Genomic DNA, 57671 nt, shown 5'->3' with positions numbered 1-57671 from the left:
CTAAAAATAGTAACAAATCATAAGTATTTATTAACCATATTTTATTGAGATTTGAAAGTAAGTTTAATCATAAAAAACAGTACTTTATGATGTATTTTCTCATTTGATAATTTATGAATCTTATTGAGCAAAAATGAGTAAACGAAGAGAGAAAGTTATCCACAGATAATGAAGTAAAAATGGGGTACAAGACCCCATATTTTAAGATTGCCCCGTAACATAGGCAGCCCATTTATCCATATAAACACGGCGCTGTTCTAAATAATCAGTACGACGGTAAGCACGCTCTACTTGTCCACCGACCACATGACCTAGAATGGTTTCTGCTACCTCAAAAGGGGCATCAGTTGTTTCTGCTAGCCAATCGCGTAAACTAGACCGAAAACCATGCGGGCAGGCTTCAAGTCCAATTTTTTTCATATATTGTGACATACAAGTATCAGCAAGAGGACCACGACCAGTTGCAGAAAAAAAGAAATCATTACGAGAGAGAGGACGCGCTTGTTTCAAAATTTCTAATGCTTCATTTGATAAAGGCACACGAAACTCTGTTGTAGCATCACGTTTTCCTTTCATATTTTCAGCAGGGATGGTCCATATATCATCTTCAACTTGATCTTTATGGATATGACGCAAAGGATAGGTACGAACACCTGTCAAAATAAGCAAACGCAAAGCCAGTTGTGTTAGAGTTGGTGTTTTGCAAAGTATTTTATAAAAAGCCGGTATATCTTTCCAATCCATTGCTGGTCTATTTTTGATTTTATGACGTTGTTTGCCTAAAAGAGCCTTTGCTTTTTCTGTAGCCTGTAAATCAACATCCAATCCCATTGCAGCAGCATGTTTGAGACAAATATTAAGACGAATGAGAGCTTTCTCTGCTGTTCCAGCTTTTGTATGCCAGATGGGAGCGAGGACATTGCGTATATCGGTTTGAGTAATTTCTGAAACCGGCATACAACCTAACTTAGGGAGAATATGAAGTTGTAAAGGTGAAAACCAACGCCCATCTTTAGCATCATTTTTTAATTCTGCTTTACGAGTTTCAAAAGTATCTAAAGCGATATCTTTTAGATAATGCAGATTACGCATTGCCTCACGCTTTTGTTTGTCACGTTCTTTAATGGGGTCACGACCATCACGAAGAACAAAACGCCATTGGGTTGCCAATTCACGAGCTTGTTTTAAAGAAACATCTCTTAAGGCACCCAATCCCATTTCACGACGCCGCCCGTGAATGGTATAGCGTAAAAGCCATTGAGCACCCCCATCTTTACGCTTATGAAGTACCAAGCCGGCACCATCATTATATTTGCCAGCCCCCAATGTTGCGACAGCCCTTGCATTAAGACGATTCATTAAAGGCATTTTTGTTCCTTTCTAAACTGTTTTTTACCCACACACCAACCCCACTTATGACGTGCAAATAAGTGACTTTAATTGATTGAACATAAGATGATTTGAATTGAGAGAATCTTACAATATTCGGGGGTCTCATTCAATATGCAAAACAGTAAATTATCATTATAAATCAATACGTTGTACGTTCACAAAACCGAATGGCGGCAAAAATACTTTCTTGTATTTGAGGAATATACTCATCCGCGATATCATCAATCTCATCCTGAATGACCGACACCAGTCTTGCAAATGTTCCCCTATGGCGAACAATATTTTGCCGATCTTGTATCGGTCCACCCGTCCTTATCGTGATATAATGACGTGACATCATTAAACCTTTCAGTAGAAATTTATTCTTGACGTATTATCATCTGTGTACTATAGTAATCAAATGGTAGCGATAATAAAAACAACAGATGAATTTGATGAATGGTTAGAAAAGCTTAAAGACAGAAAAGCTGCCGATATAATTCTTGCAAGACTTCATAAAATTCGTTCAGGGCTTTTAGGTGATGTTAAATTTTTTCATGGTATAGGTGAATTACGTATCCACTATGGCGCGGGTTACAGGATTTATTTCACTCAAAAAGGTAATAAAATCATTATATTGCTTTGTGGTGGTGACAAATCCACACAATCCAAAGATATTCAAAAAGCCTTATCTCTCTTGGAGGACCTTAAAAATGAAATTGAAAACCTTTAACTTTGAAAAACACCTCACAACACCAGAATCTCAAGAAGTCTTTTTAAACGAAGCCTTCAAAACTGGTGATGCTGCGCATATCGCAGATGCTCTTGGTATCGTTGCCCGCGCTCAAAATATGAGTGCATTAGCAAAGGAAACAAACCGTGAACGCAGTGGTTTATATCGCTCCCTTAGCAAAACGGGTGACCCTAGACTTTCTACTTTAGTTGCTGTGCTCTCTGCCCTTAATTTGCAATTAAGCGTACAATCTACTCCATAAATCCGTGAGGGAAACGGACGTCTCCCATCACAACTTTAACGATTGGTCACGAATTCAACGACTATACTTGCTTGACCAGCTTGTACTGTCTTGTCGGCTTTAGCATAAAGCGTGACCTCTTCATCATAAGAGACAAACTCTTTTTGATTGGTAGGCTTAACTTCTTTAACTGCCTGTTGTTTGATTTCCGCTTCACCAAACTCATTGCCACCAGCAGTGCTCCCTATTTTTACCTTAGCATCCGAAAACGCTGTCTTGACGAATACTTTAATTGACGTAATTAAAGCGCCTCGAGGTAAAGTTCCTATTTTCAATGCGTTTTCTTTATCTTCATAGCTAAAATTAAGACGTAAAAAGCTTACTTGCTGGGTATGAAGATCTCTCCCTTGCAAAGGTTTTGATAAACAATCTACCATGTCCTGTCCCTCTCAACGATTAGTCACGAATTGTACAACCACAACACACTCACCAGCGGCTGTTGTTTTGTCTCGTGTTGCATAAAGGGTCATCTCATTATCATCTGCTACAAAAGATTTTTGATCTGTTGGTGTAAAATCTTGCGACCCTTGGGCTTTTATATCCTTTTCGCTAAACTCATTACCGCCATAGGTGCTGCCAATCTTTAATTTCGCATCCGAAAACGCTGTCTTCACAAATGCTTTAATCGAAAGTATCATCGCACCACGAGGCAAAGTTCCAATCTTACGCGTCAAATCCTTATCTTTATGCGTGATGTTTAAACGCAAAAAACTCACCTGATGCGTATGAAGATCTCTGCCGTGTAAATGACCTTTTACTCCATCGACCATATCTTATTCCTTTCTCATTAATTCGCGTCAACTTCACCGGTGTAGGTGGGAATGACAATCGTGCCAAAATCTTGTGCGCCTTGGGCTCTTCCGGGCATTTGGAAACAGGTTTTCTTCATGCCTATAATCGTATGAACACCAAAACCATATTCACGTTTGTAATCGAAAGTTTCTTCTTCAATCTTATAGCGTGTATCGCCATAACCCTTGCCGAAAGCCATAACAACGCTCTGGGCTCCAAGAAGAACAGCACGACGAACCCCTGCAACGCGAGTACTATCCGTTGATTTGACACCATTGGTCACATGTTCAGATTCCCGTAAAATCACACCGTTATACATGCCCAAAGAACCATCAAAAATTGGGTTTTTAGCACGTGAACCGGTATAAGCTGCTTTCTGAATATCAAGCCACTGACCCGTTTCTGTATTTGTACGCAATTGCGTTACTTGGATGGGATGCAAATATAAAACATAGACACTTTCGCCATTCACACGAACCGGTCTAATCTTAGGGTTTGCAAGTTTTGCACATTGAACCGCTTCATCGATCAATTTAAGATTAAAGCTATGTTTGGCTTTCTCTGTAAGGTCTTCATCCTTGGTTTTGCTATCTGGACGCACAATGCGCTTACTACTTGGGGCAATCGGCGTATTAAACCCATAGTAAAGTGGGTCAAGATCAATCAAATCCCCTTCAAAATGAAGCCTATTGGCTGTGTAGCCACAAGCATGAATGAAAAACATCAAACTCAAACGGTCAGCATACCAATCCGATAAACTGTTTTTGGCTTCTTCGCGCAAATTAAACAAAGTGCGTTGCGTATCAATCGTCCCTTCATTGGGAATGCGCGTGCCATGATAGAGTTCATTGATATACAATTTATCATGGAGGAATTGGAGCGCTTCTTCGTTTCCTTCAAGCGTTTCGCCCTCACTCACACCACGACCTGCTAATTGCGCACGAAGGCTAAAGGTTATACAATCTCCTTTGCCTTTCTGTGTCTCTGTTTTGACCTGAATAATGCTATTGGAGCCCTTGCCCATTAATGGAGCAATCGGGGTTGCCTTTGATACCTCCGCATCCAGCATTCTTGCCCATGTTTTTAATGCATGGGGTTCATTAATCCCTATATTGGTTGTTGCCATTTATTTCACCTTTCTTTGCTATAAAAAAACCGGCTTAAAAGCCGGAGGAAAACCCGCATCAAAAGCGGCTTCTTCTCTAAAAAAGTCGTTCACTTAATCCTCATCATCCGCACCACTCAATTTGCGAATAAGCGCTTGGTTCTTTGGATTGCTGTACCATGCTTGAAACTCTTTATCGGACATTGCACTAATCGTCTCAAATGAAAGAGGTCCTGTACTGCCTCCTCCTCCGGATGCTGTTAAAGTCCTCGCAGAATTCTGACGGCTTTGAAGCGCTGCAACCTGATTATTAGCTTGGATCGCTTGGTTCTGATAACCAAGGTTTTGCGCTATCCCATAAAGCTCGTCGGCTGGATTTGTACCCTTTTGTGCACACGTCGCTACTATAGTACGCAATTCATTGCCTATAATCGCATCAATCGTACTCTTTTGTGCGTACTCTGGATAAACTTTGGACCAAGCCGATAACTGCTTCGCACGTGTCTCATAAAGATAATCCGCTGCTGCATCAAAATCACTATACTTACTCTTGGTTGCTGCAACAGAATTTTCTAAAAACTGATTTAAATGCGCATCATGATATTGTTGTTCATAAGCCTGCCTTTGCGCATCCTGTTGCGCTTGAATAAACCTATCCTGCTCTTCAAGCCGTTTGCCCATCCATGCCATATAGCCGATAATATCCTGACTCATATCAGGGGGCATATTGTCTCCTTCAACAACTGGAGTTTCCTGTGGTTGAGGATTATAAAACTTCATCAACGCTTCACGGGCTTGACGCGCTTGCTCTTCTGCACGTTGCTGCTCTAAAGTAGAGATTTCAGAGGGTTCATGAACAGGCTGTGAAACCGTCTCTTGAGAACTCACATCATCACTGGTAACGGTTTCACTCTCATTGCTAACATTAAAATGCCCATCATCATCAAAAACTTGATTATCCAATGGGTAAGCTTCATTCATTCCATTACTCTCTTCAGTCATTTGTGCATTCATTCTTTCACCTTTCTAAATGCTGCGTGCTCTATATGCTTCTGTTCTGGACCGCATAATCTGATTGTGCATTTGCTCATTCAAAATGCGTTGCCGCTCCAAGACAAGGCATTGATTTATAATGATAATTTACTGTTTTGCATATTGAATGAGACCCCCGAATATTGTAAGATTTTCTCATTTCAAATCATATTATGTTCAATCAATTAAAGTCACTTATTTGCACGTCATAAGCGGGGTTGGTGTGTGGGTAGAAAACCGTTTAGAAAGGAGCAAAAATGCCTTTAATGAATCGTCTTAATGCAAGGGCTGTCGCAACATTGGGGGCTGGCAAATATAATGATGGTGCTGGCTTGTTACTTCATAAGCGTAAAGATGGTGGTGCTCAATGGCTTTTACGCTATACTATCCACGGGCGCCGTCGTGAAATGGGTTTGGGTGCTTTAAGAGATGTCTCTTTAAAACAAGCTCGTGAAACTGCAACCCAATGGCGTTCTGTTTTACGTGAGGGTCGTGACCCCATTAAAGAACGTGAGAAACAAAAACGTGAGGCAATGCGTAATCTGCATTATTTAAAAGATATTGCCGTGGATGCTTTTGAAAGCCGTAAAGCAGAATTAAAAGGAGATGGTGAGGCTGGAAGTTGGTTTTTACCTTTAAAACTTTATATTCTCCCTAAATTAGGTTGTATGCCGGTTTCAGAGATTACACAAACCGATATACGCAATACACTTGCTCCTATCTGGCATGCAAAAGCTGCAACAGCTTATAGAGCTCTTAATCGTCTTAATATATGTCTGAAACATGCGGCTGCCTTGGGTTTGGATGTTGATTTACAGGTAACAGCAAAAGCACGCGCACTCTTGGGAAAACAACGCCATAAAGTTAAAAATATGCCTGCTATGGATTGGAAAGATATACCGGCTTTTTATAAAACACTTTGCGAAACACCAACCCTAACACAACTGGCTTTGCGTCTGCTTATTCTTACAGGCGTTCGTACAAATCCTTTGCGTCATATCCATAAAGATCAAGTTGATGGTGATATATGGACCATCCCTGCTGAAAATATGAAAGGAAGGCGTGATGCTACAACAGAGTTTCGCGTGCCTTTATCAACAGAAGCATTAGAAATTTTGAAACAAGCGCGCCTGCTTTCTCGTAATGATTTCTTTTTTTCTCTTAAAAGTCATGGTCCCTTTGCTGAAAGGAGCATGTCACTCTACATGAAAAAAACTGGACTTAATGCCTGCCCGCATGGCTTTCGGTCTAGTTTACGCGATTGGTTAGCAGAAACAACCGATGCTCCCTATGAGGTCGCTGAAACCATTCTAGGTCATACAGTCGGGGGTAAAGTAGAGCGTGCCTACCGTCGTACTGACTATTTAGAGCAGCGTCGTGTTTATATGGATAAATGGGCGGCTTATGTCACGGGGCAATCTTAAAAGATGGGGTCTTATACCCCATTTTTATTCCATTATCTGTGGATAACTTTCTCTCTTCGTTCTCTCATTTCGTTTCAATAAGACTCATAAATTATCAAATGAGAAAATACATCATAAAGTACTGTTTTTTATGATTAAACTTACTTTCAAATCTCAATAAAATATGGTTAATAAATACTTATGATTTGTTACTATTTTTAGATTGAAAGGATTTAGTTATGACTGAAAATGATGTTCTTCTTACAGACCGTGAAAGTGCAAAATTATTGCATATAAGCGTTTCAACATTCCGTCGCCATGTCACCAATGGATCTTTACCAAAGCCCTTAAAATTTGGTTCTTTATCGCGCTGGTTAAAATCGGATCTGATGAATGTGATTGAAAAAGCCAAAACGCAACGTCAACATCTCAGTGATGTGGCATAAAAAAACCTTGTCACGTAAGGACGGACAAGGCTTTCTCAAATTATCGTAAATTGAAAATAGCAAAAACCGTCCTGTGACGCAACGTCTAAGGATGCGAAAAATGTATCATTTTATAAATGCTCGGGGCATTACAAATGCCTTGCGGGGTGTCTGGCATAGTGCTTATGGACTAGCCCGCTGCCCTGCCCATGATGATCAAGTGCCTAGTTTATCTCTATGTTCTTTTAAAGAGACCATAGCAGAGCTTTATTTACGCAAGCGTGGTATCACTTGTAACTTGCCTCCCTAGTTTACGCTTTCATAGCAACTGCCCCCATCCCTCTGGGAAAACCATCACCGCGTTGGTCGCTCTTGTTGAGGGTGGTGGCTCCTTTGCAATCCATAGAACTTTTTTACAAGACAATGGATGCTTGCTGCCCGTGCTTATCGCCAAGGCTTTGAAGTCTTGATGATGCAAGCTCCCCATGGCTCTGACTTCAACATTTTATTATTAAATTATGAAAGATAAAAAAATGACAAAAAATATTCTAGAAAACAATAGCAATACTTCTGTAAATAATACTGATAACGATAACAACCCTGTCTCTTTAAAGGAGCATCCCTGTTTACAAGCCATCCCTTATGAACAGGCTTTGCAACAAATGGGATGGGGTGAATTAAAACCGATAAACAAAGCGCTTTTACCGGTTGAACCTTTTCACCCCGAACAAATGCCTTCAACTTTACGAGACTATATTTATGACGTGGCTGAATGCCAACAATCTTCTCTCGATTTTATTGCTGTCTCGGCTCTGTGTGGGTTAGCTGCCCTGATTGGCAATGGAATTCGCATTGCTCCAAAACAAAATACGCACAATTGGAAAATTGTCCCTAATCTATGGGGCGCCATTATCGGGCGATCTGCAACTCTCAAAACACCTGATATGCAAGCCGCTCTCGCTCCTCTTTATTCCTTTCAAAATGAATGGTATCAACAATGGCGGAAACAGAAAAAACAGAAAGAGACAAAAAATCTTCTCATTGAATTAGAGAGACAAGAAAAGAAAAAACAAGCCCGAAAAGCTTTTAAAAATAAAAACAAGCAACAAGCTATCGCTCTTCTTAATGAACCTCTTGAAGATCAAGAAAGTGAGGATGAAACTCTTGTTAAACGACGTCTTCTGGTCAATGATGCAACGGTTGAAAAGCTTGGAGAATTACTGAGAGAAAACCCGCGGGGGTTATTAATGGTTCGTGATGAACTTTCTGGTTTTTTAGCTAATATGGAAAGAAAGGAATATCAGACTGACCGTTCTTTTTATCTGACGGCTTTTAATGGAAATTCTCCTTATACCTATGACCGTATAGAACGTGGAACAATTTATATTCCCAATGCAACACTTTCCATTATAGGAGGCATTCAACCTTCTCGGATTATTCCCATTGTACAAGCGATAAACCGTGGAATAAACGATGATGGTTTATTGCAACGGTTTCAACTGATGGTATGGCCCGATAACAATAAAGAGAGAGAATGGAGGGATGAATATCCCAATCAAAAGGCATGGGAAGCTTATGAAAAAGTGTTTCGTTCTCTTTATGATAAACCGGTAGGATCTTCTCAACATCCAACGACCATGCGTTTTTCTGCTGAAGCACAAGAGATGTTTAGTGAGTGGTGGGAAAATCATCAGAAAGCGATCAGAAGGGATGATCTCTCTGAAGCTTTACAATCGCATTGTGCAAAAATGGACAAAACCATAGTAAGTCTTGCTTTGATTTTTGAACTTGTCGAAGGTGGTCGTTTTGAAATCAATAAAGAAGCCCTTCAAACAGCCTTGCGTTGGGAAAACTATCTGTTAAGTCATGCGAAACGTCTTTATGCGGCGGATGATAGCTTAACAACAGAGCGTGCAAATTTGCTTATAGAGCGTTGTAATGGCTTACCTGAAGTTTTTACTGCTCGTGATATCTACAGGCGCTGCTGGACGCATTTAAAAGACAAAGAAGCCGTTAAAACAGCTTTAGATGTTTTATGCCGTTGCAACTATCTTCGTAAAATCTGTGATAACAAGGAGCAAAAAGGCGGTCGTTCTACCATACGCTATGAATGGCATCCTTTGGTGAAAAATCAGAGTATAAAGCAATGAAGAAAGCTCTTTTAAAGCTTCTCACAACAATTTTGCAAAACTCTTTTCAATGGCATTCTGTTAGGTAACCTTCTGCAAAGGGAAAGATCAGAATTCTTTTGTAAAAAGAGTTTTGTCTCTTTTGACAGTTTTGTCTGTTGATTTACCCCCCCTCCTATTTAAAAAAATTGAGAGAAAAAATAAAAGCATTCTATTTCAATAGGTTAGCATTATACAAATTTTTGCAATCCAATGCATAAAAGCCATGTGAGTAAGATAGACAATCAGTGACTTGAGTTTTGTCTGTTTTGTCAATTTTTGTCGGTAAATTTTAATAGACAATTGTTATGATATTTTGTGATCATAAAACACTTCAAAACAATCATTTTGATCTCTTAAAACACGGTTTGCATTTGTTTTTATTAACACAAAAACGAATAGTAAATTTTACTACTTTGCTGTTTATAGGCTGTTTATAATTGCATCTTGTAAATTTTTTTGAGGGAATTGATAGGTTTTCGCGCCATTTTGGTTTATTGGTACTCGATATTTGTTCTAAATGTATTTATGAAACGCCATTGTGATTCTTACACTGTTAATGAGTCAATGTCATAAGGTATGGAGTTTCTCTATAATGTCTCAAACCCTCAATTTTGATAATAAACAAGTCACTTTACGCTCTCTCTTACAATCCTATCGTGAAAAACCAATCTCAGATCAAGAAAAGCAAAAGGCTTTCGAAAAGTTTGTGATTGCTTATCTCACACAAGACCCTCTCCAATGCCAAGAATATGAAACGGTCCAAAGCTATAGAGACGTGGCTGATGTGCATGGATGGAAAGGAAGCGATGAAGATACGGATATTGATCTGGTGGCAAAAATCCGTGATTGCAATGAGTATGTAGCCATTCAATGTAAATTTTATGAGACAAATTATCAGATCACGCAAGAGAACATTGAGAGCTTTATCGCCATCTCAGGTAAAAATCGTTTTAAATATCGCCTTCTTATTGACAGCACGCAAGGGGAATTAAGTGAAAACGCCAATACCATGATTGAAGGACAAGCGGTTCCGGTTTATCGCATTAATCTCTTCAATATGGAAGACAGTGCAATTGATTGGGGGATTTTTGAAACAGAAGGGAAAATTGTTCTTAAAGATAAGAAACAAAAGTTGCCTTTTACCCATCAGAAAGAAGCCATTGAAGCTGTCTGTGAGGGTTTAAAAGAAGCAGACCGTGGCAAGCTAATTATGGCTTGTGGAACGGGTAAAACTTTCACCAGTCTCAAGATAGCAGAACAAATAGCCGGAACAGGCAAGCGTGTTTTGTTTTTGGTGCCTTCTCTTGCTCTTATGTCACAAACCATACGCGAATGGACAACGGATGCACAAATCCCGTTGCGTTCCTTTGCTGTGTGTTCGGATAAGCAAATAGGCAAGCGGCGTTTCAATAATGATGATGATGCTGAACTGAGTGCCTCGGATCTTGCTTTGCCTGTCACAACCGATGCGCAAATGCTTGGAGAGAAAGGAAACAAAGTTTCTCCCCATGTTATGAATGTTGTTTTTGCTACTTACCAATCAATCCAAGTGATTGCTGATGCACAAAAGGACCATGATTTACCTGAATTTGATCTGATCATTTGCGATGAAGCCCATAGAACAACGGGGGCGGCTTTGGGAACGGATAAAAGTGAATCTGATTTTATCAAGGTTCATGATAACAGCATTATTCAGGGCAAAAAACGTCTTTACATGACCGCAACCCCGCGCATCTTTAGTGACAATGCAAAAAGGCGTGCGGATGAACTGGATGCTGTGCTGGCGTCTATGGATAATGAGACAATCTATGGAAAACAGCTCTATTTTTATAGTTTCTCCGATGCCGTCAAGAATGACCTCTTAACGCCTTATAAGATTATTGTCTTGGGTGTGGATGAAAAGTTCGTACGTGATACTCTTGAGATTCCTACCAACCATAAGAATTATGAACTTACTCTTGATGATAGAACAAAGATCTTAGGCTGTTACCAAGCTCTTAGCAAAATCGATCTGAAAGTTGATCTTGGTGATGACCCTAACCCCATGCGCCGTGCTTTGGCTTTTTGTAAAGATATTAAAACCTCGCAACGCATTCGTGATACCTTTGAAGGCAAGGGTGTTAAGAGAGCTTTCCGTAAAATCCATAAAGAACACAAAGATACACCTCCTCTTCTCTGTGAGGTGCAACATATTGATGGAAAAGATGGTGCCAAGAAACGAACGGAATTGCTTGAATGGTTGGAAGCTGATGCGGGGGACAATACCTGTCGTATCTTAACCAATGTTCGCTGTCTCTCAGAAGGTGTGGATGTCCCTGCTCTTGATGCGGTGATGTTTTTACACCCGCGCAAAAGCCAAGTGGATGTCATACAGGCGGTGGGGCGTGTGATGCGTCGGGCTCCCAATAAGAAAAGAGGCTATATCATTTTACCGGTTGGCGTGCCGGCTGGGATCTCTCCTGAATTGGCTTTAAAAAACAATAAGAAATACAGTGTTGTTTGGCAAGTTCTCAATGCTTTGCTTTCGCATGATGAGAATTTTAGCAAAACCCTTAATCAAATGAACTTAGGGCAAGATGTAAGTTCTATTATCGATATTGTCACGGTTTCTCAAAAGATGGAGATAGAAAATGTGACAACCGTTGTTGATGATGTGCCCTTACAAGCGAAAACAGAAAGTGCACATGCTTCTTTTGCTACGACTGTCCGTAAATCCCTTTCTCATCATAATGGGCAAGGACAATTGCCTCTGTATAAGGCATTTCCCAATGCTTTTAGGGCATTTCTTGTCAAAAGATCTACTATGAGTGACTATTGGGAAAACTGGGCTGGCAATGTTGCTGAGATTGCACAAAATCATATCAATCGCCTGCAAAACATGCTTGCTGATGAAAAGAGTAAAGCACGCCGTGCGTTTGATGCGTTTCTCAAAGAATTACAAAACAACTTAAACAGTGATATCAAGCAAGAAGAAGCTGTTGAGATGTTAGCGCAGCATCTTGTCACGCGTCCTGTGTTTGAAGCTTTATTTGATGGCAATCAATTTGTTCAAAACAATGCCATCTCACAAGCAATGGAAAAGATTTTAAAGGAATTAGACAAGACAAATATTGAAGAAGAGTCAAAAGAGCTTAAAGAATTCTATGACAGTGTCAAATTCCGTGCCTCTGGGATTACCGAACCCCATGCAAGACAAAATCTGATTATCAAACTTTATGAAAGCTTTTTTGCCAAGGCTTTTAAACGTACAACAGATAAGCTTGGTATTGTTTATACCCCTGTTGAGGTTGTGGATTTTATTATTCACTCTGTTGATGATGTTTTACGCAAGGAATTTGGCAAGAGCTTAGGCTCCCGTGGTGTTTCTATTCTTGACCCTTTTACAGGTACGGGTACCTTTATCACAAGGCTTTTGCAATCTGATCTGATAAAACCAGAGGATATGGAATATAAATTCCGTCATGATATTCATGCCAATGAGATTGTTTTATTAGCTTATTACATAGCAGCGATTAATATTGAATCGACCTATCATAGTCTTATGAAAGGAGATTATATCCCCTTTAAGCATATTGGTTTAACCGATACGTTTCAGATGCTTGAAGAGAAAAATCTGCTGCAAAAATTGTTTAAAGAAAACAGTGAGTATTTAGAACATCAGAAAAACCTGAATATTGAAGTGATCTTTGGTAACCCTCCTTATTCAACAGGTCAAAAAAGCGAAAATGACAATGCAAAAAACACCTCTTACCCCATATTAGATAAACGTATTAGTGATACTTATGCCGTTCAATCGGAAGTAACTAATATACGAGCACTATATGACAGTTATATTCGTGCCATCCGTTGGGCTAGTGACCGTATAAAAGACCGTGGTATTATTGGTTTTGTTACAAATGCAAGTTTTGTAGATGCAAATTCTATGACAGGTTTACGTAAATGCCTTGTTGAAGAATTTAGCAGCCTTTACATTTTCCATTTACGTGGTAATCAACGAACCTCTGGAGAGCTTTCTCGAAAAGAAGGTGGAAAAATTTTTGGTTCCGGATCACGAGCCCCTATTGCTATCTCTATTCTTGTAAAAAATCCAGAATCCAAACAGCGTGATAAAATATATTTTCATGATCTTGAAGATTATCTCACAAGAGAAGAAAAGCTTAAGTCAATTAAGGACTTTGGTAGCATTGAGGGTATTACACGGAGTGAACACGGTTGGAAAATCATTACACCAGACAAACATGGTGATTGGATTAATCAACGTAATGACAGTTTCAAAGCATTCCTAGCTATGGGTGTTAAGGAAGGTCATGGTAAAAAGCTTTTTGAGACTTATTCTTGTGGACTTAAGAGCAATCGTGATGCATGGACATACAACTCAAGCCGCAAATCTTTAGTAAAAAATATAAATAATATGATTGTGTTCTATAACAGTGAGTTAGAACGTTTTAATGAGACCTATCCACATGCTGACTCTAAAACACGTGCAAAGACTATAAATGATTTTGTTAGTTCGGATGAGAAAAAAATAAGTTGGAGTTTTAATCTCAAACAATATTTAATAAAAGGAAGGGCTTTCAATTTTAAGGAAAATTGTTTTACCAAAAGCTTGTACCGTCCTTTTACACAACAGTGGCTTTATTATAATCGGGATCTTAATGATGGTGTTTACCAAATGCTGCGTATATTCCCTATAGGAAAAGCAGTTGAAAACAAGGTGATACAAGTTACAGGCATAGGAGGGAAAAAAAGCTTTTCTGTTTTGATGAGTAATGCTTTGCCTAATCATGATTTAATAGAAAAAAACCAATGCTTTCCACGCTATATTTACGAAGATGTTGACTCTTCAATAGATGACCATGATAAGAAACAATCTCATTTATTTGCAAATTCTACAGAAGAAACCAAAGCTGCTGATTTACAACGCCGTGATGCCATTACTGATGAAGGTTTAGCACATTTTAAAGCTGCTTATCCTAATGAGACCATAACTAAGGATGATCTCTTCTATTATGTTTACGGTCTTTTGCATTCAGAAGATTACCGTGCTCGCTATGCTGATAATCTCTCTAAAGAATTGCCTCGCATCCCTTGCGTAAAAAGTGCTGAGGATTTCTGGGCATTTGTTAATGCGGGTCGTGAATTAGGCAATTTACACGTTAATTATGAAACGGTAGAGCCTTATCCCGTTACCTTTAAAAAAGGTAATCCAAAACTTACAGATATAAAGAACCCCGAAAAGTTTTATTACGTTACAGAAATGAAATTTGCTGGCAATAGTAAGGAAAAGGATAAAACCACTGTTATTTACAATAGTAATATCACAATAACAGATATACCTAAGGAAGCTTATGAGTATATCGTAAATGGTAAACCCGCTCTTGAATGGGTTATGGGGCGGCAATGTGTAAAAACTGATAAAAAGAGTGGCATTGTTAATGATGCCAATCGCTATGCACTTGAGACCATTGGCAACCCTGCTTATCCATTGGAATTGTTCCAAAGGGTTATTACGGTAAGTTTAGAAACAATGAAGATTGTTAAAAACTTACCAAATCTAGAATTAAGAGAAACTGAATAGATTTATGAATCATGCCAATCTCATAAGGGGTATAGATCTTATAACCATAATCTATACTCTCTTATTAGGTTGCTTACCTATAATCTTAAAAGGAATGATTTACCATGCGCTATTCTAAAAAGAGAGGATAAGATTTTTTACATTGCCTTTAAAAGATTATATCGCAATCTCAAATGATGCCTTTCATATCTTTCTTTAAAAAGAAATATGCGTATTAATAGGTTGCATTTATCAATAGAGATTGTTTTTTGTCTTTTTAGTGTTTTTTTCTTTAAAACACAAAGTTTCAAAACTCAAACCCCCCTTTAAATTGATAAGTTACTCTTTATAACACGCCTCATAACCATCTCTTGTCTTTTGAGAGGCATTTAAAGAGCCATATTCCCTCTCATAAAACATGGTTAAAACACGCACTCTAATCATAACAATTGTCTTTTAAAATTTACTGACAAAATTTGACAAAACAGACAAAACGCGTGTCATTAATTGTCTATATTACTCACATTGCTTTTATACGTGATATTTTAAAATTTTGAAAAATACTAACCTATTGAAATATAATGTTTTTATTTTATCTCAATTTTTTTAAATAAAAGGGGGGGCTAGATTAACTGACAAAACAAACAAAAGAGACAAAAGCCCATAAAAAGGCATTTTGATAAGGATACAAGAATTCAAAATGTTTTTATAAAAATCAAAACCGCATGATCATATTATCCTTTTATGAGAATGATGCGGTGGCTATAGAGAATGAATCAAAACAATAGATTTGAATCAAAAGCGGTGGTTATAAAAACGCGGTCTCTTTATAAAATGACAACGAAATTCACAAAAATATACACAAGTTATCTCATAAAAATAATGATGCGTTATAAAGTTAAAAATGGGCATTATGAGAGCATTCTTAGTTATTATGATGTTTAAAAGAGAAAAATAACGCAATTGCGTAATATAGAGTCAAATAGAGTCAATAAAACAGAAAATATTTATAAGCATATGACGCATATTTATACACAATGGCATAAAAAATAATTATAAAAAAACACAAAAAAGAATAAAAGATAGTTGACAATAAATACGTAATTTGTTATATAAATACTCAAGTGATGAAAACACTTAACATGTAGCGGATAGGTTACGAAACAGCCTTTCCCATGTCCTTTAAAATACTGATTGTCTTTTATGCTCTTGTTAGTATATGAAGATCTTGTCGGGTGTGGTTATGCCATACAATACCCTTTCATGGGAAAAGCATAACAACGGACTACATGCCGTGTTTTCAACGCCCGGCGTCTTATAAGGGTGTCAACTGAAAACTTCAAACATGTAGGAGACACTAGCTATGAATGCTACTGTTAATAAACAAACATTATCCAAAAAATATGAATTAACCACTGAAAACTTCACTTTTGATGGGATTACTTTACACCGCATTCGCGCATTAAGAGATTTTGATGATGTAAAGGCTGGTCAATTGGGTGGTTTTATTGAAAACGAAGATAACCTCTCTCATGATGGCAATTGTTGGATTTATGATAATGCCGCGGTTTTTTTGGATGCCAAGCTTTATGAGAATGCTAAAATTTATCAAGAAGCTAAAGTTTTTAGACAAGCCAAGGTTTATGGAAATGCTACTGTAAATGGCAAGGCATGGGTATTTGATTATAAAGCTCATATTTATGAAAATGCAAAAATTAACGATAACGCTAGGGTCTGTGGTCATGTCTATGGCAATGCCGTTGTAAGTGATAATGCTACTATTGCTGATGGTGCCAAGGTTTATGATAACGCACGGGTTTATGAGAGGGCACATATTTGTGGCTATGTTTTTGGAAATGCCCATGTTTATGGTAAATCACGTATTTATGTATGGGCACATATTTATGATAATGCCCATGTCTTTTGCAATGCTTGGATTAAGGATTATGCAAGTGTCTATGGCAATGCAAAAGTCTCTGGCTCGGCGCGCGTTGGTTGCTTGGCAAGAATTTATGATAATGCCAAGGTTTATGGTAAATCAAATATCGATCATCATGTAAAAATTTATGGCAATGCCGTGGTTAATAGCCATATAAAAATTCGTGATGATATTTGTACTAATGATCAGTCTCTTAAAGATGCTGCGTAAATAACACCGCAGGCGCGGCGGGGGCGCCCCTCTCTAAATTTCATTCAAATTTTATCCATTATTTAGATTAGGAACTTACCTATGAATACTATAACTGTATCCAAAAAATATGAAATTACAAATGAAACCCATGTCTTTGATAATCATACCCTTTATCGCATCCGTGCTTTAAGAGATTTTGATGATGTTAAGGCTGGTCAATTGGGGGGCTTTATTGAAGATGAGAGTAATCTCTCTCATGATGGCAATTGCTGGGTTGCTGATAATGCGTATGTTTTAAAACCCGGTCGTGTTTATGATAATGCTAGGGTTTATGGCAATGCTGCGGTTGGTGGTTTTGTTTATGGCAATGCGCATGTTTATGATTTTGCCAAGGTTTTTGCCAATGCCCATGTCTATGATAACGCACGGGTTTTTGATAGTGCAAAAATTATCAGTAATGTCCATATTTATGAAAATGCAAGTGCCTATGGCATGGCTATTGTTACTAAAAATGCCTATGGCAATACAAGAGAGAATGTTTATACAGAACGGCTCTCTCCTTATGGCGAGATTTCCTTTGTAATGTGTCGTCCATAAAAAGCAGCATAAATAACACCGCGGGCGCGGCGGGGGCGCCCCCTTCTTAAGAACATTTCATTCAAATTTTATCGATTATTTAGATTGGGTTTTCTCATGATTAGTACAGTTGTAACTAAAAAATATGAATTAACAAATGAAATCAAAGAAATTTACCAAAATAAGGATGGTAAATTTGTGCCTATAAATCTTTATCGCATTCGCGCATTAAGGGATTTTGATGATGTAAAGGCTGGTCAATTGGGTGGCTTTATTGAAAATGAAGATAATCTCTCTCATGATGGTAATTGCTGGGTTTATGATGAGGCGTGGGTTGCTGACAATGGCGTCGTGTCTGAAAATGCAAAACTTCGTAATGAAGCTGTTGTTGCTAAACATGCTAAAGCTTATGGGAATGCTGTTATTAGTGATCATGCTAAAGTTTATGGTCATGATACCCATGTTTATGACAATGCCAAGGTTTATGATCATGCTAGTATCTCAGGGAATATGTGGTTTCGAGACAAGGGATGGGTTTATGGCAAGTGCGTGGTTAATGGGAATGCCAAGGTTTGTGGTCAAGTTTATGACAATGCCGTGGTTTATGGAAAAGCCTTTATTACTATAGAGGCAAAAATATATGACAATGCAAAAGTTTTGCATAGTGCTTATGTGAATGGCTCTGTTTATGGCAATGCAAAAGTATCGGGCTCTGCTTATGTAAGTGAGGGTGCTCATATTTTTGAAAATGCTAGGGTTTATGGAAAAGCGGTTATTGAAAAAAATATCAAAATTTATGGCAATGCAAAAATATTTGGAAATGCGTATGTTCGTAATGAAGTAAGTGATGATGTTATAATCAATAGCCGTGAAAAAATTATCGAAAATGAAGCAGCATAAATAACGGCGCGGGGGGCGCCTGCTTTCCAAATCTTTCATTTAAAATCTCATTCTATAAGGATTGTTCCTATGCAAAAGAAATTTGCACTTACAAATGAAACGCGTCTCTTTGGTAATCGCATATTTTACCGCATTCAGGCTTTAAAAAGCTTTTCTGATGTCAAGGCTGGTCAACTCGGTGGTTTTATCGAAAATGAAAGCAACCTCTCCCATGATGGCAATTGCTGGGTTTATGGTAATGCTCTGGTTTTAAACTCAGGTCGGGTTTCTGAAAATGCTAGGGTCTATCATAACGCTATTATCGCTGGTTATGTCTATGGAAATGCTATCGTTCTTGGTAAATCGATCATTTATGACCATGCTCATGTCTATGGTAATGCACAAATTTATGATCACGCCCGTGTCGTCAATTATGTTCATATTTATGAAAATGCTAATAGTCACGGCATTGTTATGATTTTAGAAAAGACACGTGATGATATTGAAACAAGGTCTTATATCGAATTGCTTTCCAATAATGAAATAAAAATCATCTGGCTGCGTAATAAAGCCTTTTTAAATCTTTAAAGCGCGGCGGTCATTCCCTTTTTCCAACATTTTCCATGCAACTTTTTTCACAAGAGAGATTGTGAGGGGTCTTATGATGTCCAAAAAATACAAACTAACTAATGAAACAAAACAACTGAAAGATAAAATTACACAAAAAATTACAACGCTTTATCGCATTCAGGCTTTAAAAAGCTTTTCTGATGTCAAGGCTGGTCAACTCGGTGGCTTTATTGAAAAGGAAGAAAATCTTTCTCATAACGGTCTTTGCTGGGTTTATGATAATGCATTGGTTTATAAACATGCCCGTGTTTATGACAATGCAAAAATACGAGGCAATGCGCAAATTTGTGGTCTTGTCTATGGCAATGCTCAGGTGCATGATAAGGTGTTTATTTCTCAATATGCAAAAATTTATGACAATGCATTTGTTTATGATAGTGCGCATGTGGCTGGCTATGTTTATGGCAAGGCTCGTGTCTATGGCAATAGTCGCGTTTCAATTGAAGCCCATGTTTATGGCAATGCGCATCTTTTTCATAATAGTTATCTTTTTGAATATGCAAGGCTTTATGGCAACGCTAGAGTGTTAGGCTCTGCTTGTCTTTTTAGCACTGCGCATGTTTATGGCTATGCTGTTGTTAATAGCCGTGCCAAAATTTATGGCAAGGTTTATGACTATGCAAAAGTGAGTGGCTGTGCGCAAATTTATGGCTCTGTTTATGGTAAAGCTCAGGTTTCTCATACTATCAAGGTCTTTGGTCGTGCTTGTGGGCGTGCAAAACTGAATCGAAAAAGTGAGATAAGAGAGGTTCCCAAAAATAAGGAGGTTAATAAGAGCGATATTCTTATAGAGATTATTGATACTGAAGAATAAACAATAAATGCGGGGGGCGTTGGTTTTATACCATTTCAAAAGACAAGAGTGCAAAAAAGAAAGCCGTGCCATTTTACGTGACGCGGCTTTCATGTCTCAACTCTAATGGAGTAATAAATGCATATATACAAAACGTATTATATTACAAGCTTTGTATTCGCTTTATAAAAACTTATCCAAAATAATATAAAGGAATGATTATGAAAGCGTTCTTTTAGATCATCACATTTAAATGAAAAAACATGTTAGCTCTGTGATGGTTTAAAACCTATTCGTAACATAACAATGCCCTCATTTTTGAATTGAGTAAATTTCAAAGAAATTACATTCTAAAATCAAAACGCTTTGTAAGTTATATCAAGTCAATCAAAAGCAAGCGTTGGTTTTTAAAACAATCTCTCATAAAACAAAAAAACAGCTATAGAGCTCTCCTTTAAACATCTGCATTTAATGATGTTATCTCTCAACTTCTCTCTGCTTATGAAAAAAGGTGCCCTCATTTTTGAAGGGTCTTTAATCACTCAATCCAAATTGCATTTATTACTTTAAACCTATTATCAAAACAGCGTTTGATACGTGTTTTGCGTTCTATCATTAAAAGGATATCGCTTTCATAAGAGATAATATGGTGGCTATCTACCGTTTTCTAAATTTTTAGTAAGCGTTATAAAATCGATTGTCTTTAAATCCTTTTATGCGATTCTCAATGAGTGAAAATCTATAACCTTATAACAGCTTCAAAACGATTAATTCCTTTTTTGCTCAAAAAAGAGCAAAAGCCATATTATTCTTTACGTCTATACAATTATGTTATGATAAAAACGTCTTGTACAATTTATGAGATGTTATGACTGATAACTGCTTTGCATTTCATTTGAATGCTCTCATGTGTTATAACATTGGCATCATGATTTGCTTTTTATGCTCTGTTTATAGATGGCTATTGTTTGTAAAAAATGGTCAATTAAATTGTGCATAAAAGTGTGGATTCTTAAGTGGATTCATATAAAATAAATACATATAAGCTATTGAATATATTATATTTTTCAACATTATACGTTGTCGCTCCAATTCATGCTTCTCTTTCATTAATTCTGCTTCTAATTTCGCTCTTTCCTGACGCATATACAGATCTATCTGCTTGCCTTGTAAATCCATCTGTTGCATTTGCGCTTTTGTCGCAATGTCTTGCTGCTTTTCTTGCAAATTCATTTCCTGTTCTGGATTCATTTGCTGCTGCTGTTGTGCCATCTGTTGTTGCTGTTGGAATCTTTCACTCACGCGATTGAGTAACGACGCAGGTAGAGGCGAATAACGCAACAAATCAAGCATGATATCTGGTGTAATGGCATTTTGAAGCAACGGTAACAGCTGGGTGATAATACCGAAGGTACGTTCTTTCTCATTCGGGCTGGTCGGTGCATCATCAACAACAATATCATAATCTACACTCATCACTGCTTCACGGGTTAAGGGAATATATTGTGCATTCTCTTCCCCTGATATCCTCACCAAACGACCATCTGACAAATAATTCTGAATCAAATGGAGGATAATCTTTCCTTGCCGCTTACGATACAAACGTAAGCCATCAAACAAACAAGCAAGCAGATTGAGACTTGATTGACGCCTTTGTGCTTCAAGAATACCTGCTTGTGTCACTTCCCTTGTGCCAATAAATTCAGGTGATAAACCCGTAACCTGATTGATTGCCTCCTTTGCTTCATTAAACAGCTGGAAAAAACCTGCTGGAAACTGTGCTACAGGTTTGGGTTGGATTTTACCTTGTGCCAATGCGTTAGGTTTAGTCCATGTAAGACTGTCTGCTCTTGCAAGACTTCTTGCCGCCTCTGCCTCATTCTCAAAAGCCCCCCGCTCTGCCATGATACCACCCTTGGATTGGCTATTGAGAATATACATAATCTGACTAAAGTACTTATTTGCCCAACGTTGCGGGTCTTTTGTCGGTCGCACAACACCATAAAACTGCCGGTTGATCTTATCAAAATAACCGGTAATACACTCCCAACCCAATTGACCAGCAGGAACGAGCGGTTGATCAGGCTCTAACAAAAGCTTCCTGCCCAAAAAGGCGCGTTTCACAACCTTTTTATTGAACTGAACCCCTTGAATATCCGGCATCATACAACAAAGCTGTTCAAATTCCTCCTTGCTATAATCACGAAGTTCTCCTGTCTCTAAATCAGGTGCCTTGTAAGCGGTTTCGTGTTCAAACCAACGGCATTCAACAAGCGTGACCATTCGTCGACCGTTCTCAACATCAACGCTTTTCTCATCACTGTAATATTCAAGATCATTATGGTGCACCCCTTCATAACCAACACCATCTCGTGCCCAATCTGCATTCAGTTCTGTCCAATGGGATTTTGGAAACATTTGCCTTGCAACTTCCAAAGGCTTGCGGTCAACATACCACATCCGTTGCGCATCGGTTAAATTTGGTTGAACAGAGGCACTGTCCCAAACCATTTTCAACGGGTCTAAACGCGTGATAACCGGCTCCCCATCAGGATTATTCTCATAATCAAGCCGTGTATCGGTCCACCCCATTCCACAAATGACAGCATCCTGAAAAGCATCGGAATCGGCATATTCTGCGTGTGCCATATCACGAAACCATTCCGCTGCTCCGGTAAGCAGTTCACTTGGCAACGCCTTGCCTATTTGTCTCGGAATAAACTGCACTTCTCGTTTGTTATTGCGTTCAGAGCCTACAACTGCATTCACAAGCGGGGCAATCCGGTTAAAGGTCATAACAGGGCGGCGTTGCTCTTTTAAAACCGATAAGTCCTTCTCATTCCACTGATCACCATTGTAGAAAGCAAAATCTTCACGCGCATGTTCACGCCATTTATTCACATGCTCTAAATCTTCTTTGTACCAACTGACAAGCTTGCGAAACAAACAGTCACTGGACAGATCAGAAGCCTTGCCGTCTTCCTGCTTTAAACGCTCGTCATCTTGATCTTGCATCATTCTGCCATCCATGAGGTGCTCTCATATTCTCTTTTACTACTATAGGCTGCTCGTTTCTGTCTTTCTGGTGGTGGTTCATAAGCAACACACATTAAGCCAAAGGCATCTGCCCCATGACTTGCCCAATCATGCTCTGCGCCCAAACCAATATTGCGCTTCTCATCCCATTTCTCGTGATACCAATTCAGTGCTTTGCGCCCTGCTACGGTCGTCTCTTCATTAAACCAAATTGACGGTAATATCCGTCGCACTGCCTCTATACGCATCTTTACAGCACCGGCTCCCTGATTGGGAATAACCTGCGTTTCAAAACCGGCATCATTCAAGGCGCTCTCAAAACTCACATTATGCACACGGTCTCTTGTCGCACCATCATGGGGTAACACCATCAACGCCTTCTCATAGCCATTTTGACGCAACCAGCCTATGTGTTCCGATAACGGCTGCCCCTGTGCTTCGTAATAATCAAGGACCCTGATCTCACGACCTACAAACTGTGCTATCCAGATTGCCGTCGCATCTGCCTTGGCGCCCGTGCCGCCAATATCCCAAAAAGCGCGTATTTGCATCAATAAGACATTGATTTATAATAATAATTCACTGTTTTGCATGTTGAATGAGACCCCCGAATATTCTAAGATTCTCTCATCTCAAACCTGCTTATGCTGAATCAATCAAAATCATCCCCTTGCACGTCACAAGTGGGATTAACGTGTGGATAGAAAACATTTAGAAAGGAGTAAAAATGCCTTTAATGAATCGTCTTAATGCAAGGGCTGTCGCAACATTGGGGGCTGGCAAATATAATGATGGTGCCGGCTTGGTACTTCATAAGCGTAAAGATGGGGGTGCTCAATGGATTTATCGATATACCATTCACGGGCGGCGTCGTGAGATGGGCTTGGGTGCTTTAAGAGATGTCTCTTTAAAACAAGCCCGTGAATTGGCAACCCAATGGCGTTTTGTTATTCGTGATGGTCGTGACCCCATTAAAGAACGTGAGAAACAAAAACGTGAGGCAATGCGTAATCTCCATTATTTAAAAGATATTGCTTTGGATGCTTTTGAAAGTCGTAAAGCAGAATTAAAAGGAGATGGTAAAAATGGTGAGTGGTTTTCACCTTTAAAACTTCATATTCTCCCTAAATTAGGTTGTCTACCCGTTTCAGAGATTACACAAACCGATATACGCAATACGCTTGCCCCCATTTGGCATACAAAAGCTGGAGCAGCCCGTGCTGCACTAAATCGTCTTAATATTTGCCTCAAACATGCTGCTGCATTGGGTTTAGATGTGGATCTACAAGCAACAGAAAAAGCAAAAGCTCTTTTAGGCAAACAACGCCATAAAATGCAAAATAGACCAGCAATGGATTGGAGAGATGTTCCGTTTTTTTATAAAACACTTTGCAAAACACCAACCCTAACACAATTGGCTTTGCGTCTGCTTATTCTGACAGGCGTTCGTACCTATCCTTTGCGTCATATCCATAAAGATCAGATTGAAGATGATATATGGACTATCCCAGCTGAAAATATGAAAGGAAGGCGTGATACAACAAAAGAATTTCGCGTGCCTCTATCAACAGAGGCATTGGAAATTTTGAAACAAGCGCGCTTGTTGTCGCGTAATGATTTCTTTTTCTCTGCAACCGGTCGCGGTCCCCTTGCTGTTAAGTGCATGTCACATTACATGCAAAGAACTGGACTTGATGCTTGCCCTCATGGATTTCGATCTAGTTTACGAGATTGGCTAGCAGAAACAACCGATGCCCCTTTTGAGGTAGCAGAAACCATTCTAGGTCATGTGGTCGGTGGACAAGTAGAGCGTGCTTACCGTCGTACTGATTATTTAGAACAGCGCCGTGTTTATATGGATAAATGGGCTGCCTATGTTACGGGGCAATCTTAAAATATGGGGTCTTGTACCCCATTTTTACTTCATTATCTGTGGATAACTTTCTCTCTTCGTTTACTCATTTTTGCTCAATAAGATTCATAAATTATCAAATGAGAAAATACATCATAAAGTACTGTTTTTTATGATTAAACTTACTTTCAAATCTCAATAAAATATGGTTAATAAATACTTATGATTTGTTACTATTTTTAGATTGAAAGGATTTAGTTATGACTGAACATGATGTTCTTCTTACAGACCGTGAAAGTGCAAAATTATTGCATATAAGCGTTTCAACATTCCGTCGCCATGTCACCAATGGAGCTTTACCAAAGCCCTTAAAATTTGGTTCTTTATCACGTTGGTTAAAATCGGATCTGTTGAATGTGATTGAAAAAGCCAAAACGCAACGTCAACATCTCAGTGATGTGGCATAAAAAAACCTTGTCACGTAAGGACGGACAAGGCTTTCTCAAATTATCGTAAATTGAAAATAGCAAAAACCGTCCTGTGACGCAACGTCTAAGGATGCGAAAATGTATCATTTTATAAATGCTCGGGGCATTACAAATGCCTTGCGGGGTGTCTGGTATGGTGCTTATGGACTTGCTCGCTGCCCTGCTCATGATGATCAAGTGCCTAGTTTATCCCTTGCCAATGGAAATGATGGGCGTCTCTTGCTTTATTGTTATGCCGGCTGCTCTTTTAAAGAGATCTTACAAGCTCTTAAGAACATTGGTCTTATCAATACACAAACATGTTTTGATAAAACTTATGATTATAGGTTGTCTCTCTCAAAACAGTTTTGTTGTGAAGATAACAAGGCAAAACAGAAAGCAGAGAGAGCACAAAAGATTTGGAAGCAAAGTCAACCAATTAAAGGGACCATAGCAGAGCTTTATTTACGCAAGCGTGGTATCACTTGTAACTTGCCCCCCTAGTTTACGCTTTCATAGCAAATGCCCCCATCCCTCTGGGAAAGCCATCCCCGCGTTGGTTGCTCTCGTTGAGGGTGGTGGCTCCTTTGCAATCCATAGAACCTTTTTACAAGACAATGGATGCTTGCTGCCCGTGCTTATCGCCAAGGCTTTGAAGTCTTGATGATGCAAGCTCCCGAAGGAGCTGATTTTAATGATTTTTTACCCTTTGAAAGGAATATCTTATGGACCACAAAAATAAAACTGATTTAACCAATAAAAATGGCAATACTTCTTTAAATGATACTGATAACGATAACACCCCTGTCTCTTTAAAGGAGCATCCCTGTTTACAAGCCATCCCTTATGAACAGGCTTTGCAACAAATGGGCTGGGGTGAATTAAAACCGATTAACACCGCTCTTTTACCGGTCGAGCCTTTTCATGCTACACAAGTTCCATTGGTCTTGGGAAGGTATATTTATGATATTGCTAACCATCAACAATCCCCTGTCGATTTTGTGGCTGTCTCTGCTATCTGTGCTTTAGCAACCGTGATTGGCAATGGGGTTCGTATCGCTCCAAAACAGCATAGTAATAATTGGAAGATTGTTCCTAATCTATGGGGGATGATTATTGGTCAACCTTCTGCACGAAAAACACCTGCCATGCAAGCCGCTTTAACACCTATCGCTCACCTGCAAAAAGAATGGTATCAAGAATGGAAAAAACAAAAAAAACGTGCAAAAATTAAAGAAATCCTTGAGGAGCTCAATCAGAAAGAAAAGAGAAAACAAGCTTCTAAAGCTCTTAAAAAAGGAGATTCTGAGGCTGCCAATGCTCTTTTGTCGGAAACCCTTTCTAAAGACAATGAAAAAGATGATTGCCTCTCTCGCTTTATTGTCAATGATGTGACCGTCGAAAAGCTTGGGGAATTACTCAATGAAAACCCGCGAGGATTATTGATGGTTCGTGATGAACTTTCTGGTTTTTTAGCAAACTTGGAACTTAAGGAATATCAAACAGACCGTGGGTTTTATTTACAAGTTTTTAATGGGGATCAACTCTATACCTATGACCGTATTGGACGTGGAACGATTCATATTCCCAATGTAATGCTTTCAATGATTGGGGGAATACAACCTTCTCGGATTATTCCTATCATTCAGGCAATGCTTTCTGGAAAAGCAGATGACGGTTTATTGCAACGGTTTCAAATGATGGTGTGGCCGGATGAAAACCAAGAGTGGGAATGGAAAGATAAAAATCCCAATCAAGAAGCCTATCAAGAATATGAAAAGGTGCTTCGTTCTTTTTATGACAAACCCTTGGGATCACCTAAGCACCCACGGATCATGCGCTTTGCTGCTAATGCTCAAGAATTGTTTCGTGAATGGTGGGAAAATCATCATAAAGAAATCAAGGAAAGCAAAGTTTCTGTCTCTTACCAAGCGCATCTTTTAAAAATGCCAAAAACCATAGCAAGCCTTGCCCTCATTATCGAACTTGTTGAGGATGGGCGTTTTGAGATCACTTTGCCTTCTCTCTCAACAGCCTTGCGTTGGTCAAACTATCTGTTAAGCCATGCGAAACGGTTTTATACTGCGGGCGATATCTTGGTAAAGGAGCGTGCAAATTTGATTATAGAGCGCTGTAATTGCTTACCTGAGGTTTTTACTGCTCGTGATATCTACAGACGCTGCTGGGCGCATTTAAAAGACAAGGAAGCGGTCAAACAAGCTTTAGAGCTTTTATGCCATACAAACCACATTCGCAAAAAGTTTATAACCCATCAGACAAGTAAATCGAGTACCTACTATGAATGGCATCCTTTGGTAAAAAACGAGAATGCAAGGCAATAAAGCGAATGAACAAAAGATGATTTTAAAGAGTGCTGGCAAAAGAGAAAGATATGACCTGAATGAATAACCATAACTCAGGTCATATTCTTGTCGGTCGTTGTCGGTTGATTTACCCCCCTCATTTTAAAAAACACCTTTTAGCAAAAAGTAAAAAACATTACATTTCAATATGTTATGATATTTTTACAAAAAAACCATCCCAATAAGATGATCTGTATAGAGAATTAATGGGAATAATTGATCAAAACTTGTCTGTATTTGTCTAAAAATTGAACTGACACCATTTATGATTTTTGTGATCATAAAACACTTCAAACTATTTATTTTGATCTCTTAAAATACATATCGAATTTGTTTTTATTAACACAAAAACGAATAGTAAATTTTACTACTTTGCTGTTTATAGGCTGTTTATAATTGCAACTTGTTAAATTTTTTTGAGGGAATTGATAGGTTTTCGCGCCATTTTGGTTTATTGGGTACTCGATATTTGTTCTAAATGTATTTATAAAACGCCATTACGATTCTTACGATGTTAATGAGTCAATGTCATAAGGCAATGGAGTTTATTGAATAATGTCTCAAACCCTCAATTTTGATAATAAACAATCCTCTTTACGCGCTCTCTTACAGTCTTATCGTAATAAAGCACAATCGCCCCGTGAATTAGGAACTCTTTTCGAAAACCTTGTCATGGCTTATTTGACCCATGACCCGCTGCAATGCCAAGAATACGAAAAGGTTCAAACCTATTGCGATTGGGCTAAAGAGCGTGATGAAGATGGTCGTGATATTGGAATTGATTTGGTTGCTAAAATCCGTGATCAAGAAAGCTATGCTGCCATCCAATGCAAATGCTATGACGCCTCTTATTGCATTAAAAAAGAAGATATTGATAGCTTTATTGCTGCCTCTGGAAAAAAGATCTTCTCCCGTCGCATTCTTATTGACAGCACTGAAAGTGATTGGAGTGATAATGCTTCTCATACCTGTGAAGGACAAGAAATCCGTATTCAACAGATTAATCTGTTTGATCTCGAAAACAGTCAAATCGATTGGAGTGCCTTTGAAGAAAAAGGGGATGTTGTTCTTAAAGAGCAAAAGAAGAAAAAGCTTTTAGATCATCAGATAGAAGCACTGGACGCTGTTTGTGAGGGTTTAAAAGAAGCAGACCGTGGCAAGCTGATTATGGCTTGTGGAACAGGTAAAACATTTACAAGTCTTAAGATAGCAGAAACTCTTGCTGGTCAAGGCAAGCGTGTTTTGTTTTTGGTACCTTCTCTTGCTCTTATGTCACAAACCATCAGAGAATGGACAAGCGATACACAAGTTCCGTTGCGTTCCTTTGCTGTGTGTTCTGATACACAAGTTGGCAAGCGGCGTAAAAACCAAGAGGATGCTGCTGATTTTAACGCATCTGATCTTGTCCTACCTGCTACAACAGATGCAAAAGAGCTTGCTAGCAAAGCCAATAAAATTTCATCTGATGTGATGACTGTGGTGTTTTCGACTTATCATTCCATCCAAGTGATATCCGATGCACAAAAGAACTATGATTTACCTGAATTTGATCTAATCATTTGCGATGAAGCCCATAGGACAACGGGCGCTGTATTGGGTACAGACAACAGTGAATCAGAGTTTGTTAAGGTTCATGATAACAGCATTGTTCAGGGCAAAAAACGTCTCTACATGACCGCAACTCCAAAGATCTTTACGGATAATGCCAAGAAACAAGCCAATGAGATTAATGCCGTGCTGGCTTCTATGGATGATGAAGAGCTCTATGGAAAAACCCTTTACACTTATACCTTCTCAAAAGCCGTTCAGAATGATCTTTTAGCACCTTATAAGATTATTGTCTTGGGTGTGAATGAAGAAGCAGTCGCTCAATCCATTCAACATCTTATGACCGATGATAATTATGAACTTATTCTTGATGATAAGACCAAGATTGTAGGCTGTTATCAAGCTCTCAGTAAAATCGATTTGAAGGTTGATTTAAGTGATGACCCTAACCCCATGCGGAGGGCTTTGGCTTTTTGTAAAGATATTAAAACCTCTGAACGCATTCGTGATACCTTCAATTCTGAAGAAATTCAGGATGAATTACGGACTCTTTATGAAAGCTATAAAAAGACCTCCCCTCTTCATTGTAAGTTTGAACATATTGACGGAAAACAAAGTGCAAAAAAACGTAATCAAGTCCTTGATTGGTTAAAGGAAGATGCGGGGGGAAATACCTGCCGTGTGTTAAGCAATGTTCGTTGTCTTTCTGAAGGTGTGGATGTTCCTGCTCTTGATGCGGTGATGTTTTTACACCCGCGCAAAAGTCACGTCGATGTGATACAAGCGGTGGGACGTATCATGCGCCGTGCCAAAGGCAAAAAAAGAGGCTATATCATTCTACCGGTTGGCGTCCCTGCGAGGATTTCTGCTGAACAGGCTTTAAGACACAACAAGAGATACAAGGTTGTCTGGCAAGTAATCAATGCCTTACTTGCCCATGATGAGAATTTTGAGATAACCCTGAACCAGATGATTTTAGGACAAGATGTAAGTCATACCCTAGAGATTCTTGCCTTAGACAGTATGACTGCGGTTGAGGATAAAATCTCACTCTATGAAAAATCAGAAAGTGTGGGATTAAAGATAGGAAAACCCGCCTATGAACCTGCTCAAAGTGTTGGAGTACAAACAAGATTACCCTTTTTTAAAGAGTTCCGTAATGCTCTGATAACCCTTTTAACGAAGAAATTTGCCATTACGGATTATTGGGAAAACTGGGCTGGCAATGTTGCTGAGATTGCGCAAAATCATATCAATCGCCTGCAAAACATGCTTGCTGATGAAAAGAGTGAAGCCTTTCATGCCTTTCATGCGTTTCACGAGGAATTACAAAACAACTTAAACAGTGATATCAAGCAAGAGGAAGCTGTTGAGATGCTCGCGCAGCATCTTGTCACGCGTCCTGTGTTTGAAGCTTTGTTTGATGGCAATCAATTTGTCCAAAATAATGCCATCTCGCAAGCAATGGAAAAGATCTTAAAGGAATTAGACAAGACAAATATTGAAGAAGAGTCGAAGGATCTTAAAGAATTCTATGACAGTGTAAAATTACGTGCCTCTGGGATTACGACCCCGCAAGCAAGACAAAACCTCATCATCACTCTTTATGAAAGTTTCTTTGCCAAGGCGTTCAAAAAGATAACGGATAGGCTTGGCATTGTTTATACCCCTGTTGAGGTTGTGGATTTTATTATTCATTCGGTTGATGATGTTTTACGCAAGGAATTTGGCAAGAGCTTGGGTTCACGGGGTGTTTCTATCCTTGACCCCTTTACGGGAACAGGTACCTTTATCACAAGGCTTTTGCAATCTGATCTGATAAAACCAGAGGATATGGAATATAAATTCCGTCATGATATCCATGCCAATGAGATTGTTCTTTTAGCTTATTATATTGCTGCCATTAATATTGAATCGACTTATCATAGTCTTATGAAAGGAGATTATATTCCCTTTAAGCATATTGGTTTAACCGATACGTTTCAGATGGTTGAAAAGCAAGATCTGATGAAGGGTTTACTAGAGGAAAACAGCGCCTATTTAGAACTTCAGAAAAATCTGAATATTGAAGTTATCTTTGGCAATCCTCCTTATTCCGTAGGGCAAAAGAATGAGAATGATAATGCCAAGAACACTCCTTATCCACTTTTAGATAACCGTATTCGTGAAACCTATGCTGCTCACTCAAAAGCAACTAATATACGGGCGCTTTATGATAGTTATATTCGTGCCATTCGCTGGGCAAGTGACCGTATTGATAATGCTGGGGTTATCGGTTTTGTTTCTGGTTCTGGTTATATGGAAAAGTTAACAATGAATACCTTGCGACAATCTTTAACCAAGGAATTTACCAGTATTTATGTGCTTAATTTACGAGGAGATATTCGCAAAAACATGTTAAGCGGTGGTCGAGCTCAAGAAGGCGAAAATGTTTTTGGTAATGGTAGTATGACCGGTATTGCCGTAACATTATTTATCAAAAATCCCAATGTTTCTGGAGATTGCAAAATTTACTATCATGATATTGGTAATAATCTTACGACAGAAAAGAAACTGTCTGTACTCAAGTCCTTTGGTAGCATTGGTGGTATTACGCAAAAACAAGAATGGAAAATCATTACACCAGACGAACACGGAGATTGGATAAATCAACGTGATGACAGTTTTAAAACATTCCTAGCTATAGGTGTTAAAAAGGGGCATGATAAAAAGCTCTTTGAGACTTATTCTTGTGGTCTAAAAACCAATCGTGATGCGTGGGTATATAACTCAAGTCGTGAATCTTTAGCAAACAATATGAAGAATACGATTACGTTCTATAATAGCGAAGTAAAACGTTTTAATAAAACCTATATACATTCTGACCGTAGAACACGTATCAATGCTATAAACAATTTTGTTAATTCGGATGCAAAAAAAATTAGTTGGAGTCGTGCACTGAAACAAGAGTTGGTAAAAGGAAAAGTTTTTGAATTTGAAGAAGTAGATCTCACACAAAGTTCGTATCGTCCTTTTACACGACAATGGCTTTATTATAATCGTACTTTCAATGAAATGGTTTATCAAATGCCGCGTATATTCCCGATAGGAAAAGCCGTTGATAATAAGGTGATACAAGTTACAGGTTTAGGAGCACGAAGTGGCTTTTCTGTTTTGATGAGTCAAAATTTACCTGATTACTATGCAATAGATACTAGCCAATGCTTTCCACGCTATATTTATGAAGATGTTACGGTTTTAAAAGATAAAAACAAAAAACAAACTCATTTATTTACAAATTCTACAGAAGAAACCAAAGCTGCTGATTTACAACGCCATGATGCCATTACTGATGAGGGACTAGCACATTTTAAAACAGCTTATCCTAATGAGAACATCACTAAAGATGATATCTTCTATTATGTTTACGGTCTCTTGCATTCAGAAGATTACCGTGCTCGCTATGCTGATAATTTAGTGAAAGAACTCCCTCGCATCCCTTGCGTAAAGAGCGCTGAAGATTTCTGGGCATTCGTTAATGCGGGTCGTGAATTAGGCAATTTACACGTCAATTATGAAACGGTAGAGCCTTATCCTGTGACCTTTAAAAAAGGCAATCCAAAACTTACAGATATCTCTAATCCTGAGAAATTTTATTACGTTACAGAAATGAAATTTGCAAAAATCAAGAATAGTAAGGAAAAGGATAAAACTACTGTTATTTACAATAGCAATATCACGATAACAGATATACCTAAGGAAGCTTATGAGTATATCGTGAATGGTAAATCTGCTCTTGAATGGGTTATGGGGCGTCAATGTGTAAAGGCTGATAAAAAGAGTGGCATTGTTAATGATGCCAATCGCTATGCTATTGAGACCGTTGGAAACCCTGCTTATCCATTGGAATTATTCCAAAGGGTTATTACGGTAAGTTTAGAAACAATGAAGATTGTTAAGAAACTACCAAATCTAGAATTAAGAGAAACTGAATAGACTTAAGACTTATGAAGCATGCCAATCTCATAAGGGTATAGATCTTATAATCATCATCTATATTCTCTTATTAGCTTGCTTATGTACAATCTTAAAAGGAATGATTTACCATGCGCTATTCTAAAAAGAGAAGCCTTGCACTTTTAGACACTCTCATATTGCCTTTAAAAGATTATATCGCAATCTCAAATGATGCCTTTCATATCTCTTAAGTTCTCTTTAAAGAGAATTATGCGTATGAATAGGTTGTCTTTATCAATAGAGATTGTTTTTTGAACAATTGATAAGACTTAATATATTGGAATATAATGTTTTTTATCTTTTTAGTGTTTTTTTCTTTACAACACAAAGTTTCAAAACTCAAAACCCCATTCAAATTGATAAGTTACTCTTTATAACATGCTTCATAACCATTTCTTGTCTTTTGAAAGGCTTTAAAGGATTATATACCCTCTCATAAAACATGATTTAATTATTCATTAAAATCATAAATGCTGTCTGTTCAATTTTTAGACAGATACTGACAGGTTTTATTCAATTGATATCATTAATTGTCTATATAAATCATCTTATTGGGATGGTTTTTTTCTCAAAACTTACTAACATATTGAAATATAATGTTTTTTACTTTTATCGAAAAGTTTTTTTAAAAATGAGGGGGTAAAATAACTGCTAATCACTGACAAGAGACAAAAGCCCATAAAAAGGTATTTTGATAATGATATAAGAATTCAAAATGTTTTTATAACAAATCAAAACCGCATGATCATATTATCCTTGTTTTATGAAAATGATGCGGTGGCTATAGAGAATGAATCAAAACAATAGATTTGAATCAAAAGCGCTGATTATAAAGACGCGGTCTCTATAAAGCTGTTTAAATTACAAACCTCTTATAAAAAATTCACAAAAATATTCACAAATTATCTCATAAAAATAATGATGCGTTATAAAGTTAAAAATAGGCATTATGAGAGCGTTTTTAGTTATTATGATGTTTAAAAGAGAAAAATAACGCAATTGCGTAATATAGAGTCAAATAGATGCAATAAAACAGAAAATATTCATAAGCATATGACGCATATTTATACATAATGGTATAAAAAATAATTATAAAAAACACAAAAAATAATAAAAGATAGTTGACAATAAATACGTATTTTGTTATATAAATACTCAAGTGATTGAAAAACACTGAAACAGTAAGCGAATGGATCACGTAAGATCTTTTCCATACTTTTTAAAAACTGGCTGTCTTTTATGCTCTTGTTAGTATATTAAGATTCTGTCGGGTGTGCTTACACCATACAATACCCTTATTAGGGAAAAGTGTAAGCAACGGACTTACTGCCGTGTTTTTCAACACCCGATGCCCTTATAGGGTTGTTAATGAAAAACATCTAATCAGTAAGGATTTAATTATGAAATCTACAGTTAAAAACACCCCCGTTATCTCATCCAAAAAATATGAATTCACATATGATATGCAATGCGTCAATGGTCACTTATTATACCGTATACGTGCTTTAAAAGACTTTGCTGATGTCAAAAAAGGTGACCTTGGGGGGTATATCGAAAAGGAAAGTAACCTCTCTCATGATGGGGACTGCTGGGTTTATGATCAGGCTCGTGTCTTTGAAAAGGCTCGTGTTTTTGGAAATGCAAAAATAAAAGGTTATTTTGTCGACGTTTATGGCAAGGCAAAAATTTATGGAAATGCGATTTTCGAAGGTCGTACAATAAAAGGCAATGCAAAACTTTATGGCAATGCCCATGTGCAAAATGCTGTTGCAATTGAAGGGAATGCAAAAATTTATGATAACGCCTCTGTAACGAATTATGCCCATGTTTCTGATGATGCTGTCATATGTGATAATGCCCATGTCGGTGGCAATGCAAAAATAAGTGGCGCTTCTCACATTTGTGATGATTCCCGTGTCTTTGATGATGCCGTGGTTTGTGGGGCTCTTATCTCAGGCAATTCTTATGTACATAGTGCCGCCTCTTTAACTTCTGATGATCATATTTGGGACGAGGCATATCCCGAATTGGGTAGTGAAGATGATTACTATCGTCACGAATATTATGATGATTATGGTTATGATGATGATTACGAATATGATTGCAATTCTGAAGATGAAAATCAAGCTGCATAAATAACACCGCGGGTGCGGCGGGGGCGCCCCTCTCTAGACTTCATTCAAATTTTATTGATTATTAAGATTGGGAACTTACCTATGACCACTATAAATGTATCTAAAATTGTATCCAAAAAATATGAATTAACAAATGAAACCCGTGTATGTGCTAATAGCACCCTTTATCGCATTCGGGCTTTAAGAGACTTTGATGATATTAAAATTGGAGAGTTAGGTGGCTTTATTGAAAACGAAGATAACCTCTCTCATGATGGCAATTGCTGGGTTGGTAACGAGGCATGTGTGTATAATAATGCCCATGTTTCTGATAATGCGAAAATTTTCAATTATGCTAGTGTTTTCGATAATGCAACGGTCTGTGACAATGCTAAAGTTTTTGATTTTGCAAGTATTTATGACAATGCAAAAATTTATGATAATGCCTTGGTTTATGGGGATGCTTTTGTTTACAAATATGCCCATGTTTTTGAGAATGCTGCTGTATGTGATAAGGCTGTTATAAGAGATAAGGCAAAAGTTTATGGTAATGCCTTTGTGAGTTGGTATACCCGTATTGAAGGCAATACAAAGCTCTCCTGTGTATCTAAACCTTGTGACAATGTTTGTGTTGATTTACCCATAACAAAAAAATATGAATTAACAAATGAAAGCTGCATTCGTGATGGGGTTACTTTACACCGCATTCGCGCATTAAGAGATTTTGATGATGTCAAGGCTGGTCAATTGGGTGGTTTTATCGAAAATGAAAGCAATTTATCCCATGATGGCAATTGCTGGGTTTATGATAATGCTACCGTTTCTCGTGATGCCCGTGTGTATGAAAATGCAAAAATATATGGCAATGCCCTTATTAATAGAAATGCTTGTGTTTATGGCAATGCCGTGGTTCGTGATAAGGCATGGGTTTTTGGAGGCAATGCCCATGTTTATGACAATGCGCAAATTTATGACAATGCTATAGTGCGTGGTCAAGTTTATGGCAATGCCATGGTTTGTAATAAAGCCAATATCCTTTATGAGGCAAAAATTTATGAGAATGCAAAAATTTCTCATAATGCGTATGTGAGTGGTTTTATTTATGGAAATGCAAAAATCTCAGGTTCTGCTCGTATTGATTGGTATGCTCGTGTTTATGATGATGCTTTCATTGATAATAACGCATATGTTTGTTATTTAATAAAAATTTCAGGCAATGCCGTGGTTAATGGCAATCAAAAAATTTATGAAGATATTGGTAAAATAACAAAACCATAAATAAAGCAACGTAAATAACAGGCGTTGCGGGGGCGCCTGCTTTCCAAATCTTTCATTTCAAATCTCATATTCTATAAGGATTGTTCCTATGCAAAAGAAATTTGCACTTACAAATGAAACGCGTCTCTTTGCTAATCACATACTTTATCGCATTCAGGCTTTAAAAAGCTTTTCTGATGTCAAGGCTGGTCAACTGGGCGGCTTTATCGAAGATGAGAGTAACCTTTCTCATGATGGCAATTGCTGGGTTTATGGTAATGCTCTGGTTTTAAACTCCGGTCGTGTTTATGAGAATGCTAGGGTCTATCATAACGCTATTATTGCTGGTTATGTCTATGGCAATGCAATCGTTCTTGGTAAATCGATCATTTATGACCATGCCCATGTCTATGGCAATGCACAAATTTATGATCACGCCCGTATCGTCAATCATGTTCATATTTATGAGAATGCTCATAGTCACGGCATTGTTATGATTTTAGAAAAGACTCGTGATGATATTGAAACAAGGTCTTATATCGAATTGCTTTCCAATAATGAAATAAAAATCATCTGGCTGCGTAATAAAGCCTTTTTAAACATTTAGAGCGCCGCGGCGGTCACTCCATTTTTCCAATATTTTCCATGCAACTTTTTTCACAAGAGAGATTGTGAGGGGTCTTATGATGTCCAAAAAATACAAACTAACTAATGAAACAAAACAACTGAAAGATAAAATTACACAAAAAATTACAACGCTTTATCGCATTCAGGCTTTAAAAAGCTTTTCTGATGTCAAGGCTGGTCAACTGGGCGGTTTTATTGAAAAGGAAGAAAATCTTTCTCATAACGGTCTTTGCTGGGTTTATGATGATGCATTGGTTTATAAACATGCCCGTGTTTATGACAATGCAAAAATACGAGGCAATGCGCAAATTTGTGGTCTTGTCTATGGCAATGCTCAGGTGCATGATAAGGTATTTATTTCTCAATATGCAAAAATTTATGACAATGCATTTGTTTATGATAGTGCGCATGTGGCTGGCTATGTTTATGGCAAGGCTCGTGTCTATGGCAATAGTCGCGTTTCAATTGAAGCCCATGTTTATGGCAATGCGCATCTTTTTCATAATAGTTATCTTTTTGAATATGCAAGGCTTTATGGCAACGCTAGGGTGTTAGGCTCTGCTTGTCTTTTTAGCACTGCGCATGTTTATGGCTATGCTGTTGTTAATAGCCGTGCAAAGATTTATGGCAAGGTTTATGATTATGCAAAAGTGAGTGGCTGTGCACAAATTTATGGCTCTGTTTATGGAAAAGCTCAGGTTTCTCATACTATCAAGGTCTTTGGTCGTGCTTGTGGGCGTGCAAAACTGAATCGAAAAAGTGAGATAAGAGAGGTTCCAAAAAATAAGGAGGTTAATAAGAGCGATATTCTTATCGAGATTGTTGATACTGAAGAATAAATACCAAATGCGGGGGGCGTTGGTTTCATGCCATTTCAAAAGACAAGAGTGCAAAAAAGAAAGCCGTGCCATTTTTACGTGACGCGGCTTTATGAATGAATATATTAAGGAACTCTATAAAAGAAATTGATAGCAAGTGGCTATATACAAAATGTATTATATTGCAAGCTTTGTATTCGCTTTATAAAAACTTATCCAAAATAATATAAAGGAATGATTATGAAAGCGTTCTTTTAGATTATCACATTTAAAAGCCTATTAGCTTTGTGATGGTTTAAAACCTATTCATAACAATGCCCTCATTTTTAAAGCGGTTAATTTGTAAGAAAGCACCTTCTCAAAACGCTTTGTAAAGTTATATCAACTCTCAACTTCTCTCTGCTTATGAAAAAAGATGCCTTCATTTTTGAGGAGTCCTTAATCACTCAATTCAAATTGCATTTATTACTTTAACCGTATTATCAAAACAGCTTTTGAAACGTGTTTTGCATTCTATCATTAAAAGCATATAGTTTTAACAATGCGATTTATTATGATAAAAACGTCTTGTAAAATTTATGACCTGTTATGAATGATAACTGCTTTGCATTTCATTTGAATGCTCTCATCTGTTATAATATTGGCATCATGACTTGCTTTTTATGCTCTGTTTATAGATGGCTATTGTTTGTAAAAAATGTTCAATTGAATCGTGCATAAAAGTATGGATTCTTATGGGGATTCAAATAAAATAATTACACTCAAGCTATTGACTTTATTGTATTTTTTGTTACAATATCTTATTTTGCATCAAAGGGTCACGAGAAACACGCCCTATTCGCCCCTCCTGCTCGGCTGCCAACATCTCTTTTTGAAAGTAAGCGCCCTGAACGGCTTTGAGATAATTCCCTTCCCAAATATGCTTATAGCTCTCTGGACGATTTCTTAGATCATCCAACCGCGCTTCATTCAAAATCTTTGGAAACTTTGGATTATCTGACCAGTTAATCTCAACACGCTTAATTGCCTCATTATCAGAAAAGCGAAACCGCTTCTCAACAGGAGCATTCTCACGCAATGGATTCCATGTAACCCATAACTCTGCACGCCATCCCTCACCTTCCTCACGTAAAGTCGGTATTAGCGTTTGCCAAGCCGTTTCCGTAACAGGCTCTGCTTCATCAACCCAACAAAGCAAAATACGCCCCATCGACTTAATGCTTGCTATATTACGGTCAAGACCTGAAAACTGAAAGGCGATACGACCATCACGAGACTTAATTGAAGACTCCCCAACCTTATAATAGTCCTTTAAGAAATCATGGGCTTCAATAGCGCGTTTGATCTCCTCCAAAGAACTTTCTGCGAGCGAATTCTGAAATTGACGTGCACAAAGGATAGTCCCCGATATCCCTCCCATACCAAATTGATAGCCCTTTAAAGCCGCCATCAAGGCAAATGATCTTGTCTTGCCTGAACCCCGCCCTCCCCAAGCCGCACGCACTGCTGCCGTGCCTGAAAAGATTGGTATCAGTTTTGGTACTATCTTAATCTGTCTTATCGTCATCGATTAAAGGAGCGATTTCAACACGCCCTATGATCTTTACTGCTCCGCCGTCCTCACCAGTAACCTGTAAAGGCAACACCTTGCCAAGCAGTGCTAAATAAGCAGCGGGGCAATCCATTGCTTGCTTTTCCAAATAAGAGATTAAACCCTCATTGCCTATTTTATTGCCGGCATTTTCAGCAGCCCTCACCACTGCCTCTTTTAAAATGCGGGTCATTTTATTGGGAACGCCTTTAACACGCCCTATCCCAGCTCTAGGTGGTATCCATTTTCTTTTGACTGCTGGAGTTGGCTCTGTATTTTCTGATGTCATAAAATACTCCCTCCCGATAATAAAAAACCCCGCAAATGCGGGGATTTCCTCACTGCACTGCCCTTCGTCTAGATACAATACGACCAGTGCCGCATTTGTCATTAAATACGATTTGCAACACATTGTCAACAATAAAATAACACATATTGATATATTCAAAGGGAATCAATTATAGAGGAAAGGTAAAATTTAAATTGATTATAAGATTGAAATTTCAATGATCTCGAAAAAACAACTATTTACACTAATTTTATGCCTGCCATTATCTTTTATAATTTGCTTGATGATACTGGCTTTCAATCCCTTCGGATTAGACCACGTACACCAAGACAGATTAGCTATACCAATAGGTGTAGCATTATTATCGCATGTGGGTTATATAGGGGCACTTAAAGAAATGGGAGATCTAAGTTTAAAAGCTGAAAATATTGACAACACATTTAATGCGCTTTTGTACTGTCATTTCATAACAGTATTCTTAACAGCTATAGCGTCGTTTGGTGTAATTAATCCAATAATACTAATAGCAATTTTAGGAGTGGCAATGTTTATTGGTATAATGAAATATTTAGGACTAATTATAGCGTTCCTCTTGAGTTTAATAGCGTTGATAGCGTTGATCAAGTTTATTTGGAGAATTGTCTAACGATCAAAATGTTTCTGAAGCGCATTAAGAGCGATACGCAATGAACTCACGAGATGCGGTAGCATTTGATCTTCTATAACAAGATATTGCATTGCTGCGTAAAGGTTGTACTGCCTATAAAGGCATTGCGCTTCTTTTATGACCTCTTGCACGGCTTGATAGTGATGGGTTGCTTTTTCAACCCATTGTTCAAGACTCTTTTGGTCTGAACTTGTAGACACATCATCATAAATAGCGTTTGGCAAGCCTTTTGCACAAAGATAGTCGTTTCTTATCTGGAGATATTGCTGTGCGGCGTCATACTGCTCTTGAGTCAACACGCCTTGCAAACAAAGCCGCCCGATATAGGTGCCAGAAAGTGGATTTTTTGCCTCTTGTAGCGTTAAACCAAAGCGCTTAGCACGTGTTGTTAGTGCCAAGTGATCAACAGGTTCACGCGGTGTTTTTGCTCTTGAAATGCGTCCATTTGGCTCTCTTAACTGCCCTAATTTTCTGGGGCGTCCCCTTTTTTTAGTTCTTTTCACAACACCGCCTTCTCATTAAGACAACGTATTGATTTATAATGATAATTTACTGTTTTGCATATTGAATGAGACCCCCGAATATTGTAAGATTCTCTCAATTCAAATCATATTATGTTCAATCAATTAAAGTCACTTATTTGCACGTCATAAGTGGGGTTGGTGTGTGGGTAAAAAACAGTTTAGAAAGGAGCAAAAATGCCTTTAATGAATCGTCTTAATGCAAGGGCTGTCGCAACATTGGGGGCTGGCAAATATAATGATGGTGCTGGCTTATTACTTCATAAGCGTAAAGATGGGGGTGCTCAATGGCTTTTACGTTATACCATCCACGGGCGGCGTCGTGAAATGGGATTGGGTGCTTTAAGAAATGTCTCTTTAAAAAAAGCACGTGAATTGGCAACTGAGTGGCGTTCTGTTTTACAAGAAGGTCGTGACCCCATTAAAGAACGTGAAAAGCAAAAACGTGAGGCAATGCGTAATCTTCATTATCTAAAAGATATTGCTTTGGATGCTTTTGAAAGTCGCAAAGCAGAATTAAAAGGAGATGGTAAAAATGGTGAGTGGTTTTCACCTTTAAAACTTCATATCCTCCCTAAATTAGGTTGTATGCCGGTTTCAGAAATTACACAAACCGATATACGCAATACGCTTGCTCCCATCTGGCATACAAAAGCTGGAACAGCTATACAGGCTCTTAATCGCCTCAATATTTGTTTCAAACATGCTGCTGCCTTGGGTTTGGATGTTGATTTACAGGCTACAGAAAAAGCACGCGCGCTCCTAGGAAAACAACGCCATAAAACGCAAAATAGACCTGCAATGGATTGGAAAGATATACCGGCTTTTTACAAAACACTTTGCGAAACAACAACCATGACACATCTAGCTTTGCGTTTACTTATTCTTACAGGTGTTCGTACCTATCCTTTGCGTCATATCCATAAAGATCAAGTTGAAGATGATATATGGACCATCCCTGCTGAAAATATGAAAGGAAGGCTTGATACTACAACAGAGTTTCGCGTACCTTTATCAACAGAAGCATTGGAAATTTTGAAACAAGCGCGTTTGCTGTCTCGTAATGATTTCTTCTTTTCTGCAAAAGGTCGTGGTCCCCTTGCTGATACTTGCATGTCAAAATATATGAAACAAACTGGACTTGATGCTTGTCCCCATGGTTTTCGCTCTAGTTTACGCGATTGGTTAGCTGAAACAACCGATGCCCCTTTTGAGGTCGCAGAAACCATTCTAAGTCATACCGTCGGGGGTAAAGTAGAACGTGCTTATCGTCGTACTGATTATTTAGAACAGCGCCGTGTTTATATGGATAAATGGGCGGCTTATGTCACGAGCAAATCTTAAAAGATGGGGGCTTGTACCCCATTTTTATTCCATTATCTGTGGATAACTTTCTCTCTTCGTTCTCTCATTCCGTTTCAATAAGACTCATAAATTATCAAATGAGAAAATACATCATAAAGTACTGTTTTTTATGATTAAACTTACTTTCAAATCTCAATAAAATATGGTTAATAAATACTTATGATTTGTTGCTCTTTTTAGATTGAAAGGATTTAGTTATGACTGAAAATGATGTTCTTCTTACAGACCGTGAAAGTGCACAATTATTGCATATAAGCGTTTCAACATTTCGTCGCCATGTCACCAATGGATCTTTACCAAAGCCCTTAAAATTTGGTTCTTTATCGCGTTGGTTAAAATCGGATCTGTTGAATGTGATTGAAAAAGCCAAAACGCAACGTCAACATCTCAGTGATGTGGCATAAAAAAACCTTGTCACGTAAGGACGGACAAGGCTTTCTCTTATGAACCGATAAGAAAATAGCAAAAACCGTCCTGTGACGCAACGTCTAAGGATGCGAAAAATGTATCATTTTATAAATGCTCGGGGCATTACAAATGCCTTGCGGGGTGTCTGGCATAGTGCTTATGGACTAGCCCGCTGCCCTGCCCATGATGATCAAGTGCCTAGTTTATCTCTATGTTCTTTTAAAGAGACCATAGCAGAGCTTCATTTACGCAAGCGTGGTATCACTTGTAACTTGCCTCCCTAGTTTACGCTTTCATAGCAACTGCCCCCATCCCTCTGGCAAAACCATCCCCGCGTTGGTGGCTTTAGTTGAGGGTGGTGGCTCCTTTGCAATCCATAGAACCTTTTTACAAGACAATGGATGCTTGCTGCCCGTGCTTATCGCCAAGGCTTTGAAGTCTTGATGATGCAAGCCCCCCATGGCTCTGACTTCAACATTTTATTATTAAATTATGAAAGTGAAAAACAATGACAAAACATAGTCTTGATAACAACGAAAATAGCTCTGTAAATAATACTGATAACGATAACAATCCTGTCTCTTTAAAGGAGCATCCCTGTTTACAAGCCATCCCTTATGAACAGGCTTTGCAACAAATGGGATGGGGCGAATTAAAACCGATTAACACCGCTCTTTTACCGGTCGAGCCTTTTAATATTTTACAAATGCCTTATAGACTAAGCAGATATGTTTACGATATTGCTGACCGTCAACAATCGCCTCTCGATTTTGTGGCTGTCTCTGCTATCTGTGCTTTAGCTGCTCTGATTGGCAATGGCGTGCGCATTGCTCCAAAACAGCATGATAATTGGTACATTGTTCCTAATCTATGGGGGGCTATTATTGGTAACCCTTCTACACGAAAAACACCGGCTTTGAAAACCGCTCTTCAACCCCTTGCTGATCTTCAAACAGAAGCTTTGCAAGCTTACCAACAAAAGAATAAACAAGCAGAGATTGAACAGGCTCTTGAGGCGATAAACCAAAAACAAAAGAATAAACAAGCCGGAAAAGCTTTAAAGAATGGAGATACCCAAGCTGCCCGTTCTATTTTAGCTGAAAACATAACCAAAGATAACCAGCAGGATGAGGAAAATTCACGTTTTATTGTCAATGACACAACGGTCGAAAAGCTAGGAGAATTACTCAAAGAAAATCCACGTGGGTTACTGTTAGTTCGTGATGAACTTTCTGGTTTTTTAGCAAATATGGAGCGGGTTGAATATCAATCGGAGCGGGCTTTTTATTTGGAAACCTTTAATGGGGATGGTCAATTCACCTATGACCGTATTGGACGTGAACCCTTCATATTCCCAATGCAACGCTTTCTATCATTGGAGGGATTCAACCCTTAAGGATAATGCCCCTACTTCAGGCAATGCTGTCTGGGAAAGGAGATGATGGTTTATTGCAACGGTTTCAAATGATGGTGTGGCCGGATGAAAACCAAGAGTGGGAATGGAAAGATAAAAATCCCAATCAAGAAGCCTATCAAGAATATGAAAAGGTGCTTCGTTCTTTTTATGACAAACCCTTGGGATCACCTAAGCACCCACGGATCATGCGCTTTGCTGCTAATGCTCAAGAATTGTTTCGTGAATGGTGGGAAAATCATCATAAAGAAATCAAGGAAAGCAAAGTTTCTGTCTCTTACCAAGCGCATCTTTTAAAAATGCCAAAAACCATAGCAAGCCTTGCCCTCATTATCGAACTTGTTGAGGATGGGCGTTTTGAGATCACTTTGCCTTCTCTCTCAACAGCCTTGCGTTGGTCAAACTATCTGTTAAGTCATGTAAAAAGGCTTTATGCTGCTGCGGATATACTGATAAAAGAGCGTGCAAATTTGATTATAGAGCGCTGTGAATGCTTACCTGAGGTTTTTACTGCTCGTGATATCTACAGACGCTGCTGGACGCATTTAAAGGACAAGGAAGCGGTCAAACAAGCTTTAGATGTTTTATGCCATACAAACCACATTCGCAAAAAGTTTATAACCCATCAGACAAGTAAATCGAGTACCTATTATGAATGGCATCCTTTGGTAAAAAACGAGAATGCAAGGCAATAAAGCGAATGAACAGAAGATGATTTTAAAGAGTGCTGGCAAAAGAGAAAGATATGATCTGAATGGATAGTCATAACTCAGGTCATATTCTTGTCAGTCGTTGTCGGTTGATTTACCCCCTCATTTTTAAAAAAACTTTTCGATAAAAATAAAAAACATTATATTTCAATATGTTAGTGTGTTTTGAGAAATATTCAATGCTAATAAGATGATTTATATAGACAATTAATGGGAATAATTGATCAAAACTTGTCTGTATTTGTCTAAAAATTGAACTGACACCATTTATGATTTTTGTGATCATAAAACACTTCAAACTATTTATTTTGATCTCTTAAAATACATATCGAATTTGTTTTTATTAACACAAAAACGAATAGTAAATTTTACTACTTTGCTGTTTATAGGCTGTTTATAATTGCAACTTGTTAAATTTTTTTGACGCATTTGATAGGTTTTCGCGCCATTTTGGTTTATTGGGTACTCGATATTTGTTCTAAATGTATTTATGAAACGCCATTGTGATTTTTTGAGTCTCATAAGGCAATGGAGTTTATTGAATAATGTCTCAAACCATCAATTCTGATAATAAACAATCTTCTTTACGCGCTCTCTTACAGTCTTATCGTAATAAAGCACAATCTCCTCGTGAGTTAGGTACTCTTTTCGAAAACCTTGTCATGGTTTATTTGACCCATGACCCGCTGCAATGTCAAGAATACGAAAAGGTTCAAACCTATTGCGATTGGGCTAAAGAGCGTGGTGAAGATGGTCGTGATATTGGAATTGATTTGGTCGCTAAAATCCGTGATCAGGAAAGCTATGCTGCTATCCAATGCAAATGCTATGACGCCTCTCATTGCATTAAAAAAGAAGATATTGATAGTTTTATCGCTGCCTCTGGAAAAAAGATCTTCTCTCGTCGCATTCTTATTGACAGCACTGAAAGTGATTGGAGTGATAATGCTTCTCATACCTGTGAAGGACAAGAAATCCGCATTCAACAGATTAATCTGTTTGATCTCGAAAAAAGTCAAATCGATTGGAGTGCCTTTGAAGAAAAAGGGGATGTTGTTCTTAAAGAGCAAAAGAAGAAAAAGCTTTTAGATCATCAGATAGAAGCACTGGACGCTGTTTGTGAGGGTTTAAAAGAAGCAGACCGTGGCAAGCTGATTATGGCTTGTGGAACAGGTAAAACTTTCACAAGTCTTAAGATAGCAGAAACTCTTGCTGGTCAAGGCAAGCGGGTTTTGTTTTTGGTACCTTCTCTTGCTCTTATGTCACAAACCATCAGAGAATGGACAAGCGATACACAAGTTCCGTTGCGTTCCTTTGCGGTGTGTTCTGATACACAAGTTGGCAAGCGGCGTAAAAACCAAGAGGATGCTGCTGATTTTAACGCATCTGATCTTGTCCTACCTGCTACAACAGATGCAAAAGAGCTTGCTAGCAAAGCCAATAAAATTTCATCTGATGTGATGACTGTGGTGTTTTCGACTTATCATTCCATCCAAGTGATATCCGATGCACAAAAGAACTATGATTTACCTGAATTTGATCTAATCATTTGCGATGAAGCCCATAGGACAACGGGCGCTGTATTGGGTACAGACAACAGTGAATCAGAGTTTGTTAAGGTTCATGATAACAGCATTGTTCAGGGCAAAAAACGTCTCTACATGACCGCAACTCCAAAGATCTTTACGGATAATGCCAAGAAACAAGCCAATGAGATTAATGCTGTGTTAGCATCTATGGATGATGAAGAGCTCTATGGAAAAACCCTTTATACCTATACCTTCTCAAAAGCCGTTCAGAATGACCTGTTAGCACCTTATAAGATTATTGTCTTAGGTGTGAATGAAGAAGTCGTGGCTCAATCCATTCAACATCTGATGACTGATAATAGTTATGAACTTACTCTTGATGATGAAACCAAGCTTGTAGGCTGTTATCAAGCTCTCAGTAAAATCGATTTGAAGGTTGATTTAAGTGATGACCCTAACCCCATGCGGAGGGCTTTGGCTTTTTGTAAAGATATTAAAACCTCTGAAAGTATCTGTAGAGCCTTTAATTCTGAAAAAACTAAGGAAAGATTGCGTGTTCTTTATGAGAACCGTAAAGAGACACCTCCTCTTGATTGTACCTTCAACCATATTGACGGAACTCAAAGTGCTAAAAAACGCAATGAAGCTCTTGATTGGCTAAGAGAAGATGCGGGGGAAAATGTTTGTCGTGTCTTAAGCAATGTCCGTTGTCTCTCTGAAGGTGTGGATGTTCCTGCTCTTGATGCGGTGATGTTTTTACACCCGCGCAAAAGTCATGTGGATGTGATACAAGCGGTGGGACGTATCATGCGCCGTGCCAAGGGCAAAAAGAGAGGCTATATCATTCTACCGGTTGGCGTTCCTGCGGGGATTTCTGCGGAACAGGCTCTAAGACACAACAAGAGATACAAGGTTGTCTGGCAAGTCATCAATGCCTTACTTGCCCATGATGAGAATTTTGAGATAACCCTCAACCAGATGATTTTAGGGCAAGATGTAAGTCATACCCTAGAGATTCTTGCCTTAGACAGTATGACTGCGGTTGAGGATAAAATCTCAATCTATGAGAAATCAGAAAGTATGGGACTGGAAATTGGAAAACCAGCTTATGAACCTCATCAGAGCTATAAAGTAAACAGAAACTACTCCTTTTGTTTTGAATTTCCCCATGCCCTTAAAACACTCCTTGCGAAGAAATTTGCCATTACCGATTATTGGGAAAACTGGGCTGGTAATGTTGCTGAGATTGCACAAAACCATATCAATCGTCTGCAAAACATGCTTGCTGATGAGACAAGCGAAGCACGCCATGCTTTTGAGAGCTTTTATCTCGAACTAAAAAACAATTTAAACAGTGATATTAAACAAGAGGAAGCGGTTGAGATGCTTGCACAGCATCTTGTGACGCGTCCTGTGTTTGAAGCTTTGTTTGATGGCAATCAATTTGTCCAAAACAATACCATCTCGCAAGCGATGGAAAAGATCTTAAAGGAATTAGATAAGACAAATATTGAAGAAGAGTCAAAGGACCTTAAAGAATTCTATGATAGTGTAAAATTACGTGCTTCTGGGATTACCACTCCGCAAGCAAGACAAAACCTCATCATCACTCTTTATGAAAGTTTCTTTGCCAAGGCATTTCCGCGTACGGTAGAAAAATTAGGTATTGTTTACACCCCTGTTGAGGTTGTCGATTTTATTATTCATTCGGTTAATGATGTTTTACGCAAAGAATTTGGCAAGAGCTTAGGTTCACGGGGTGTTTCTATTCTTGACCCCTTTACGGGAACAGGTACCTTTATCACAAGGCTTTTGCAATCTGATCTGATAAAACCAGAGGATATGGAATATAAGTTCCGTCATGATATCCATGCCAATGAGATTGTCCTTTTAGCTTATTACATAGCAGCGATTAATATTGAATCGACCTATCATAGTCTTATGAAAGGAGGTTATATCCCCTTTAAGCATATTGGTTTAACCGATACGTTTCAGATGGTTGAAAAACAAGATCTGATGAAGGGTTTATTAGAGGAAAACAGTGCCTATTTGGAACTTCAGAAAAAACTCAATATTGAAGTTATCTTTGGTAATCCTCCTTATTCCGTGGGGCAAAAAAGCGAAAATGACAATGCAAAAAACACTCCTTATCCACTCTTAGATAAACGTATCAGTGAGACTTATGCCGTTCAATCGGAAGTAACGAATATACGAGCACTATATGACAGTTATATTCGAGCTATTCGTTGGGCTAGTGACCGTATAAAAGACTGTGGTGTTATTGGTTTTGTTACCAATGCAAGTTTTATAGATGCAAATTCTATGGATGGTCTACGTAAATGCCTCGTTGAGGAATTTAGCAGCCTTTATATTTTCCATTTACGGGGAAATGCTCGGACTTCTGGAGAACAACGTAAGAAAGAAAGTGGTGGCATTTTTGGAGAAGGATCTCGGGCTCCCATTGCCATCTCTATTCTTGTAAAAAATCCAGAATCCAAACAGCGTGGTAAAATATATTTTCGTGATATTGGTGATTATCTCACAAGAGAAAAAAAACTCACAATAATCGAAACCTTTGGTAGTATTGAGGGTATTACACGGAGTGAACACGGTTGGAAAATTATTACACCAGACAAGCATGGTGATTGGATAAATCAACGTGATGAAAGTTTTAAAGCGTTTTTAGCCATGGGTGTTAAGGAAGGTCATGATAAAAAACTTTTTGAGACTTATTCCTGTGGTCTTAAGAGCAATCGTGATGCATGGGCATATAACTCAAGTCATAAGATTTTAGCAAAAAATATGCATAATATGATTGCCTTCTATAATAGTGAAGTAGAACGTTTTAACGAGACCTATCCACATGCTGACTCTAAAACACGTGCAAAGGTTATAAATGATTTTGTTAGTTCGGATGAGAAAAAAATAAGTTGGAGTTATAATCTCAAACAATATTTAATAAAAGGAAAGGTTTTCAATTTTAAGGAAAATTGTCTTACCACAAGCTTGTACCGTCCTTTCACACGACAGTGGCTTTATTATAATCGGGACTTTAATGATGGTGTTTACCAAATGCTGCGTATATTCTCTATAGGAGAAGCAGTTGAAAACAAGGTAATACAAGTTACAGGCATAGGAGGGAAAAAAAGCTTTTCTGTTTTGATGAGTAATGCTTTGCCTAATCATGATTTAATAGAAAAAAACCAATGCTTTCCACGCTATATTTACGAAGATGTTGACTCTTCAATAGATGACCATGATAAGAAACAATCTCATTTATTTGCAAATTCTACAGAAGAAACCAAAGCTGCTGATTTACAACGCCGTGATGCCATTACTGATGAAGGTTTAGCACATTTTAAAGCTGCTTATCCTAATGAGACCATAACTAAGGATGATCTCTTCTATTATGTTTACGGTCTTTTGCATTCAGAAGATTACCGTGCTCGCTATGCTGATAATCTCTCTAAAGAATTGCCTCGCATCCCTTGCGTAAAAAGTGCTGAGGATTTCTGGGCATTTGTTAATGCGGGTCGTGAATTAGGTAATTTGCACGTTAATTATGAAACGGTGGCCCCTTATCCAGTGACCTTTAAAAAAGGCAATCCAAAACTTACAGAGATCTCTAATCCTGAGAAATTTTATTACGTTACAGAAATGAAATTCGCAAAAATCAAAAATAGTAAGGAAAAGGATAAGTCTACAGTTATTTATAATAGCAATATCATCATAACAGATATACCTAAGGAAGCTTATGAGTATATCGTGAATGGTAAACCCGCTCTTGAATGGGTTATGGGGCGGCAATGTGTAAAAACTGATAAAAAGAGTGGCATTGTTAATGATGCCAATCGCTATGCGGTTGAGACCATTGGCAACCCTGCTTATCCATTGGAATTGTTCCAAAGGGTTATTACCGTAAGTTTAGAAACAATGAAGATTGTTAAAAACCTGCCAAATTTGGAATTAAGAGAAACTGAATAGATTTATGAAGCATGCCAATCTCATAAGGGGTATAGATCTTATAACCATAATCTATACTCTCTTATTAGGTTGCTTACCTATAATCTTAAAAGGAATGATTTACTATGCGCAATTCTAAAAAGAGAAGCCTTGCACTTTTAGACACTCTTATTTGGATTGCTTTAAGGCTTTTAAGAAATCCCATCTTAAATAGAATGAGATTTTTTTACATTGCCTTTAAAAGATTAACTCGCAATCTCAAATGATGCCTTTCATATCTCTTAAGTTCTCTTTAAAGAGAATTATGCGTATGAATAGGTTGTATTTATCAAGAGAGATTGTTTTTTGTCTTTTTAGTATTTTTTTCTTTAAAACACAAAGTTTCAAAACTCAAAACCCTCTTTAAATCTATAAGTTACTCTTTATAACATATCTCATAATTACAAACGGTCTTTTGAGAGGCATTTAAAGAGCTATATTCCCTCTCATAAAACATGGTTTAATCATTCATTAAAATCATAAATGGTGTCAGTTCAATTTTTTGACAGATACTGACAAGTTTTAATCAACTTATCTCATTAATTGTCTATATAAATCATCTTATTGGGATGGTTTTTTTCTCAAAACTTACTAACATATTGAAATATAATGTTTTTTACTTTTATCGAAAAGTTTTTTTAAAAATGAGGGGGTAAAATGACTGCTAATCACTGACAAGAGACAAAAGCCCATAAAAAGGTATTTTGATAAGGATATAAGAATTCAAAATGTTTTTATAACAAATCAAAACCGCATGATCATATTATCCTTGTTTTATGAAAATGATGCGGTGGCTATAGAGAATGAATCAAAACAATAGATTTGAATCAAAAGCGCTGATTATAAAGACGCGGTCTCTATAAAGCTGTTTAAATTACAAACCTCTTATAAAAAATTCACAAAAATATTCACAAATTATCTCATAAAAATAATGATGCGTTATAAAGTTAAAAATAGGCATTATGAGAGCGTTTTTAGTTATTATGATGTTTAAAAGAGAAAAATAACGCAATTGTGTAATATAGAGTCAAATAGAGTCAATAAAACAGAAAATATTTATAAGAATATGACGCATATTTATACACAATGGCATAAAAAATAATTATAAAAAACACAAAAAATAATAAAAGATAGTTGACAATAAATATGTATTTTGTTATATAAATACTCAAGTGATGAAAACACTAACAACTAGCGGATGGATTACGAAACAATCTTTCCCATCTTTTTGAGAACTGACTTTCTTTTATGCTATTGAACGCATATAATGATTTTGTCGGGTGTGGTTACGCCATACAATACCCTTATGGGGAAAGCGTAACAACGGGCTAGTTGCCGTGTTTTCAACGCCCGATACCTTTATAGGTATCAACTGAAAACTTCAAACAACTAGGAGACACTAGCTATGAATGCTACTGTTAATAAGAAAACATCATCCAAAAAATATGAATTCACATATGATATGCAATGCGTTAATGGTCACTTATTATACCGTATCCGTGCTTTAAAAGACTTTGCTGATGTCAAAAAAGGTGACCTTGGGGGGTATATCGAAAAGGAAAGTAATCTCTCTCATGATGGGGACTGCTGGGTTTATGATCAGGCTCGTGTCTTTGAAAAGGCTCGTGTTTTTGGAAATGCAAAAATAAAAGGTTATTTTGTCGACGTTTATGGCAAGGCAAAAATTTATGGAAATGCTATTTTTGAAGGTCGTACAATAAAAGGCAATGCAAAACTTTATGGCAATGCCCATGTGCAAAATGCTGTTGCAATTGAAGGGAATGCAAAAATTTATGATAACGCCTCTGTAACGAATTATGCCCATGTTTCTGATGATGCTGTCATATGTGATAATGCCCATGTCGGTGGCAATGCAAAAATAAGTGGCGCTTCTCACATTTGTGATGATTCCCGTGTCTTTGATGATGCCATGGTTTGTGGGGCTCTTATCTCAGGCAATTCTTATGTACATAGTGCTGCCTCTTTAACTGCTGATGATCATATTTGGGACGAGGCATATCCGGAATTGGGTAGTGAAGATGATTATTATCGTCACGAATATTATGATGATTATGGTTATGATGATGATTACCAATATGATTGCAATTCTGAAGATGAAAATCAAGCTGCGTAAATAACACCACGGGCGCTGCGGGGGTGCCCCTCTTTAAACTTCATTCAAATTTTATCGATTATTAGATTAGGAGCTCCCTATGACCACTAAAACTGTATCTAAAATTGTATCCAAAAAATATGAATTAACAAATGAAACGCATGTCGTTGGTAATCGTACCCTTTATCGCATTCGTGCTTTAAGAGATTTTTCTGATGTCAAGGCTGGTCAATTGGGTGGTTTTATTGAGAATGAAAATAATCTCTCTCATGATGGTAACTGCTGGGTTTATGATGATGCGTGGGTTGCTGACAATGGCGTCGTGTCTGATAATGCGCAAATTTTCAATTATGCTAGCGTTTTCGATAATGCAACGGTTTGTGACAATGCAAAGGTTTTTGATTGTGCAAAAATTTATGACAATGCAAAAATTGCTGATAATGCTAGGGTTTTGGGAAGGGCTTTTGTTTACAATCATGCCTGTGTTTTGAATAATTCTGAAGTTTCTGACAGGGCTGTTATAAAAGGCAATGCAAAAATTTATGAGAACGCTTTACTAACTGGCTATGCGCAAGCTTATGGGAATGCAAAGATTTTTGGTAACGCACAAGTTTGGTTTTTTGCTGTGGTTTGTGATGATGCTTGTATTTATGACAATGCTAAAATTACAGGTGGTACATACATTTGCAATAAAGTGAGTGTTTTTGGTAATTCATATATAGATACAAAAAAATTGAATGGTAAAATCAAAATTTGTGATCAGACCATAAAAGACGCTGCGTAAATAACACCACGGGCGCGGCGGGGGCGCCCCTCTTTAAACTTCATTCAAATTTAATCCATTATTTAGATTGGGAACTTACCTATGACCACTATAAATGTATCTAAAATTGTATCCAAAAAATATGAATTAACAAATGAAACCTGTGTATTGGATGATTATACACTTTATCGCATTCGCGCATTAAGAGATTTTGATGATGTAAAGGCTGGTCAATTGGGGGGCTTTATTGAAAATGAAGATAACCTCTCTCATGATGGCAACTGCTGGGTATATGATAATGCATGGGTTTATGGTCATGCCCGTGTTTATGAGAATGCAAAAATACGAGGCAATTCGCAAGTTTGTGGTCAGGTCTATGGCAATGCCCATGTCTGCGACAAAACCCGCGTTTATCCTCATGCCCATGTTTATGACAATGCCCATATTTCCAATAAAGCATGAGTTTATCATAAGGCGCGGGTTTATGGTAATGCAAAAGTATCAGGTAGTGCTCGTATTAAAGTAAAGGCAAAAGTTTATGAGAATGCCGTTGTTAATGGGGCTGCAAAAATTTATGGCTCTGTTTATGGCAATGCTAGTGTGGGAGGTTATACTAAGGTCTACGGTTCTGTTTATGGCAATGCAAAAGTGACTGGTTATCATACCATTAGAGGTTTGGTGCATGGCAATGCAATATTAAAAAGAGATGGTTGCTCATATATCAAGCAAAATCCTTACTATGCATATGGGATTCCTAAGGATTGTGAAATTTATGAAGGTGATAACGTTGTAAAGATTGTTGAAAATCAAGTAGCATAAATAACACCGCGGGCGCGGCGGGGGGCGCCCCTCTTTAAAAGAACATTTCATTCAAAATTTATTAAATATTTAGATTGGGTTTTCTCATGGCTAGTACAGTTGTAACTAAAAAATATGAATTAACAAATGAAACGCGTGTATTAAACAATCATACCCTTTATCGCATTAAATCTTTAAGAGACTTTGCTGATGTTAAGGCTGGTCAACTCGGTGGCTTTATTGAAAACGAAAAAAACTTATCACATGATGGCAATTGCTGGGTTTATGGTAATGCTCTGGTTTTAAACTCAGGTCGTGTTTCTGAGAATGCTAGGGTCTATCATAACGCTATTATCGCTGGTTATGTCTATGGCAATGCTATCGTTCTTGGTAAATCGATCATTTATGACCATGCCCATGTCTATGGTAATGCACAAATTTATGATCACGCCCGTGTCGTCAATTATGTTCATATTTATGAGAATGCTAATAGTCACGGCATTGTTATGATTTTAGAAAAAACGCGCGATGATATTGAAACAAGGTCTTATATCGAATTGCTTTCCGATAATGAAATAAAAATCATCTGGCTGCGTAATAAAGCCTTTTTAAAGCTTTAAAGCGCCGCGGTCATTCCATTTTTCCAACATTTTCCATGCAACTTTTTTCACAAAAGAGATTGTGAGGGGTTTTATGATGTCTAAAAAATACAAACTAACTAATGAAACAAAACAACTGAAAGATAAAATTACACAAAAAATTACAACGCTTTATCGCATTCAGGCTTTAAAAAGCTTTTCTGATGTCAAGGCTGGTCAACTCGGTGGCTTTATTGAAAAGGAAGAAAATCTTTCTCATAACGGTCTTTGCTGGGTTTATGATAATGCATTGGTTTATAAACATGCCCGTGTTTATGACAATGCAAAAATACGAGGCAATGCGCAAATTTGTGGTCTTGTCTATGGCAATGCTCAGGTGCATGATAAGGTGTTTATTTCTCAATATGCAAAAATTTATGACAATGCATTTGTTTATGATAGTGCGCATGTGGCGGGCTATGTTTATGGCAAGGCTCGTGTCTATGGCAATAGCCGCGTTTCAATTGAAGCCCATGTTTATGGCAATGCGCATCTTTTTCATAATAGTTATCTTTTTGAATATGCAAGGCTTTATGGCAACGCTAGAGTGTTAGGCTCTGCTTGTCTTTTTAGTTATGCGCATGTTTATGGCTATGCTGTTGTTAATAGCCGTGCAAAGATTTATGGCAAGGTTTATGACTATGCAAAAGTAAGTGGCTGTGCGCAAATTTATGGCTCTGTTTATGGAAAAGCTCAGGTTTCTCATACTATCAAGGTCTTTGGTCGTGCTTGTGGGCGTGCAAAACTTAATCGAAAAAGTGAGATAAGAGAGGTTCCAAAAAATAAGGAGGTTAATAAGAGCGATATTCTTATAGAGATTATTGATACTGAAGAATAAATACCAAATGCGGGGGGCGTTGGTTTTATACCATTTCAAAAGACAAGAGTGCAAAAAAGAAAGCCGTGCCATTTTTACGTGACGCGGCTTTCATATCTCTCATGTTGAATCAATCATCACTCTAAGGAGTTATAAGCACATATATACAAGACGTATTATATTGCAAGCTTTGTATTCGCTTTATAAAAACTTATCCAAAATAATATATATGAAAGCGTTCTTTTAGATCATCACATTTGAATGAAAAAACATGTTAGTTCTGTAATGATTTAAAACCTCTTCATAACAATGCCCTCATTTTTGAGGTGGTCAATTTGAAAGAAAGCACCTTCTCAAAACGCTTTGTAAAGTTATATCAAGTCAATCAAAAGCAAGCGTTGGTTTTTAAAGCAATCTCTCATAAAACAAAAAACAGCTATAGAGCTCTCTTTTAAACATCTGCGTTTAATTATGTTATCTCTCAACTTCTCTCTGCTTATGAAAAAAGGTGCCCTCATTTTTGAGGAGACCCTAATCACTCAATCCAAATTTGGATTAACCTCTTAAAGAACGTTTCAAGTATCTGCATTTGAACAAGCCCTCATATTCAATTGCGTTTTAACAATGCGATTATGTGATAAAAACGTCTTGTAAAATTTATGAGATGTTATGAATGATAACTGCTTTGCATTTTATTTGAATGCTCTCATATGTTATAACATTGGCATCATGATTTGCTTTTTATGCTCTGTTTATAGATGGCTATTGTTTATAAAAAATGATCAATTGAATCGTGCATAAAAGTGTGGATTCATAGGTGGATTCATATAAAATAAATGCACTTAATGTACTGATTTTATTGTGTTTTTCTTCATTATCCTCTTTATCATTAAAAAGGAACTTGATCATTTAAAGCATTTCTAGGCATATCAAGAGGGCGTTGATAGCTTCTATCGTACGGTGATGATACGCGCTCTTGATCATCATCATTTTTGCTGTCTAAAAGCTTTAAATCCCCTCTGTAATGAGGTAAAACAATTTCTGTTGTATAACGGTCAATACCATTTTTATCTTGCCATTTTCGGGTTTGTATCTGCCCTTCAATATAGACTTTACTGCCTTTATTGAGATACTGAAGCGCAATCTTTGCTAAGTGTTGATTAAACACCACAACTGAATGCCATTCTGTTTTCTCTACTTTTTTGTTAGTGCTTTTGTCTGTATAGCTTTCGCATGTTGCGATACGAAAATTAACCACCTCAGTACCATTCTGCATTGTTTTGCTGTCGGGATTGGCACCGAGATAGCCAATTAAAATTGCCTTATTAAGCATTTATCAATTCCATTAGATATGTACCTATTATGTATGTAATTATAGTATAGTTTTATTATTTTTTCAATATTTTCAATAATTTATTGACAAAATCTTATTTTTAGTGTACACAAAATATATGAAAATAGTATGGGATGAACCTAAAAGAGTTTTAAACATTGATAAACATGGGTTGGATTTTGCCGATGTGATTTACTTTGAGTGGGAACATGCTTTTATTGATGCAACGTATTCAAATCGTATGAAAGCTATTGGACGTTTTGCTGATGGAACAACGGTTGTTATCTTTGCACAACTTGGCACTGAAGCGATATCTGTTATCAGTTTTCGTCGTGCCAATAAGAAAGAAAGAGAGGTTTTCAATGACTATCAAAAAAACCTTTAAAAAAGAACGGTATTACACAAAAGAAGATTGGGAGGCTGTGAACTCGCCACCACTCACAGATGAAGAACTTGCACGTTTAAAACCAGCTAAAGAAGTTTTACCAGTTTCCTTTTTTAAATATGTAAATAACGAGCGTCGCAAACGAGGACGCCCTCCAGTTGCATCTCCAAAAGAAGCAATTACCTTACGTCTTGACTCTAAAGTTATTGCTTTTTTTAAGGCACAAGGTAAAGACTGGCGTATGCGTATGAGTGAGGTCTTAAAGAAAGCCAGCGATTGCTAATTGCTTTGTGAAGTTTTAAATAGACACATTTTTTAGTATAAATTCTTGCGTTTTTATACAGAATGTGC

Annotated in this window: 37 protein-coding genes and 8 pseudogenes; 33 read left to right on the top strand and 12 right to left on the bottom strand. The window is 37.7% G+C overall.

Features of this window, described 5'->3' with window-relative positions; all coding sequences use genetic code 11:
* Nucleotides 1–201: 201 nt before the first annotated feature.
* Together LNM86_RS03725 and LNM86_RS03720 are read right to left on the bottom strand one after the other, a co-directional pair.
* The gene (locus tag LNM86_RS03725; RefSeq protein ID WP_241437300.1) at nucleotides 202–1368 is read right to left on the bottom strand and encodes a tyrosine-type recombinase/integrase; all 1167 of its coding nucleotides are present in this window, start codon (nucleotides 1366–1368) and stop codon (nucleotides 202–204) included.
* A 166-nt stretch (nucleotides 1369–1534) separates the two neighbouring features.
* A pseudogene (locus tag LNM86_RS03720) lies at nucleotides 1535–1729 on the bottom strand (hypothetical protein); the annotation flags it as partial.
* A 63-nt stretch (nucleotides 1730–1792) separates the two neighbouring features.
* Here LNM86_RS03720 and LNM86_RS03715 point away from each other — a divergent pair.
* Together LNM86_RS03715 and LNM86_RS03710 are read left to right on the top strand one after the other, a co-directional pair.
* Nucleotides 1793–2104 carry a type II toxin-antitoxin system RelE/ParE family toxin gene (locus LNM86_RS03715; protein ID WP_241438487.1) on the top strand — a complete coding sequence of 104 codons (312 nt, stop codon included), beginning with the start codon at nucleotides 1793–1795 and terminating at the stop codon, nucleotides 2102–2104.
* Nucleotides 2085–2366, top strand: a complete 282-nt coding sequence (locus LNM86_RS03710; RefSeq protein ID WP_241438486.1) for an addiction module antidote protein — start codon at nucleotides 2085–2087, stop codon at nucleotides 2364–2366. Before LNM86_RS03715 ends, LNM86_RS03710 begins: the two co-directional genes overlap by 20 nt.
* A 35-nt stretch (nucleotides 2367–2401) precedes the next feature.
* Here the strand turns inward: LNM86_RS03710 and LNM86_RS03705 are convergent, their stop codons facing one another.
* From LNM86_RS03705 to LNM86_RS03690, 4 genes are all read right to left on the bottom strand, one after another.
* Nucleotides 2402–2782 carry a hypothetical protein gene (locus LNM86_RS03705; protein WP_241438485.1) on the bottom strand — a complete coding sequence of 127 codons (381 nt, stop codon included), beginning with the start codon at nucleotides 2780–2782 and terminating at the stop codon, nucleotides 2402–2404.
* 12 nt (nucleotides 2783–2794) lie between these two features.
* A complete protein-coding gene (locus LNM86_RS03700) occupies nucleotides 2795–3175 on the bottom strand; it encodes a hypothetical protein (protein ID WP_241438484.1) in 381 nt (126 codons plus the stop codon).
* Nucleotides 3176–3192: 17 nt separating this feature from the next.
* On the bottom strand, nucleotides 3193–4323 hold the full coding sequence (gene bgtG, locus LNM86_RS03695) for a BaGTA-type gene transfer agent major capsid protein (RefSeq protein WP_241438483.1): 1131 nt from the start codon (nucleotides 4321–4323) through the stop codon (nucleotides 3193–3195).
* A gap of 93 nt (nucleotides 4324–4416) precedes the next feature.
* Nucleotides 4417–5316 (bottom strand): hypothetical protein, encoded by a 900-nt coding sequence (locus LNM86_RS03690; RefSeq protein ID WP_241438482.1) that lies wholly within the window; start codon nucleotides 5314–5316, stop codon nucleotides 4417–4419.
* A 275-nt stretch (nucleotides 5317–5591) separates the two neighbouring features.
* On the opposite strand from LNM86_RS03690, the gene LNM86_RS03685 reads away from it, so the two are divergent.
* The 10 genes and pseudogenes from LNM86_RS03685 to LNM86_RS03640 all read left to right on the top strand — a co-directional run bounded on the left by LNM86_RS03685 (nucleotide 5592) and on the right by LNM86_RS03640 (nucleotide 19920).
* On the top strand, nucleotides 5592–6758 hold the full coding sequence (locus LNM86_RS03685; RefSeq protein WP_241438481.1) for a tyrosine-type recombinase/integrase: 1167 nt from the start codon (nucleotides 5592–5594) through the stop codon (nucleotides 6756–6758).
* Between the two features lie 218 nt (nucleotides 6759–6976).
* Nucleotides 6977–7183 (top strand): helix-turn-helix transcriptional regulator, encoded by a 207-nt coding sequence (locus LNM86_RS03680; protein ID WP_241437493.1) that lies wholly within the window; start codon nucleotides 6977–6979, stop codon nucleotides 7181–7183.
* A gap of 100 nt (nucleotides 7184–7283) precedes the next feature.
* Nucleotides 7284–7623: pseudogene (locus tag LNM86_RS12950) on the top strand (DUF7146 domain-containing protein); the annotation flags it as partial.
* Between the two features lie 72 nt (nucleotides 7624–7695).
* A complete protein-coding gene (locus tag LNM86_RS03670) occupies nucleotides 7696–9312 on the top strand; it encodes a YfjI family protein (RefSeq protein WP_241438480.1) in 1617 nt (538 codons plus the stop codon).
* A gap of 613 nt (nucleotides 9313–9925) precedes the next feature.
* Nucleotides 9926–14911, top strand: a complete 4986-nt coding sequence (locus LNM86_RS03665; protein ID WP_241438479.1) for a DEAD/DEAH box helicase — start codon at nucleotides 9926–9928, stop codon at nucleotides 14909–14911.
* Between the two features lie 1342 nt (nucleotides 14912–16253).
* Nucleotides 16254–17039 (top strand): LbetaH domain-containing protein, encoded by a 786-nt coding sequence (locus LNM86_RS03660; RefSeq protein WP_241438478.1) that lies wholly within the window; start codon nucleotides 16254–16256, stop codon nucleotides 17037–17039.
* Nucleotides 17040–17120: 81 nt separating this feature from the next.
* Nucleotides 17121–17618 (top strand): hypothetical protein, encoded by a 498-nt coding sequence (locus LNM86_RS03655; protein WP_241438477.1) that lies wholly within the window; start codon nucleotides 17121–17123, stop codon nucleotides 17616–17618.
* A 96-nt stretch (nucleotides 17619–17714) separates the two neighbouring features.
* A complete protein-coding gene (locus LNM86_RS03650) occupies nucleotides 17715–18497 on the top strand; it encodes a hypothetical protein (RefSeq protein ID WP_241438476.1) in 783 nt (260 codons plus the stop codon).
* Between the two features lie 69 nt (nucleotides 18498–18566).
* Nucleotides 18567–19064 carry a hypothetical protein gene (locus tag LNM86_RS03645; RefSeq protein ID WP_241438475.1) on the top strand — a complete coding sequence of 166 codons (498 nt, stop codon included), beginning with the start codon at nucleotides 18567–18569 and terminating at the stop codon, nucleotides 19062–19064.
* Between the two features lie 76 nt (nucleotides 19065–19140).
* Nucleotides 19141–19920 (top strand): hypothetical protein, encoded by a 780-nt coding sequence (locus LNM86_RS03640; protein ID WP_241438905.1) that lies wholly within the window; start codon nucleotides 19141–19143, stop codon nucleotides 19918–19920.
* A gap of 960 nt (nucleotides 19921–20880) precedes the next feature.
* On the opposite strand, the gene bgtI is transcribed toward LNM86_RS03640, so the two are convergent.
* Complete coding sequence (gene bgtI / locus LNM86_RS03635; RefSeq protein ID WP_241438474.1) at nucleotides 20881–22929, bottom strand: BaGTA-type gene transfer agent portal protein BgtI; 2049 nt, start codon at nucleotides 22927–22929, stop codon at nucleotides 20881–20883.
* A pseudogene (locus LNM86_RS03630) lies at nucleotides 22914–23489 on the bottom strand (PBSX family phage terminase large subunit); the annotation flags it as partial. The gene bgtI and the pseudogene LNM86_RS03630, both read right to left, overlap by 16 nt.
* 173 nt (nucleotides 23490–23662) lie before the next feature.
* Between LNM86_RS03630 and LNM86_RS03625 the strand changes: the two are divergent.
* The 9 genes and pseudogenes from LNM86_RS03625 to LNM86_RS03585 all read left to right on the top strand — a co-directional run bounded on the left by LNM86_RS03625 (nucleotide 23663) and on the right by LNM86_RS03585 (nucleotide 37998).
* Nucleotides 23663–24829, top strand: coding sequence for a tyrosine-type recombinase/integrase (locus tag LNM86_RS03625; protein ID WP_241438473.1), 1167 nt, complete (start codon nucleotides 23663–23665; stop codon nucleotides 24827–24829).
* A 218-nt stretch (nucleotides 24830–25047) separates the two neighbouring features.
* A complete protein-coding gene (locus tag LNM86_RS03620) occupies nucleotides 25048–25254 on the top strand; it encodes a helix-turn-helix transcriptional regulator (RefSeq protein WP_241438164.1) in 207 nt (68 codons plus the stop codon).
* Between the two features lie 99 nt (nucleotides 25255–25353).
* Nucleotides 25354–25909, top strand: a pseudogene (locus LNM86_RS03615) (DUF7146 domain-containing protein); the annotation flags it as partial.
* 70 nt (nucleotides 25910–25979) lie between these two features.
* On the top strand, nucleotides 25980–27596 hold the full coding sequence (locus LNM86_RS03610) for a YfjI family protein (RefSeq protein ID WP_241438472.1): 1617 nt from the start codon (nucleotides 25980–25982) through the stop codon (nucleotides 27594–27596).
* Nucleotides 27597–28172: 576 nt separating this feature from the next.
* The gene (locus LNM86_RS03605; protein WP_241438471.1) at nucleotides 28173–33140 is read left to right on the top strand and encodes a DEAD/DEAH box helicase; all 4968 of its coding nucleotides are present in this window, start codon (nucleotides 28173–28175) and stop codon (nucleotides 33138–33140) included.
* Between the two features lie 1421 nt (nucleotides 33141–34561).
* Nucleotides 34562–35296, top strand: coding sequence for a hypothetical protein (locus LNM86_RS03600; RefSeq protein WP_241438470.1), 735 nt, complete (start codon nucleotides 34562–34564; stop codon nucleotides 35294–35296).
* Nucleotides 35297–35377: 81 nt separating this feature from the next.
* Nucleotides 35378–36553, top strand: coding sequence for an LbetaH domain-containing protein (locus LNM86_RS12830; RefSeq protein WP_308219227.1), 1176 nt, complete (start codon nucleotides 35378–35380; stop codon nucleotides 36551–36553).
* 88 nt (nucleotides 36554–36641) lie between these two features.
* Nucleotides 36642–37139: a hypothetical protein gene (locus LNM86_RS03590; protein ID WP_241438469.1), complete on the top strand. Its 498-nt coding sequence runs from the start codon at nucleotides 36642–36644 to the stop codon at nucleotides 37137–37139.
* Nucleotides 37140–37218: 79 nt separating this feature from the next.
* Nucleotides 37219–37998: a hypothetical protein gene (locus LNM86_RS03585; RefSeq protein WP_241438903.1), complete on the top strand. Its 780-nt coding sequence runs from the start codon at nucleotides 37219–37221 to the stop codon at nucleotides 37996–37998.
* 784 nt (nucleotides 37999–38782) lie between these two features.
* On the opposite strand, the pseudogene LNM86_RS03580 reads toward LNM86_RS03585, so the two are convergent.
* The 3 genes and pseudogenes from LNM86_RS03580 to LNM86_RS03570 all read right to left on the bottom strand — a co-directional run.
* Nucleotides 38783–39544, bottom strand: a pseudogene (locus tag LNM86_RS03580) (phage terminase large subunit); the annotation flags it as partial.
* Nucleotides 39525–39857 carry a hypothetical protein gene (locus LNM86_RS03575; RefSeq protein WP_241438468.1) on the bottom strand — a complete coding sequence of 111 codons (333 nt, stop codon included), beginning with the start codon at nucleotides 39855–39857 and terminating at the stop codon, nucleotides 39525–39527. The gene LNM86_RS03575 and the pseudogene LNM86_RS03580, both read right to left, overlap by 20 nt.
* Nucleotides 39858–40499: 642 nt before the next feature.
* Nucleotides 40500–41027, bottom strand: a complete 528-nt coding sequence (locus LNM86_RS03570; protein WP_241438467.1) for a hypothetical protein — start codon at nucleotides 41025–41027, stop codon at nucleotides 40500–40502.
* Nucleotides 41028–41222: 195 nt separating this feature from the next.
* Here LNM86_RS03570 and LNM86_RS03565 point away from each other — a divergent pair, with 195 nt between their 5' ends.
* The 10 genes and pseudogenes from LNM86_RS03565 to LNM86_RS03520 all read left to right on the top strand — a co-directional run bounded on the left by LNM86_RS03565 (nucleotide 41223) and on the right by LNM86_RS03520 (nucleotide 55623).
* Nucleotides 41223–42389 carry a tyrosine-type recombinase/integrase gene (locus tag LNM86_RS03565; protein ID WP_241437374.1) on the top strand — a complete coding sequence of 389 codons (1167 nt, stop codon included), beginning with the start codon at nucleotides 41223–41225 and terminating at the stop codon, nucleotides 42387–42389.
* 218 nt (nucleotides 42390–42607) lie between these two features.
* The gene (locus tag LNM86_RS03560; RefSeq protein ID WP_241437373.1) at nucleotides 42608–42814 is read left to right on the top strand and encodes a helix-turn-helix transcriptional regulator; all 207 of its coding nucleotides are present in this window, start codon (nucleotides 42608–42610) and stop codon (nucleotides 42812–42814) included.
* Nucleotides 42815–42913: 99 nt separating this feature from the next.
* Nucleotides 42914–43253, top strand: a pseudogene (locus LNM86_RS12945) (DUF7146 domain-containing protein); the annotation flags it as partial.
* Between the two features lie 73 nt (nucleotides 43254–43326).
* Nucleotides 43327–44927: pseudogene (locus tag LNM86_RS12940) on the top strand (YfjI family protein).
* A 560-nt stretch (nucleotides 44928–45487) separates the two neighbouring features.
* The gene (locus LNM86_RS03545; RefSeq protein ID WP_241438466.1) at nucleotides 45488–50455 is read left to right on the top strand and encodes a DEAD/DEAH box helicase; all 4968 of its coding nucleotides are present in this window, start codon (nucleotides 45488–45490) and stop codon (nucleotides 50453–50455) included.
* A 1423-nt stretch (nucleotides 50456–51878) separates the two neighbouring features.
* Nucleotides 51879–52607, top strand: a complete 729-nt coding sequence (locus LNM86_RS03540; RefSeq protein WP_241438465.1) for a hypothetical protein — start codon at nucleotides 51879–51881, stop codon at nucleotides 52605–52607.
* Between the two features lie 79 nt (nucleotides 52608–52686).
* Nucleotides 52687–53370 (top strand): LbetaH domain-containing protein, encoded by a 684-nt coding sequence (locus LNM86_RS03535; RefSeq protein ID WP_241438464.1) that lies wholly within the window; start codon nucleotides 52687–52689, stop codon nucleotides 53368–53370.
* Nucleotides 53371–53451: 81 nt separating this feature from the next.
* Nucleotides 53452–54168: pseudogene (locus LNM86_RS03530) on the top strand (hypothetical protein).
* Between the two features lie 86 nt (nucleotides 54169–54254).
* A complete protein-coding gene (locus tag LNM86_RS03525; protein ID WP_241438463.1) occupies nucleotides 54255–54767 on the top strand; it encodes a hypothetical protein in 513 nt (170 codons plus the stop codon).
* A gap of 76 nt (nucleotides 54768–54843) precedes the next feature.
* A complete protein-coding gene (locus LNM86_RS03520; RefSeq protein WP_241438902.1) occupies nucleotides 54844–55623 on the top strand; it encodes a hypothetical protein in 780 nt (259 codons plus the stop codon).
* 868 nt (nucleotides 55624–56491) lie between these two features.
* Here LNM86_RS03520 and ssb read toward each other — a convergent pair.
* Nucleotides 56492–56935 (bottom strand): single-stranded DNA-binding protein, encoded by a 444-nt coding sequence (gene ssb, locus LNM86_RS03515; protein ID WP_241438462.1) that lies wholly within the window; start codon nucleotides 56933–56935, stop codon nucleotides 56492–56494.
* A 118-nt stretch (nucleotides 56936–57053) separates the two neighbouring features.
* On the opposite strand from ssb, the gene LNM86_RS03510 reads away from it, so the two are divergent.
* Nucleotides 57054–57320, top strand: a complete 267-nt coding sequence (locus LNM86_RS03510) for a BrnT family toxin (RefSeq protein ID WP_241438461.1) — start codon at nucleotides 57054–57056, stop codon at nucleotides 57318–57320.
* Nucleotides 57298–57603: a BrnA antitoxin family protein gene (locus tag LNM86_RS03505; RefSeq protein WP_241438460.1), complete on the top strand. Its 306-nt coding sequence runs from the start codon at nucleotides 57298–57300 to the stop codon at nucleotides 57601–57603. Before LNM86_RS03510 ends, LNM86_RS03505 begins: the two co-directional genes overlap by 23 nt.
* The last annotated feature ends 68 nt before the right edge of the window (nucleotides 57604–57671 follow it).

It is taken from the genome of Bartonella machadoae, from assembly GCF_022559585.1.
GTDB lineage: Bacteria > Pseudomonadota > Alphaproteobacteria > Rhizobiales > Rhizobiaceae > Bartonella > Bartonella machadoae.
The sequence above is the reverse complement of the archived record's forward strand: the minus strand, read 5'-3'. Positions and strand labels throughout refer to the sequence as shown.

What these genes read in the sequence shown, in the direction of transcription:
- LNM86_RS03725 (WP_241437300.1), bottom strand. Translation starts at nt 1,368, where the DNA reads ATGCCTTTAATGAATCGTCTTAATGCAAGGGCTGTCGCAACATTGGGG.
- LNM86_RS03715 (WP_241438487.1), top strand. Translation starts at nt 1,793, where the DNA reads ATGGTAGCGATAATAAAAACAACAGATGAATTTGATGAATGGTTAGAA.
- LNM86_RS03710 (WP_241438486.1), top strand. Translation starts at nt 2,085, where the DNA reads ATGAAATTGAAAACCTTTAACTTTGAAAAACACCTCACAACACCAGAA.
- LNM86_RS03705 (WP_241438485.1), bottom strand. Translation starts at nt 2,782, where the DNA reads ATGGTAGATTGTTTATCAAAACCTTTGCAAGGGAGAGATCTTCATACC.
- LNM86_RS03700 (WP_241438484.1), bottom strand. Translation starts at nt 3,175, where the DNA reads ATGGTCGATGGAGTAAAAGGTCATTTACACGGCAGAGATCTTCATACG.
- bgtG (WP_241438483.1), bottom strand. Translation starts at nt 4,323, where the DNA reads ATGGCAACAACCAATATAGGGATTAATGAACCCCATGCATTAAAAACA.
- LNM86_RS03690 (WP_241438482.1), bottom strand. Translation starts at nt 5,316, where the DNA reads ATGAATGCACAAATGACTGAAGAGAGTAATGGAATGAATGAAGCTTAC.
- LNM86_RS03685 (WP_241438481.1), top strand. Translation starts at nt 5,592, where the DNA reads ATGCCTTTAATGAATCGTCTTAATGCAAGGGCTGTCGCAACATTGGGG.
- LNM86_RS03680 (WP_241437493.1), top strand. Translation starts at nt 6,977, where the DNA reads ATGACTGAAAATGATGTTCTTCTTACAGACCGTGAAAGTGCAAAATTA.
- LNM86_RS03670 (WP_241438480.1), top strand. Translation starts at nt 7,696, where the DNA reads ATGACAAAAAATATTCTAGAAAACAATAGCAATACTTCTGTAAATAAT.
- LNM86_RS03665 (WP_241438479.1), top strand. Translation starts at nt 9,926, where the DNA reads ATGTCTCAAACCCTCAATTTTGATAATAAACAAGTCACTTTACGCTCT.
- LNM86_RS03660 (WP_241438478.1), top strand. Translation starts at nt 16,254, where the DNA reads ATGAATGCTACTGTTAATAAACAAACATTATCCAAAAAATATGAATTA.
- LNM86_RS03655 (WP_241438477.1), top strand. Translation starts at nt 17,121, where the DNA reads ATGAATACTATAACTGTATCCAAAAAATATGAAATTACAAATGAAACC.
- LNM86_RS03650 (WP_241438476.1), top strand. Translation starts at nt 17,715, where the DNA reads ATGATTAGTACAGTTGTAACTAAAAAATATGAATTAACAAATGAAATC.
- LNM86_RS03645 (WP_241438475.1), top strand. Translation starts at nt 18,567, where the DNA reads ATGCAAAAGAAATTTGCACTTACAAATGAAACGCGTCTCTTTGGTAAT.
- LNM86_RS03640 (WP_241438905.1), top strand. Translation starts at nt 19,141, where the DNA reads ATGTCCAAAAAATACAAACTAACTAATGAAACAAAACAACTGAAAGAT.
- bgtI (WP_241438474.1), bottom strand. Translation starts at nt 22,929, where the DNA reads ATGGATGGCAGAATGATGCAAGATCAAGATGACGAGCGTTTAAAGCAG.
- LNM86_RS03625 (WP_241438473.1), top strand. Translation starts at nt 23,663, where the DNA reads ATGCCTTTAATGAATCGTCTTAATGCAAGGGCTGTCGCAACATTGGGG.
- LNM86_RS03620 (WP_241438164.1), top strand. Translation starts at nt 25,048, where the DNA reads ATGACTGAACATGATGTTCTTCTTACAGACCGTGAAAGTGCAAAATTA.
- LNM86_RS03610 (WP_241438472.1), top strand. Translation starts at nt 25,980, where the DNA reads ATGGACCACAAAAATAAAACTGATTTAACCAATAAAAATGGCAATACT.
- LNM86_RS03605 (WP_241438471.1), top strand. Translation starts at nt 28,173, where the DNA reads ATGTCTCAAACCCTCAATTTTGATAATAAACAATCCTCTTTACGCGCT.
- LNM86_RS03600 (WP_241438470.1), top strand. Translation starts at nt 34,562, where the DNA reads ATGAAATCTACAGTTAAAAACACCCCCGTTATCTCATCCAAAAAATAT.
- LNM86_RS12830 (WP_308219227.1), top strand. Translation starts at nt 35,378, where the DNA reads ATGACCACTATAAATGTATCTAAAATTGTATCCAAAAAATATGAATTA.
- LNM86_RS03590 (WP_241438469.1), top strand. Translation starts at nt 36,642, where the DNA reads ATGCAAAAGAAATTTGCACTTACAAATGAAACGCGTCTCTTTGCTAAT.
- LNM86_RS03585 (WP_241438903.1), top strand. Translation starts at nt 37,219, where the DNA reads ATGTCCAAAAAATACAAACTAACTAATGAAACAAAACAACTGAAAGAT.
- LNM86_RS03575 (WP_241438468.1), bottom strand. Translation starts at nt 39,857, where the DNA reads ATGACATCAGAAAATACAGAGCCAACTCCAGCAGTCAAAAGAAAATGG.
- LNM86_RS03565 (WP_241437374.1), top strand. Translation starts at nt 41,223, where the DNA reads ATGCCTTTAATGAATCGTCTTAATGCAAGGGCTGTCGCAACATTGGGG.
- LNM86_RS03560 (WP_241437373.1), top strand. Translation starts at nt 42,608, where the DNA reads ATGACTGAAAATGATGTTCTTCTTACAGACCGTGAAAGTGCACAATTA.
- LNM86_RS03545 (WP_241438466.1), top strand. Translation starts at nt 45,488, where the DNA reads ATGTCTCAAACCATCAATTCTGATAATAAACAATCTTCTTTACGCGCT.
- LNM86_RS03540 (WP_241438465.1), top strand. Translation starts at nt 51,879, where the DNA reads ATGAATGCTACTGTTAATAAGAAAACATCATCCAAAAAATATGAATTC.
- LNM86_RS03535 (WP_241438464.1), top strand. Translation starts at nt 52,687, where the DNA reads ATGACCACTAAAACTGTATCTAAAATTGTATCCAAAAAATATGAATTA.
- LNM86_RS03525 (WP_241438463.1), top strand. Translation starts at nt 54,255, where the DNA reads ATGGCTAGTACAGTTGTAACTAAAAAATATGAATTAACAAATGAAACG.
- LNM86_RS03520 (WP_241438902.1), top strand. Translation starts at nt 54,844, where the DNA reads ATGTCTAAAAAATACAAACTAACTAATGAAACAAAACAACTGAAAGAT.
- ssb (WP_241438462.1), bottom strand. Translation starts at nt 56,935, where the DNA reads ATGCTTAATAAGGCAATTTTAATTGGCTATCTCGGTGCCAATCCCGAC.
- LNM86_RS03510 (WP_241438461.1), top strand. Translation starts at nt 57,054, where the DNA reads ATGAAAATAGTATGGGATGAACCTAAAAGAGTTTTAAACATTGATAAA.
- LNM86_RS03505 (WP_241438460.1), top strand. Translation starts at nt 57,298, where the DNA reads ATGACTATCAAAAAAACCTTTAAAAAAGAACGGTATTACACAAAAGAA.